The 57671-nt window shown below is 44.9% G+C and carries 50 protein-coding genes (2 of these 50 cut by a window edge); 18 read left to right on the top strand and 32 right to left on the bottom strand.

Annotated features, from left to right (window positions below; genetic code table 11):
- The 3 genes from Y697_RS11005 to Y697_RS10995 form a co-directional block, all read right to left on the bottom strand.
- Positions 1 to 798, bottom strand: partial view of a radical SAM protein gene (locus Y697_RS11005; RefSeq protein ID WP_121551658.1) — the 5' portion only. 129 nt of this gene lie to the left of the window's left edge; 798 of the gene's 927 nt are visible here — the first part of the coding sequence; the start codon lies at positions 796 to 798; its stop codon lies beyond the left edge, outside the window.
- 653 nt (positions 799 to 1451) lie between these two features.
- Positions 1452 to 2720: a UDP-N-acetylglucosamine 1-carboxyvinyltransferase gene (gene murA / locus Y697_RS11000; RefSeq protein WP_121551657.1), complete on the bottom strand. Its 1269-nt coding sequence runs from the start codon at positions 2718 to 2720 to the stop codon at positions 1452 to 1454.
- An 89-nt stretch (positions 2721 to 2809) separates the two neighbouring features.
- Complete coding sequence (locus Y697_RS10995; protein WP_121551656.1) at positions 2810 to 4192, bottom strand: serine hydrolase; 1383 nt, start codon at positions 4190 to 4192, stop codon at positions 2810 to 2812.
- Positions 4193 to 4294: 102 nt separating this feature from the next.
- Between Y697_RS10995 and Y697_RS10990 the strand changes: the two genes are divergently transcribed.
- The gene (locus Y697_RS10990; RefSeq protein ID WP_121551655.1) at positions 4295 to 5560 is read left to right on the top strand and encodes a patatin-like phospholipase family protein; all 1266 of its coding nucleotides are present in this window, start codon (positions 4295 to 4297) and stop codon (positions 5558 to 5560) included.
- Positions 5561 to 5612: 52 nt separating this feature from the next.
- Here Y697_RS10990 and rbr read toward each other — a convergent pair whose 3' ends face one another.
- From rbr to Y697_RS10975, 3 genes are all read right to left on the bottom strand, one after another.
- The gene (rbr, locus tag Y697_RS10985) at positions 5613 to 6206 is read right to left on the bottom strand and encodes a rubrerythrin (protein ID WP_183083794.1); all 594 of its coding nucleotides are present in this window, start codon (positions 6204 to 6206) and stop codon (positions 5613 to 5615) included.
- Between the two features lie 183 nt (positions 6207 to 6389).
- Entirely contained in the window at positions 6390 to 7361 is a 972-nt protein-coding gene (locus Y697_RS10980; RefSeq protein ID WP_121551653.1) for a cation diffusion facilitator family transporter, read from the bottom strand.
- Positions 7358 to 8794: an alpha-amylase family glycosyl hydrolase gene (locus tag Y697_RS10975; protein ID WP_121551652.1), complete on the bottom strand. Its 1437-nt coding sequence runs from the start codon at positions 8792 to 8794 to the stop codon at positions 7358 to 7360. The genes Y697_RS10980 and Y697_RS10975 overlap by 4 nt, the downstream gene beginning before the upstream one ends.
- Before the next feature lie 140 nt (positions 8795 to 8934).
- Here Y697_RS10975 and Y697_RS10970 point away from each other — a divergent pair, with 140 nt between their 5' ends.
- The 8 genes from Y697_RS10970 (at position 8935) to Y697_RS10935 (ending at position 18143) form a co-directional block, all read left to right on the top strand.
- A complete protein-coding gene (locus Y697_RS10970; protein WP_121551651.1) occupies positions 8935 to 9984 on the top strand; it encodes a type IV pilus twitching motility protein PilT in 1050 nt (349 codons plus the stop codon).
- Positions 9984 to 11066 carry a peptide chain release factor 1 gene (gene prfA, locus Y697_RS10965; protein WP_121551650.1) on the top strand — a complete coding sequence of 361 codons (1083 nt, stop codon included), beginning with the start codon at positions 9984 to 9986 and terminating at the stop codon, positions 11064 to 11066. The genes Y697_RS10970 and prfA overlap by 1 nt, the downstream gene beginning before the upstream one ends.
- Positions 11067 to 11095: 29 nt before the next feature.
- Positions 11096 to 11590, top strand: a complete 495-nt coding sequence (locus Y697_RS10960; RefSeq protein WP_121551649.1) for an aminoacyl-tRNA deacylase — start codon at positions 11096 to 11098, stop codon at positions 11588 to 11590.
- A gap of 244 nt (positions 11591 to 11834) precedes the next feature.
- A complete protein-coding gene (locus Y697_RS10955) occupies positions 11835 to 12344 on the top strand; it encodes a zinc ribbon domain-containing protein (RefSeq protein WP_121551648.1) in 510 nt (169 codons plus the stop codon).
- An 826-nt stretch (positions 12345 to 13170) separates the two neighbouring features.
- A complete protein-coding gene (gene rapZ, locus Y697_RS10950) occupies positions 13171 to 14052 on the top strand; it encodes an RNase adapter RapZ (protein ID WP_121551647.1) in 882 nt (293 codons plus the stop codon).
- 30 nt (positions 14053 to 14082) lie between these two features.
- Positions 14083 to 15165 carry an ABC transporter substrate-binding protein gene (locus Y697_RS10945; RefSeq protein WP_121551646.1) on the top strand — a complete coding sequence of 361 codons (1083 nt, stop codon included), beginning with the start codon at positions 14083 to 14085 and terminating at the stop codon, positions 15163 to 15165.
- Positions 15166 to 15223: 58 nt separating this feature from the next.
- The gene (locus tag Y697_RS10940; protein WP_121551645.1) at positions 15224 to 17017 is read left to right on the top strand and encodes an iron ABC transporter permease; all 1794 of its coding nucleotides are present in this window, start codon (positions 15224 to 15226) and stop codon (positions 17015 to 17017) included.
- 4 nt (positions 17018 to 17021) lie between these two features.
- Positions 17022 to 18143, top strand: coding sequence for an ABC transporter ATP-binding protein (locus tag Y697_RS10935; protein ID WP_121551644.1), 1122 nt, complete (start codon positions 17022 to 17024; stop codon positions 18141 to 18143).
- 86 nt (positions 18144 to 18229) lie between these two features.
- Here Y697_RS10935 and Y697_RS10930 read toward each other — a convergent pair whose 3' ends face one another.
- Positions 18230 to 19702, bottom strand: a complete 1473-nt coding sequence (locus Y697_RS10930) for an NAD(P)/FAD-dependent oxidoreductase (RefSeq protein WP_121551643.1) — start codon at positions 19700 to 19702, stop codon at positions 18230 to 18232.
- Positions 19703 to 19916: 214 nt separating this feature from the next.
- Here Y697_RS10930 and Y697_RS10925 point away from each other — a divergent pair, with 214 nt between their 5' ends.
- A complete protein-coding gene (locus tag Y697_RS10925) occupies positions 19917 to 20354 on the top strand; it encodes a hypothetical protein (protein WP_121551642.1) in 438 nt (145 codons plus the stop codon).
- A gap of 57 nt (positions 20355 to 20411) precedes the next feature.
- Here the strand turns inward: Y697_RS10925 and Y697_RS10920 are convergent, their stop codons facing one another.
- The 5 genes from Y697_RS10920 to Y697_RS10900 all read right to left on the bottom strand — a co-directional run bounded on the left by Y697_RS10920 (position 20412) and on the right by Y697_RS10900 (position 24175).
- Positions 20412 to 20906 (bottom strand): hypothetical protein, encoded by a 495-nt coding sequence (locus Y697_RS10920; protein ID WP_121551641.1) that lies wholly within the window; start codon positions 20904 to 20906, stop codon positions 20412 to 20414.
- Positions 20907 to 20926: 20 nt separating this feature from the next.
- On the bottom strand, positions 20927 to 21430 hold the full coding sequence (locus tag Y697_RS10915; protein WP_121551640.1) for a hypothetical protein: 504 nt from the start codon (positions 21428 to 21430) through the stop codon (positions 20927 to 20929).
- Between the two features lie 114 nt (positions 21431 to 21544).
- Entirely contained in the window at positions 21545 to 22582 is a 1038-nt protein-coding gene (locus Y697_RS10910; protein ID WP_121551639.1) for an ABC transporter permease, read from the bottom strand.
- A 334-nt stretch (positions 22583 to 22916) separates the two neighbouring features.
- Positions 22917 to 23849, bottom strand: a complete 933-nt coding sequence (locus Y697_RS10905) for an HAAS signaling domain-containing protein (RefSeq protein ID WP_259462508.1) — start codon at positions 23847 to 23849, stop codon at positions 22917 to 22919.
- A gap of 2 nt (positions 23850 to 23851) precedes the next feature.
- Positions 23852 to 24175 (bottom strand): PadR family transcriptional regulator, encoded by a 324-nt coding sequence (locus Y697_RS10900; protein WP_006489979.1) that lies wholly within the window; start codon positions 24173 to 24175, stop codon positions 23852 to 23854.
- A 628-nt stretch (positions 24176 to 24803) separates the two neighbouring features.
- Here Y697_RS10900 and Y697_RS10895 point away from each other — a divergent pair.
- Genes Y697_RS10895 through Y697_RS10885 form a run of 3 tightly spaced genes read left to right on the top strand, consistent with a single transcriptional unit; the run spans position 24804 to position 26575 of the window.
- Positions 24804 to 25148, top strand: coding sequence for a hypothetical protein (locus Y697_RS10895; RefSeq protein WP_121551637.1), 345 nt, complete (start codon positions 24804 to 24806; stop codon positions 25146 to 25148).
- Positions 25149 to 25169: 21 nt separating this feature from the next.
- Positions 25170 to 26279 (top strand): S10 family serine carboxypeptidase-like protein, encoded by a 1110-nt coding sequence (locus Y697_RS10890; RefSeq protein WP_121551636.1) that lies wholly within the window; start codon positions 25170 to 25172, stop codon positions 26277 to 26279.
- Between the two features lie 38 nt (positions 26280 to 26317).
- Positions 26318 to 26575, top strand: a complete 258-nt coding sequence (locus tag Y697_RS10885; RefSeq protein WP_121551635.1) for a hypothetical protein — start codon at positions 26318 to 26320, stop codon at positions 26573 to 26575.
- Positions 26576 to 28251: 1676 nt separating this feature from the next.
- Here Y697_RS10885 and Y697_RS10880 read toward each other — a convergent pair.
- The 17 genes from Y697_RS10880 to Y697_RS10800 form a co-directional block, all read right to left on the bottom strand.
- Positions 28252 to 29304, bottom strand: coding sequence for a YCF48-related protein (locus Y697_RS10880; protein ID WP_121551634.1), 1053 nt, complete (start codon positions 29302 to 29304; stop codon positions 28252 to 28254).
- Positions 29305 to 30035: 731 nt separating this feature from the next.
- Positions 30036 to 31217 carry an MFS transporter gene (locus Y697_RS10875; RefSeq protein WP_121551633.1) on the bottom strand — a complete coding sequence of 394 codons (1182 nt, stop codon included), beginning with the start codon at positions 31215 to 31217 and terminating at the stop codon, positions 30036 to 30038.
- A complete protein-coding gene (locus Y697_RS10870) occupies positions 31210 to 32190 on the bottom strand; it encodes an ADP-ribosylglycohydrolase family protein (protein ID WP_121551632.1) in 981 nt (326 codons plus the stop codon). Before Y697_RS10870 ends, Y697_RS10875 begins: the two co-directional genes overlap by 8 nt.
- Entirely contained in the window at positions 32187 to 33158 is a 972-nt protein-coding gene (locus tag Y697_RS10865) for a diacylglycerol kinase family protein (RefSeq protein ID WP_121551631.1), read from the bottom strand. The genes Y697_RS10870 and Y697_RS10865 overlap by 4 nt, the downstream gene beginning before the upstream one ends.
- Position 33159: 1 nt before the next feature.
- On the bottom strand, positions 33160 to 34107 hold the full coding sequence (locus Y697_RS10860) for a sugar-binding transcriptional regulator (protein WP_121551630.1): 948 nt from the start codon (positions 34105 to 34107) through the stop codon (positions 33160 to 33162).
- On the bottom strand, positions 34104 to 34937 hold the full coding sequence (locus Y697_RS10855; RefSeq protein ID WP_121551629.1) for a carbohydrate kinase family protein: 834 nt from the start codon (positions 34935 to 34937) through the stop codon (positions 34104 to 34106). Before Y697_RS10855 ends, Y697_RS10860 begins: the two co-directional genes overlap by 4 nt.
- Positions 34934 to 35761: a carbohydrate ABC transporter permease gene (locus Y697_RS10850; RefSeq protein WP_121551628.1), complete on the bottom strand. Its 828-nt coding sequence runs from the start codon at positions 35759 to 35761 to the stop codon at positions 34934 to 34936. Before Y697_RS10850 ends, Y697_RS10855 begins: the two co-directional genes overlap by 4 nt.
- Complete coding sequence (locus tag Y697_RS10845; RefSeq protein WP_121551627.1) at positions 35751 to 36578, bottom strand: carbohydrate ABC transporter permease; 828 nt, start codon at positions 36576 to 36578, stop codon at positions 35751 to 35753. The genes Y697_RS10850 and Y697_RS10845 overlap by 11 nt, the downstream gene beginning before the upstream one ends.
- Before the next feature lie 231 nt (positions 36579 to 36809).
- Positions 36810 to 38063 (bottom strand): extracellular solute-binding protein, encoded by a 1254-nt coding sequence (locus Y697_RS10840; RefSeq protein ID WP_121551626.1) that lies wholly within the window; start codon positions 38061 to 38063, stop codon positions 36810 to 36812.
- Between the two features lie 11 nt (positions 38064 to 38074).
- Positions 38075 to 39085: an alcohol dehydrogenase catalytic domain-containing protein gene (locus Y697_RS10835; protein ID WP_121551625.1), complete on the bottom strand. Its 1011-nt coding sequence runs from the start codon at positions 39083 to 39085 to the stop codon at positions 38075 to 38077.
- A 53-nt stretch (positions 39086 to 39138) separates the two neighbouring features.
- Positions 39139 to 39636, bottom strand: a complete 498-nt coding sequence (locus Y697_RS10830; RefSeq protein WP_121551624.1) for a molybdopterin-dependent oxidoreductase — start codon at positions 39634 to 39636, stop codon at positions 39139 to 39141.
- A gap of 15 nt (positions 39637 to 39651) precedes the next feature.
- Positions 39652 to 41253, bottom strand: coding sequence for a metallophosphoesterase (locus Y697_RS10825; RefSeq protein ID WP_121551623.1), 1602 nt, complete (start codon positions 41251 to 41253; stop codon positions 39652 to 39654).
- A 20-nt stretch (positions 41254 to 41273) separates the two neighbouring features.
- Positions 41274 to 42011, bottom strand: a complete 738-nt coding sequence (locus tag Y697_RS10820; protein ID WP_121551622.1) for a class I fructose-bisphosphate aldolase — start codon at positions 42009 to 42011, stop codon at positions 41274 to 41276.
- A 278-nt stretch (positions 42012 to 42289) separates the two neighbouring features.
- A complete protein-coding gene (locus Y697_RS10815; RefSeq protein WP_121551621.1) occupies positions 42290 to 43108 on the bottom strand; it encodes an SUMF1/EgtB/PvdO family nonheme iron enzyme in 819 nt (272 codons plus the stop codon).
- A gap of 352 nt (positions 43109 to 43460) precedes the next feature.
- Positions 43461 to 43883, bottom strand: coding sequence for a flavodoxin domain-containing protein (locus Y697_RS10810; protein WP_121551620.1), 423 nt, complete (start codon positions 43881 to 43883; stop codon positions 43461 to 43463).
- Positions 43884 to 43915: 32 nt separating this feature from the next.
- Positions 43916 to 44599 carry a histidine phosphatase family protein gene (locus Y697_RS10805; protein ID WP_121551619.1) on the bottom strand — a complete coding sequence of 228 codons (684 nt, stop codon included), beginning with the start codon at positions 44597 to 44599 and terminating at the stop codon, positions 43916 to 43918.
- Between the two features lie 218 nt (positions 44600 to 44817).
- On the bottom strand, positions 44818 to 45192 hold the full coding sequence (locus Y697_RS10800; protein ID WP_121551618.1) for a hypothetical protein: 375 nt from the start codon (positions 45190 to 45192) through the stop codon (positions 44818 to 44820).
- A 564-nt stretch (positions 45193 to 45756) separates the two neighbouring features.
- Here Y697_RS10800 and Y697_RS10795 point away from each other — a divergent pair.
- From Y697_RS10795 to Y697_RS10785, 3 genes are read left to right on the top strand one after another with little or no spacing between them, the layout of a single operon-like run.
- Positions 45757 to 46566: an acetoacetate decarboxylase family protein gene (locus tag Y697_RS10795; protein ID WP_121551617.1), complete on the top strand. Its 810-nt coding sequence runs from the start codon at positions 45757 to 45759 to the stop codon at positions 46564 to 46566.
- A 19-nt stretch (positions 46567 to 46585) separates the two neighbouring features.
- Positions 46586 to 47392 carry an SDR family oxidoreductase gene (locus tag Y697_RS10790; protein ID WP_014731741.1) on the top strand — a complete coding sequence of 269 codons (807 nt, stop codon included), beginning with the start codon at positions 46586 to 46588 and terminating at the stop codon, positions 47390 to 47392.
- 14 nt (positions 47393 to 47406) lie between these two features.
- Positions 47407 to 48606 (top strand): hypothetical protein, encoded by a 1200-nt coding sequence (locus Y697_RS10785; protein ID WP_121551682.1) that lies wholly within the window; start codon positions 47407 to 47409, stop codon positions 48604 to 48606.
- Between the two features lie 183 nt (positions 48607 to 48789).
- On the opposite strand, the gene Y697_RS10780 is transcribed toward Y697_RS10785, so the two are convergent.
- Positions 48790 to 53007 (bottom strand): acyl-CoA dehydratase activase, encoded by a 4218-nt coding sequence (locus tag Y697_RS10780; protein WP_259462507.1) that lies wholly within the window; start codon positions 53005 to 53007, stop codon positions 48790 to 48792.
- A gap of 463 nt (positions 53008 to 53470) precedes the next feature.
- A complete protein-coding gene (locus Y697_RS10775; protein ID WP_121551615.1) occupies positions 53471 to 54874 on the bottom strand; it encodes a DUF1254 domain-containing protein in 1404 nt (467 codons plus the stop codon).
- Between the two features lie 443 nt (positions 54875 to 55317).
- On the opposite strand from Y697_RS10775, the gene Y697_RS10770 reads away from it, so the two are divergent.
- Together Y697_RS10770 and pheA are read left to right on the top strand one after the other, a co-directional pair.
- The gene (locus tag Y697_RS10770) at positions 55318 to 56067 is read left to right on the top strand and encodes a MerR family transcriptional regulator (protein ID WP_121551614.1); all 750 of its coding nucleotides are present in this window, start codon (positions 55318 to 55320) and stop codon (positions 56065 to 56067) included.
- A 387-nt stretch (positions 56068 to 56454) separates the two neighbouring features.
- Positions 56455 to 57285 (top strand): prephenate dehydratase, encoded by an 831-nt coding sequence (gene pheA / locus Y697_RS10765; RefSeq protein ID WP_259462506.1) that lies wholly within the window; start codon positions 56455 to 56457, stop codon positions 57283 to 57285.
- Between the two features lie 289 nt (positions 57286 to 57574).
- On the opposite strand, the gene Y697_RS10760 is transcribed toward pheA, so the two are convergent.
- Positions 57575 to 57671, bottom strand: the end of a protein-coding gene (locus Y697_RS10760; RefSeq protein ID WP_121551613.1) for an SUMF1/EgtB/PvdO family nonheme iron enzyme. Its footprint extends 1022 nt past the window's final position; only the last 97 of its 1119 coding nucleotides appear in the window; its start codon lies beyond the right edge, outside the window; its stop codon occupies positions 57575 to 57577.

Here is a 57671-nt window from a genome sequence, read left to right as displayed (position 1 = left end):
TAGTTCGTAGTGCTCTCTAGCCCTGTAAACTGGTCGATACTGTGACATAAGCGATATGGGAACGGACGAGGACAATTCAAAAGCCACAAACTCCGCCATCTCTTCTGTACCTGCAATTCCTTCAGGTAGAACAAGGTGCCTGACTATAACTCCTCGCATGTTTTCTTCTCTGAAGGAGCCAGTTTGTCTAAACATCTCCTTCACTGAATTCTTTGTGACGGTCCAGTAATCTGGGACAAGGGAGTATTTCTCTCCAACCGCATCGTCGGTGTATCTTATGTCTGTGAGATAGATGTCGACTATTCCATCGAGAAGCTGCAGCGTACTTACTTCTTCATAACCGCTAGTGTTGAACACCACTGGAAGGAAAAAGCCCTCCTCAAGTGCAAGTTCGTAGGCTTTAAGGAAGCCATACAGATTGGGAGTCGGAGTGACGAGATCGATGCAAGCGGCTCCTTCCTCCTGAATCTTTATGAAGTGTTTTGATAGCTCTTCAAATGAAAAGACCTTACCTGCGTTCTTCTGACTGAAAGCGAAGTTTTGACAGTAGAGACAGCTCATTGTGCAGCCACTGAAAAAGACTGCACCTGCACCGCCTTCCTTCACCAAAGGTGGTTCTTCCCCAAAGTGCAGTACTGTTGCTGAAACTCTTGGTTCGATCCTCTGCATGCAGAAACCAGGAGTCTCATACCTGTTTACACGACATTTCTTTGGGCACAGGTCACAAGAGCGCAGTCTTTCTCCCGTTATTTCTATTGCTTTCTGTACTCTGTCGAGTCTTTCTGCGTTTGAATCCATTCAATCAATTCCTTCTCTTCACTCTAAAGATTGTCGGAAGGCAATCAGCTGAGATTAGTCACGCAAATTCGAGTCTAGGGAAACTAAGATTGCGCTTGGGTTATACGAGGGAAAAGGAACACTTCTGGCAGGTTCGCCTAACTAGCAACCCTTAACGTACAACCAATCTAACATCGTGCTGATAGTCTTACATCCCGTCATGCAGCTGAAATGGTCTACCAACTTTTGAAAAATAACGTTCCATTTGACCTTTCACTCTCATAATTTTCCTAATTCTATACTTGACAACTTAGAGTATCTGAACCTGTTTCAGCATCCAGTTCCTTTCTCTTCGCTAGCGGAAAACCGCTCAAAGACCCTTAGTTCTCTAGATCTTCCGATCTCCTATCACCATCTTTGAACCTCGTCTGGCTTTATTCATGCAACTCATCCTTCGCACTCTCCAGCGTTAAGCGTATCTTAGCAAGCGGTTAGCGGCTCTTTTCGGAGGACGGTGAACCACTCAACGGTCGACCAGTTTTCTTTCTCTTCCGACCTCCAACCACCAACCCCTAACCTCGTTTTTGTGTTTTTCTTGCTTGCAACTCACAACTTGGAACTGATCTTCTGCTCTTCCGAACCCCCAACCTCCGACCCGAACCACGGTTTTCCCTTCATTCTTCGTCGGGATAAAACGTTATCTTTGCTCCGAGTGTTCTCAGTTTCTCTTGAAATCTCTCGTAACCTCTGAATAGGTGAGTGACGTTGTTGATAATTGTCTCTCCATCGGCGGCAAGTCCGGCCATGACAAGAGCTGCTCCGGCCCTGATATCTGGGGCAATTACTTCTGCTCCACTCAGCTTGCTTACCCCGCGGATATTTGCATGACTGCTTGAAACCTTAATCTGGGCCCCCATACGGTTTAGCTCATCTACGTATCCAAAACGATTTTCGAAGACGTTTTCCTCAAGCACCGAAGTACCCTCTACCGTAGCCAAGACGGCCGTTATTATTGGTTGAAGATCTGTGGGAAATCCAGGATATGGTTCAGATGATACTCTAACAGGGTTCAAGGGGCCTTTCCAGAAAGCTCGCAAGTATTCATGGCTCTTTTCGATGCCTGCACCCATCTCTTCGAGAATGCTCAACAATGCGATCAAATGGTCTGCAATTGCTCCATGGATTTTAATATCACCTTTGGTGGCGATCGCTCCGAGCAAATACGTTCCGATTTCTACTCTATCTGGAATAACTGAATACTCTGCTCCACTAAGCTTTCCAACTCCCGTCACTTTGATGGTTGGAGTTGAGGCACCACTGATTTTCGCACCACACTTGTTAAGAAAGTTCTGAAGATCAGAAATTTCGGGTTCGCGAGCGGCGTTTTCAATCGTTACTTTGCTCCCTTCCATAAGCGCTGCAGTAGTCATTAGCTGCTCGGTAGCTCCTACACTGGGAAACGGAAGAGCATAGATTATCTCTCTCTCAAAACTCTGCGGAATTACGGCCATAACGTCGCCGTGCTCTTCGGTTATCTTAAATCCAAAAGCCTCCAAACCCTTGAGATGAAAATCAACAGGACGCTGGCCAATATTGCAACCACCAGGCTTTCCAACCTTGGCCCAACCACAGATCATGGCGAGAGGACCAATGATATTGAATGAGGCTCTCATTTTTCTTACGAGTTCATATGGAACGTTTCCTACCAGAATCTCTCCAGGCATTATTGTGACGGTTTCGTTTTCGAAAGAGACTGTCTTTCCAATCTGCTGAAGTATAGATATCATCGTCTGGACATCTCGCAATTCCGGCACATTCTTTATGACGACTGGCTCTTCAATCATTACTGTAGCCGCCAGAATCGGTAGCACTGAATTCTTGGAGCCACTTGCCCTTATCTCGCCTTTAAGACGTGTGTTTCCCATAACAACGAGCTGGCTCATAATAACCCTCCAATCTTTTCATCGAGTTAGAAGATACGACCGCACTATTATTCTATCAGAGGTAGAGTCTGCAAGAATGTCCAGAGAATTCAGAGAATTTCATTGCTCAATGACCTCTTGTATATGCGAAGCCCTATTCTAAGTTCTGCAACTTCACTCGAAGGATCGGGCATGAACTCTCCCGCGTTTGACAGATAAGGTTCACTATGATTTATCAGGAGTCCTTCCTCGGATATCGACACTTCTTGAGGAAGAGATGGTGGGGCCGGTTCCGAGTCTTCTTCGGGGAATCCTCCGCGAGGTATCTCTCTTATGAAGAGCTTGCCGTCTTTCTTGAAGATATCCAGATCGGACATTTCCCCTATATACATCCCTAGAATCTTCTCTGCCCGCTCTAGCGCATCGTTGGCCGGAGTCAAAGTAGTGGGGCTTAGTCCCAGAATGCTCTCGATTACGATTCTGGTGAAGATAGAGGTTGCTTTGCTGCCTTCACTGCTATTGGTAAGGATAGCCGCCGAAAAATTAAGATCAGGTACTATTATCAACAAGGAAATCTGACCGTTGGTGCCGCCTCCATGCTGCAGGACCTTGGCGCCTTCAATTTCCTCGACGAACCATCCCAGAGCAACTTTGGAGGCGGGAGAAGCGTCTATTTTCCCCGTGGTTAGAGCTTCAAATGAGTCTTCGCTTATGATTCCAGATCTTCTAGGTGCCGATTCAGCAAAGTAGAATGCAGAATACTTGAGCAAATCCTTGACGTTGGTAATAATACCGCCTGCCGGGTGCATCGCTCTACCTATATGCCAAGGACGAGCAATGGATATGTGCTCCTTCTCTATCTGATGGCCGACGGCAAAGCGTTCGGTAATGATCTCTTCGGGAAAGAAACGAATCTTATCGAGCTCGAGGGGTTTTGAAACCATTTCATTGATGGCTTCTTCGAAGGGCTTTCCGGTGAACACTTCGATGGCTCTGCCCGCGACATAGAAACCGGAATTGCAGTACGAGAGAATCTTTCCCGGAGGGTTGATCTGAGGAATAGCAGACATGCTCTTCACCATTTTCTCCAGGGCATCCTTACCATAACCAAAATCCTTGAAGTAATCTCCCTTCATGCCAGACGTATGGGTCAGAAGATGTTTCATCGTGATCTTTTCTTCAGCTCCTTTATCTGAAAGAGCGAAATCTTCGATGAGTTCCTTGATGGGTCTTTCCAGATCGATCCTGCCGGCATCGACCAATCTCATAACCGCAAGAGCAACGAAAGTCTTGGTTATCGAGCCGATCTGGAAGAAAGTCTCATCATTCACCTTCAAGGGATGGTTGATGTTTGTGACCCCAAAAGAGGCTGTTTCGACTATGTCGCCAAAACGAGCCCCGCAGGAGATTCCGGGAATCTCTCCTTCTGCAACTATCCTTTCCATTTCAGACGGAATTTCCGCGAAGCGCTTTCTAAAACTTTCCGGGTTCATATAACACCTCCTTTAAGCATTATAGCTGAACATGCACCATGAGGAAAATTCTACATGGATTTCGGAGGAAGCCTAATATACAATTGAGTAGAGGTGACTAAAGTGGGAAGATTGAATCTGTCCGAACTTCTTATTCCGGCTAAGGAAAGGATCAATTTCGACGATAAAGTTGGACTCGTGCTCTCTGGAGGAGGTGCCCGAGGCGCTTATCAGATAGGAGTCTGGAAGGCTCTAAAGGATTGTGGAATCGAGATTGGGGGAGTCTATGGGACTTCGGTAGGAGCCTTAAACTCAATGGCAGTTGCTATGGACAAGTTCGAAGACGCTCGTGAATTATGGCTGAAAATCGATTTCGATAAAATCGTAATAGATGGAACTGACGGCAGCTTGATCGAAAAAGCGATTGGCGCACTGAAGAGTGGGGGGTTCGATCCTGCTCCGCTTAGAAAAAACTTTGGTCGTCTCCTTAAGGAAGAGGACGTTCGAAAAGCCGTAGTTGATATTGGTATAGTCACTTATTCTCTCAGCAATATGGAGCCTAGGGAACTCTTCATCGAGGATATTCCTAAAGGAGAGCTAGAAGACTACATTCTGGCAAGCGCGAATCATCCAGTATTCAAAAGAGAGCAAATTGGCTTGGAAAAGTTCATAGATGGAGGTATATACAGGAATATTCCCGTCAATATGGCTCTTGGCAGGGGCTTCAAAGAGATTATCATAGTAGATCTCGGTCCCAAGAGAATAAGAGATGTGCTTACCCTCGCATCACTGAAGAGATTGGAGGAAGTCAAGCATCTTGTCATCAAACCGAGAGAATTTTATGGAGATGTCCTTGACTTCGATCCCGAAGTTTCTCGAGATTTTATGAAAGAGGGATATCTCGACTGTCTCAGTGAACTGGGTTATCTTGCCGGAGAGGAGTACTATGTTTTTGCAAAACAGGACACGATTGCAAAAGCGCTCTTCACAATGCCAGAAAAGAAAAGGAAAGAGGCAAAAGCAATCTTTGGAATTGAACCCTGGCAGAGCGAGTCTACTTACCACTTCTATTACGGTCAACTTGTGCCTGTATTGCAGAACCACTTTGGAACAACTAGTCCTTTGGAAACATGGGTAGTGCTTCTAGATAAGCTTGCAGGGCTTATGGAGCTTGAGAAACTTGAACTCTTCAGTTTGCAAACGTTGATCGAGCGGATCACTTCTGCTGTACGTTCAAGTATTGAGAACATAGAGTATAACGATATCTCCTGTCAAAGGGTAATGAGTTTTCTTGAGTTTTTGATAAACAACTCAAATATGAAAGATCTTGAAGATCAGGAATTCAAGAAATTCGAAGATGGATTCAGTTCTTTGACTCGTCTGGAATAGTCAATGAAGAAGGTCCGGCAACGCCGGACCTATATATCTTCTGGAAATGAATCTAGTAGTTCTCAACAAAGAGCTCGAAGTAAGCCTTTGCATGTTTGCATGCCGGACACTGTTCCGGTGCTTCCTTTGCTTCGAGAATGTAACCGCAGTTACCGCATTTCCACAGAACCTTCTCATCTCTCTTGAAGACCTTCCCAGCCTCAATATTCTCAAGGAGTTTCAAGTAACGGGCCTCGTGTCTGTTCTCAACCTTTGCTATTTGCCGGAAGCTCTCAGCAACAGCTTTGAAACCTTCATTTTCTGCTACATCGGCAAATGTTGGATAAAGTTCCGTCCACTCCTCGTTTTCTCCGGCCGCAGCTGCCTTGAGATTCTCTTTCGTTCCTCTCAAATCAACAGGATAATCTGCATCCACGTGGACCATAATCGGCAACTCGCCGGCCATACCTTCTATAATGTGCTTAAAGAAAACTTCAGCGTGCTCCTTCTCGTTGTCTGCAGTTTCCTTGAAAATTGCCGAAATTTGCTCATAACCTTCCTTCTTGGCCACAGAAGCATAGAAAGTGTATCTGTTTCTCGCCTGCGATTCACCAGCAAATGCCTTCATAAGATTCTCAAGAGTCTTTGTGCCCTTTAGATTCACAATTTCACCCCCGGTTTGAAATATCGTTTTGATTTTGTTTTCATAAGCTTTTGATACATAGGTAAGAACGCATTTGGTACAATTATAGTACATTTGTGATTACAATCGCGAATCTCTCTAAAGAAACCTGTGTCAACCCTCTACCAACGCAAACATTGAAGACACAGATGAACTTTGCAAAGGTGTTTACTTAGAAGAGTATCGATCAATCTCCTGCCCCTGTTCGTCGTTGTGACTGAACTCATTCGATGAATCGATTCCAAAGTTCTCTTCTTCAACATTGCCCGAAGGTTCTACGTGAACGTGGACATCGTACACGTTCTCTTTATCCTTCTTTATGGCAGCTTCAACTTGCTTAGCAAGGGAATGAGCCCTACTTACGGAGAGCCTAGGATTTACTTCTATATCCAGGTCTACGAGGTACTTGTAACCCATCTTTCTTACCCTTACTTTGTGAGGGTTATAAACATCAGGGACTCTTTTCAGCGCATCGAAGATTATCCTATAAATATTGTCGTCCGGTTTCAGTCCGTCCATCAGCTCGTAGTTTGTCTCCCAAAAAATCTCGATCGATGTCTTGATTACCAGAGCGGAAACGATTAGCCCGACAATTGAGTCGACTATCTGAAGACCGGTAATTCCTACGAAGATTGAACCCCCAAGAACAGACAACGAAATTATGATGTCCAGTTTCATGTTCATCGCATCTGCAATAAAGACTGAAGAGTCAATCTTTCTTCCGATCCCGAGCTTGTAACGGTACAGAAGATACTTCGCAATAGCGGAGATCGAGGCAACCGTTATCACCAAAGCAAGGTTCGTAACTGAAGACGCACCCGTAAAAAGCTTCTGAACAGAGCTCATTGCAAGCTGTGCCCCGGCGAAAAAAATAATCATTGACACTATCTTTGAGGCTACGGCATCTGCTCTTTCGTGGCCATAGGGATGTTGGGCATCAGGCGGCTTGTTTGAGACAGATGTGGAAATCCATGTTATTACTGAAGTCAGGATATCCGTAGTAGAGTCTACTCCATCGGCAAGAATAGCCATACTGCCCGTGAAGAAGCCTGTAAAAACCTTCATTAGTGCAAGTGCTGCATTTCCACCTACACCGATTATTGAACCCCTTCTCGAGAGAGTTGCCCTATCTCCTGTCATGAGGTCACCTCAATTGCACTGGAGAGCGCCCCGAGGTATCTTCTGTTGCGATATCTGGTTATGGAGCCGTTTATAACTTGAATACCTTTTTCAGCCTCTACAGGAACTCGCTCTTTCCCAAGATTATGGAATACATTTGCGGTCTTGCTCTCTCCAACCACCTTTATCATTACCAGGTCTTCCTTTATCTTCACGCTTTTTATGGTAGCAAGCCTCAACCAATGATTCAGCTTTCTAAATTCCATTATAGCTTTGAATCTTTTAAAGTAGCTGTCTTTGATCACTTTCTGCGCTTCGAAAGATCTGCCGCTGTGAGGGTGATTCTTCCCCAGAGCTTTCCACTCCGTTTGACCAGGGCCATAGCCATTTTCAAACCAGAGAAATGGTTCAAGTTGTTCTTCGTTGAAATACATGTCATAGATCCCCTCCATCCCAAGCTCCTCTCCGTAGTATAGGAAGGGCACTCCCGGCAAAGACAGTAAGATCGACATTGCCAATAGTGAAAGCTCTTTGTCGCCATTCATTGCTGAGACAAGACGACTCATGTCGTGATTTGTAAGAAATAGTCCAGATTCGTAGCTTCGTTTCGACCTGAAACATCTATTGAGATCAGTTTTCAGTGATTTCACAAGTAGTTCGGGATTTCTTGTAACTATTGAGGCCTTCAGGTCCTCGGCAAGCGGAAAATTGAATCCTATTCCGAATATCGCAGAGTAGAGATCAACGATTCTGGCGTCATCCCAAACTTCACTCACGAAGATCGAATTAGGAGAAATGGATCTGCAATGAGAAGTCATTTCTTTCCAAAAAGCAAGATTGCGGCTGTGCTGATATTCACATATTCCCTTCTCGAGTGAGAAGTCAAAGATGTGTTTTGCCGCATCGAATCTAAATCCATCAAATCCAACTGAAAGCCAGAATGTGAGGACCTCCTTCATCTGTTGCCAGAGAGAGGGGGATTCATAATTGAGATCGGGGCTTCCCGGTCCAAACAATGTGTAAGCCAGCTGGCCTGAGTAGTCAGTCCATACCTTCTCTCCGTCCCAGTGTCTTCTGGCCTTTAACCATTCTTTGTTCTTGAGAAAGAGATACCAATCTCTGTAAGGTTTGTCACCGTCGAGCGCTTTCAGAAACCACTCGTGGTTTGGAGAAGTATGGTTTACTGGAAGATCTAGTATCACCTTAAGGCCTAGTTTATGAGCCGACGCCAGAAAACTCCTTAGTTCCTTTATATTTCCATAGATAGGATTGACATTGAAGAAGTCGGTAACGCTATAGCCGTGGTAGGATGGTGACTGAAGAATAGGCAGTAGCCATATTCCATCGATACCGAGGTCTGCAAGATAATCCAGTTTTCTTTCAGCTCCGACAAGATCCCCTATTCCATCTCCATTGCCGTCATAAAAAGATCTTAGATAGAGTTCGTAGAACATTCAAATCCCTCCCGAATTGATCAGCAAAATAATCAGACTGATCTACGAGAATAGTTACTATCTCTAGAATCTTACATCTTATCATAGTTATCGAATGACACAGTGTGTTAAAATTTGTCTGTTCTGGGAGGTGCGGTCGTATGTTGATTATGGAAATCCTGAGTAAGGGTGAACAGATGAATGCGAGCGATTTACATTTGACATCTGGAAGGAACGTTATGTACAGGGTTGACGGAGAGTTGATTCAGGACAAGCTGTTGACCGATACAATAATGATGAAGAAGATCACTACTGAGCTTCAAGAGATATCTGAGGTGAAGCTTCAGGACTCAGATAGTAAGGAAATTGACTTTTCTTTCGGATTCAGTTCTTCAAGAGTAAGAGGTAACTACTTCTATTCCAATAAGCTACCGGTTATTGCTTTGAGATTGATTCCAAAGACAATCAAGACGCTTGATGATCTCGGGTATCCTGCACTGTTCAAAGATTTCTGTAAGCCAGATAAGGGGTTGGTCTTGGTAGCAGGTCCTACTGGAAGCGGTAAATCGACCACCCTCGCAGCGATGCTCGAGAACATAAATCGTACAAGGCACGTTCACCTGATCACGATAGAGGATCCGGTAGAGTATGTTTTTGAGCCAAAGAGTGCCTTGATCCACCAGAGAGAGCTTGGATCAGACACGAAATCCTTCTACAATGGATTGAAATACGCTCTCAGACAGGACCCGGATGTAATCCTTGTTGGCGAAATGAGGGACAGTGAAACTATGGAACTGGCTATGACGGCTGCCGAGACCGGTCATCTTGTCTTTTCAACCATTCATACGAATTCGGCCGCAACGACTCCCGAAAGAATAGTCGGTGTCTTCCCACCTCATCAGCAAAATCAGATAGCCATGCAGCTTGCAAATACCCTTTTGGCAGTAGTCTATCAGAGGCTTTTGAGAAGAAGAGACGGCAAAGGAAGAATTGCGATTCTTGAGATTCTTGTTGTTAATCAGGCGATAAGAAACCTTATCAGGGAGAAGAAATTCCACCAGATAGAGTCGATGATGCAAGCCGGTATAAAATTTGGGATGGTCACCTTTGATGATGCGCTAATGGACGCATTCAAGAATGGGATTATTGATAAAGATCAGCTACAGGATTATGCAAGAGATGCCAATGCGATGGTCAGGAGGGCCTTTTAATGGATCTAGGTAAGATAATGGAAGTCTTCAGGGAACGCTTCAAAGAAGTCGAGAAGGAGCTTTCCAAGCCCGAAGTTGCTTCTGACCCGGAAAAGCTTATGGAATATGGCAAGAAGCATTCGGAACTCTCCGAGATCATTAATCTCTACGGTGAGATCAGCTCAATGAAAAGTGAACTTGAGGATTGGCACGAAATGAAGACTTCTGCCGATGAGAGCGAACTTGAGGAAATTGATAAAACAGTTTCTGATCTTGAAAGCAGCATTTCTAGGCAAGAGCTTAATCTTAAGGGACTTCTGGTTCCCGATCTTTCCGATGAAAGAAACATAATAATCGAAATAAGGGCAGGTACCGGCGGTGAGGAGGCTGCGTTGTTCGCCGCGGATCTATTCCGTATGTACAACAGATATGCCGAGCGAAACAACTGGAAATCAGAGATTATTGATTCGAATGAGACAGATATCGGAGGACTAAAGGAAATGATCTTCCAGATAAGGGGGAGGAGTGTTTTCAGCAAGCTGAAGTATGAAAGCGGAGTCCACAGAGTTCAGAGAGTGCCCTCAACCGAATCAGGTGGAAGGATCCACACCTCTACGGCAACAGTAGCTGTACTTCCTGAAGCAAGCGAAACCGAAGTTAAGATAGATCCGGCCGACCTAAGGATAGACACATACAGGGCTTCTGGAGCCGGCGGTCAACATGTCAACAAGACTGATTCTGCAGTCAGGATAGTCCATGAACCGACGGGAATTGTTGTCGCTGTACAGAAGGAGAGATCTCAGCACCAGAATAAGGCAAGAGCTCTTGAGATTCTGCGAGCAAGGCTCTACGAAATGTACAGTTTGAAGGCTGAAAATGAAATAACTGAGACCAGAAGGACGCAGATTGGTACAGGGGAAAGGAGTGAGAAGATAAGGACCTACAACTATCCTCAGAACAGAGTAACTGATCACAGGATAAACTTCACGAGCTACAGACTCCTGTACATAATGGACGGAGATCTCGACGAACTTGTTACTGAGCTTTCTGCAGCAGATATCAACAAACGTTTGGAACTACTACATAAGAAGCTTATCGGTTAGAGAATGCTGGATTCCGATCGGAGTTATCCATGAAAGACAAAAAAACTCACAGAACGAATGCGACAAGGATTTTAGACGGCCTTGGGATAAAATATGAAGTTCTGGAATACGAAGTCGATGAGAGCGATCTAGGCGCAGAGAATGTCGCGTTAAAACTGGGATTATCTGTGTCGCAAACGGTGAAGACTATCGTCTTGAAGGGTGACAGAAGTGGTATCTTTGTTTGTTGCTTAGGGGGACACAGAGAGATAGACATGAAAAAACTCCCTAAAGTTACCGGAGACAGGGATATTGAGACTGTTCCAGCAGAACGACTCCTGACGCTTACTGGTTATGTGAGAGGTGGAGTCTCTCCGCTTGGAATGAAGAAGAACTTGAGAATACTTATTGACAGCGATGTGTTGAATGAAGACAGTGTCTCTATGAGTGCCGGTAAGCGAGGTCTCCAATTATGGTTAAGACCGTCGGATCTTGTTTCTGCAACTGAAGGTCAGTTGGCCTCCTTTTCAAAAGAGAAGCACTAGGAAATTCGAACACTTTTCAAGGAAACCCCTTCAACTCTTCAGAAAAATCACTAGAACCGTAATTACACCAAAAAAAAGAGCTAAGAGCAAAAGCACAGTAGAAATCTCCATAATTTTCGCTCCTTTCTGATTTCTGTCAATCAATTCTACAATTTCCCGTTCAACTCGCAAAAGGGATTGTGTACGATATGAGTTGAACGAATAGAATTGCATTGTACAATTGAATTGAAAGGACGGTGGTAAAATGTACAGCCGCTCTAATGATTCAGTTAGAACGATAATCAAGTTAGTAGGTGTAATAGTCTACGCGGTGGGTATAGGTTTGATTATATTTAGCTTCGCGGGAATCTTCTTGGCACCGTATCTAAGCATAGTCTTTGGAAGTGTCTTTGTATTCGTAGTGCTAGGTTTCATTGCTACAACACTGGGGAGGATGCTCATAAATGTGGCAAAGACGAAGAATTTCTCCGGTCCCGTAAGTGAGCAGGAACCTGTTAGTACGCGCGAAGTGCAGGAAGAAATGACCTATGATTACACTTTTGTATCCGATAGAGAGGCAAAAATCCAGAAAACGAAGAGTAAAAGCTATTCCAGATGCCCGGAGTGCGGCACAGAGAATGACGACAAAGCAAGCAAGTGTTCCAGTTGTGGGACTTCTCTCATTGGTTACAAGAAATGTAGTCTCTGTTACATGCTGAACAAAAAAGAGAATCGTTTCTGCAAGAACTGCGGACACGACTTCAATCTTGACTGAGTTAGAAGACTTCGAGATACTTGGCAGCAGAAGATCCGCTGCACGCTATGAAGAGCCGTCATTCGTTGTCGTCGCAGAACTTAGACCTGTCCTTCGAAAGAGCATTGTCGAGAGTTTGCTGAGCTCACCGAGAAGGCGAGGCTCGCTGGCGCGAGGAAGAATAAAACAATAGACGCAAGGCTGGGCAAGAACGGCCCAGGTCGCAATGCCGGCCAAGAACATGCCGGGACGCAAGGCTGGCGAAGATCACGCCAGGTCGCAAGGCTGCCTTCGGCAGGAGGCGTTTTTGAAGCCAGTCTGCTGGCGCAGGCCAATCACCTTCGGTGGCAAGTCTCGCGTTTTGCGAGGCCAGTTCCGACTGTGCAGGGCAGATAGTCGCTTGGCTAGAAGACGCTGAGCGCTGCCGAAGGCGACGTTGTCCGTCAACGGTCCCCCGCCCCCCGCCGAGAGCAGATCCCGAAACAAGTTCGGGATGACAGCGAATGGTTATTCCTAAAGGCCAGATTCCGTCATTCCGACAAAGCTCCTGTTCGGAATCTTGGTGCTGCTGCTTTACGGTTTTGACCAAGAACGAAGAACAGATCCTTGCTCTGGAACGAAGAACAGGTTTTTTATTCGGAGAACGGAGAACCGTTCAACACGGTCAACCAGTTTCTCTTGCTCTTACGAACCCCCGACCACCGACCCCCAACCCCGGTTTCCACGCCTTCCCTTCGACATTGATCTCTAAAGTAGAATTCTTCCAGATTATTGTATAATTTATTGTATCAATCTCTTTGTGTTTACATTTGCTACTTTCTTTTCTGGATGGGCGGTGATGCTACGAATGCCTTCAAGCATAGTTGTTGTGACCGGAATGTCAGGTGCCGGAAAGTCTTCGGCGATAGATGTGCTTGAGGATTTCGGCTTCTTCTGCATGGATAATGTTCCTCCATCAATAATCGAAGAACTTGTCAGTATGATTGGAGAGCAGGAAATCGACAAGAGCGCCGTTGTTATTGATATCCGAACTGCAAAGAAGTTCGGTGGAATAGAAAAAGTAATAGGAAGTCTTGAATCGCTTAAGGAAAGAGGATTAAGTATCGTGTCGGTTTTTCTCGACGCGGAGGATGATGTACTTTACTATCGTTATCAGAAGACCAGGCGTGCACATCCGTTGCAGCATGAGGAAGGACTTGAAGAGGCCATTCAAAAAGAAAGAAGTATCATGGAGCCCCTGAAAGAGCATTGCGATCATGTTATCGATACTTCAAGAATGGACATGAAAGAGATGAAAGAGGCAATTGTTTCAATAATTGGAGGCAGGGGGTACACATTTCCACCAATGAGAATCGAAATCGAGAGTTTTTCTTATAATGAAGGAGTCCCTCATGATGCCAACCTGATTTTCGATGTAAGATTCCTTCCCAATCCGTATTATTACGAAGATCTTATAGAGCTCACGGGAATGGATAAGCAAGTAAAGGATTACCTAGAGAAATATCCTGAGATAGAAAGCTATTTCAATACTGTTTTCAAACTGTGCAGAATGACGATAGATGGATTCGCTGGAAGTGGAAGAAACTTCATTAAGATAGCTGTGGGCTGTACTGGAGGCAAGCATAGATCTGTGTATATCGCCGAACGTCTGTACGAAGCACTAAAAATCGATAGTGTGAGGCTTTCGCTTGATCATAGAGAGCAGAAGGTGCACAAAGAGAATTCGTGACCATATTCTTTCAATTCTTGGAGGTGTTTTATGAAATTAAGGTCGTTTTTGCTCGTCCTAGTTATCATGTTAGGAATTTCTATCCTTGCAGTTTCTCCGGAACTGCTTGAGGCAGCAAAGAAGGAAGGGAAGGTCGTTGTATATTCTATAACCAGCAGAATATCAAACGCGGCCGAAGCCTTCACAGAGAAGTATGGAATTGCAGTAGAAGCCTATAACTTGAAGGACTTTGAGATGATCGAAAAGGTCTCTAGAGAAGTGGGAAGCGGCATCGTAGGAGCAGATTTCGTAATAGCTCAGGATGGCGGGAGAGTATTCGGAGAGCTAATCGAACCTGGATACTTAATAAACTACGTTCCTGAAGATATGAAGGATGTAATTCCTGAGTCTATGCAGAATCCTCTCGTGTTGTCCGTTATCACGAAGGTGTTTTTGTACAATTCCGAGACTTTCACTTTCCCGCCCGTTACGAATGTCTGGGCACTTACCGATCCTGCATTTGAGGGAAGATTCTTCTTCAAGGATCCCTTCCAGGAAGGAGTCAATATGAACTTCCTGACTATGCTAACCACTCCAGAAGTAGTCAAAGATCTTGAATTGGCTTATGAGAGATATTTCGGCGAACCTATTCAGCTTACAACTGAAAATGCCGGCTACGAGTGGATGAAAGGCGTTCTGGAGAACGGATTGGTCTTTATCAACAGCGACACGACGATGGCCGAGTCTCTCGGAATTAGGGGAGAAGGCATCGACAAAGTCGGACTCTGTACTTATTCGAAAGTGCGCTACAGAGATACCAAGAATCTTGCTCTTCTACCTATAATGGGTATGGAACCCTTCGCAGGCTTTTACTACCCCAGTTACATGATGCTTACAAGCAACGCCGTACATCCTAACGCGGCAAAGCTCTTCATCGAGTATCTATTGACAGAAGAAGGTTTTGCTCCTTGGGCAGGATCTGAAGGAACTTACTCGTCAAATCCAATTATCCTTCCATATCCTGGTGATAATGCATTCGATGTGTGGGAGAAGGTATTGATAGGTGAAGATCCCGAATTCCTTTTCAATAACAGACTTGATGTAGAAGATTTCTGGAATATGTACGCATATTGATCACACTTGCTAGGCTCCCCCTTTTGGGGGAGTCTTAGTCCCATCAAAGGTGGTTGCTATGAAGAAACTCGTAAACAGGTTACTCGCATATTTCTCAAAGCCAGAGCATACGATTCTAGTAGTTCTTCTAGTTGTACTCATATATCTGACAATTGTACCTCTCTTCTACATCGGTGTAGACACCTTGACAGTCCATTCTGCAGAACTCAGAAGGATAAGGGGTTCCAGTGTTGGAGATTTCACTACGTATCACTGGGAGTATGTCTTCAACAGTGCGGCAAGCGACAACTTGTTTTACAAGCCTCTGATTAATACATTATTGGTAGCAATAGCTACCTGCGCCTTTGCACTCATAGTCGGTGGTTTTTTCGCCTGGATGGTTACTAGAACCAATTTGAGGTTCAAGAAATCCATATCAACCATGATGCTGTTTCCATATATTATGCCTTCGTGGACACTGGCTATGGCCTGGCTAAACTTCTTCAAGAACAAAAGCATTGGTGGAGTACCGGGGATATTCACGGCCCTAACGGGCATTGAAACTGCAGACTGGTTTGCGTACGGATTTGTTCCGATCGTTCTCGTACTGGGTATGCACTACGCGCCATTCGCCTTCATCTTGATCGGAGGAATTTTGAGAAACATGGACGCAAACCTCGAAGAAGCTGCTGTTATTCTAAAAACATCCCGTTTACGCATAATCCTCAAGATAACTGTGCCTATAGTGATGCCTGCCATCCTTTCGACATTCTTGCTTGTGTTTTCAAGTGCGATGAGTGCCTTTGCAGTGCCATCATTCTTGGGAGGTCCGGTGAGGTATCAGGTACTCACAACACAGCTATATAGAACAATCAACGGAGTTAATCCCGGCGCCGGATATATCATCGCATCATTCATGATAGTTGTTGGGGTGGCAATTCTGACAATAAACCAGATAATCATTGGCAAGAGAAAGGGGTTTACAACTGTTACTGGAAAGAGTGGGAACATTTCTTTAGTGAATCTGAGAAAGCTTCGCACTCCTGTTTCGGCAATCATGATGGTTATTCTGGTTGCAGTAGCAATAATCCCGCTTTTGACCTTTGCGGCGCAGTCTTTCTTTGTAGAGCCAGGGAATTATTCCTTTAGCAATCTCTCAACGATTTTCTGGACCGGAGAGGGTAGTCCAGATATAGCAAACGGAGAACCTGGTATTCTGAAGAACAAGTATGTTTATCAGGGATTGTTCAACAGTTTCTCGCTGTCACTTGTAGTGGCGTTAATTGCTGGAACCATAGGTATTCTCATAGGGTACTCAGTCGCCAAAACCAGAGGAAAGTTCGGTTCCAATATGGTTGACAGGTTGGCCTTCTTCCCATATCTGATTCCCAGTATGGCATTTGGTGCGATATATTTATCGATGTTCTCCGTTCAACGAGGGTTTATACCACCTCTTTATGGCACTTTTGCAATTCTAGCTCTTGTCGGTTCGGTGAAGTATTTGCCCTTTGCATCCAGAGCGGGGATTAATGCAATTCTACAGCTCGGCAAGGAAATTGAAGAGGCCGCAATAATTCTGGGGGTCAGATGGTGGAAAAGGATGGTAAAGATAATCATACCGATTCAGAAGCCAACAGTAATATCCGGATATCTTCTGCCCTTCATCTCTAGTATGAGAGAGCTCGCCCTTTACATACTGCTTGTAACACCGGCGACTAGTATATTGACTACAATGCTTTTCAAGTATAACGAGAAGGGCTGGAATCAATACGCCAATGCGATTGTCCTTCTGATAATCGGAATAGTTCTGATATTCAATTTCATCATCAACAAAGTGACCGGCGCAAGTTTGGATAAAGGAATAGGAGGTTGACCTGATGCCTGAGATTATACTGAAGAATCTGACAAAGATTTTCGGAAGTGTCAACGCGGTAGACAATCTAGATCTTACAATTGAGGACCGCGACTTTGTGACGCTCCTTGGTCCCTCCGGATGTGGAAAGACGACCACACTCAGAATGATATCCGGGCTAGAAACCCCTACTGTCGGTGAAATCAGCATCGGTGGCAGGGTCGTCTTCTCCAGCGAGAAACAGATAAACCTATCACCCGACAAGAGAGATGTTGGCCTTCTGTTTCAGAATTATGCGCTCTGGCCACATATGACCGTTCTTCAGAACATTGCTTTCGGTCTGGAAAACATGAAGTGGAGCAAAGAGGAAATTAGAAAGCGCGTAAAGGAAATGGGGGATCTAGTCAAAATAAGCGATCTTCTTGACAGGTATCCTTCAGAACTTTCCGGCGGTCAGCAGCAGAGAGTTGCCATTGCCAGGACGCTTGCACCTAATCCAAAAGTTCTTCTGATGGATGAACCGCTTTCTAACCTGGATGCTAAACTGAGAATGGAGATGAGAGCCGAGTTGAAACGGCTCCACAGAGAAATAGAATCGACTGTCGTATACGTTACCCACGACCAGCTGGAAGCGATGACTCTGGCAACCAAGGTCTGTCTTCTTGAAGAGGGAGTTCTCCAGCAATTTGCGCCGCCGCTTGTAATATACGATCAGCCGGCGAATGTCTTCGTTGGTGATTTCATCGGCAATCCATCGATGAACTTCTTCGATGCGAAAGTAGATAGAGTTGAAGGAGAGATGATTGTCCTAAGAACTTCTGAACTGAGACTGGAAATGCTTCTCATGAAGAAAGACTATGAAGTCAAGAGCGGAGATGAAGTGATAATTGGATTAAGGCCTGAAGACATCGAGCTGAAACCTTATATAGGAGAGAATACCTGCACGATTTACTCAACTCTCCCTTCTGGAATGGAGACAGTTGTTAGAGCAAAGATCAAGAATACTATGTTCTCAATAGTAGTTTTCGGAAGAGTAGATTTCGTGGTTGATTCTGTTATGGAAATCTCTTTTCCGTCCAGTAACTACCTCTTATTTAACAAAGAAACAAAGGAGAAGATCGGAGCCGGATCACTAAAGCTGACATAGTAAGCGGACTACTTTTCAGGAGAGGAGTGGCGTTCGGGCATTCCTCTCTTTTGTTATTATTCATAGTCATTACCCGTTGAATAGCGCTAAGAAGAATAGAAGTCCTTCTTCTCTTTCTTGCAAATCTTCTTGACGGCGTTCCTGCCCATTGCCGCACAACCGTAGAGATTTGTTCCTCCTATGGAGTGTCCTATTACGAAGAAGTTCTTTAGAGTCTTCAGAGTCATCGGTTTGTTAAGGAACCCCTTTAAGGTATCTCTCAATCGAAACTCCTCTTTACTTCCATATCCTCGGGCATTCGATGTGAACTTCTTCGTGGTCAAAGGCGTTGCCACATCGGTTACTTCAACGGCGGCTCTTATACCTGGAATAAATCTTTCAATTGCCTCGATTGTTCTGTTGCCGATCTTCTCCTTCTCTTCCTCATATTTCTTCTGATCCTTCGAAAGCTCTTCCCAGTAAGAAAAGTAGGTGTCATACATCACTTTCAGACTGGTCTTCCCTTCCGGAGACAGTTTCTTGTCGTAGCTATAGTTGATAACGTTGACTATAGAACAGTTATCGCCTGCGATCTCGATAGGTTCGTCAAGGAAAAGAGAAAATGCATTCGGTCTGTCAGATAGATCCATTTTCACGCCGAAAGATACATGCAAAGCCATCATCATTCTATCTATGGGCTTTGAATACATTGAGCGTAGACGATCGGTGAGATGTCTGTCGTCTATAAGTTTCTTGAATGTATCGTAGCCATATGCGTCTGAAATTACATAGTCAGCGGAGATCACCTCACCATTTTCAAGCCTCACTCCGACAGCCCTTCCACTATCTTCCATAACTCTTTCCACAGCTGTGTTGTAAAGAATCTCGCCTCCAAGTGATTTATATCGGTCCACAACCGATTCTATGAATTCAGCCGAACCCCCGAGGTATCTGCCATATCTCTTTCCCGCCGATCCGGCCATCACTCCTAGATTTAGAGTTAGTGGAATGCTTTCCCATCCATACTGGATTACCGGGAAGAATGTTCTCAAGACTGGACTCTTGAACCTCTGTGCGAATGAAATCATGGTGTATTTAGAGACCTTTCTGTTCTTTATTAATGTGAAGAGATTCCTCAACCAGTCTCTGAATCCCCAGAAACCTACCTCCATCAGGTCAGTGTTGGAAAGCCTGCGTATCGCATTTATGTAGTCTTCAATAAGTGTAGAGTCTTCAGGGGAGATTCTCTTCATTTCAGTTTCAAGCTTTTCAAGATCATAGAATACTGTGAATTCATTGCCCTTCTGGTCTATCACTTTCACCAGTTCCTCGGGAAAGTAGATATCGGAAGGCATCGCTCCAATGTCTTTCCACATATTGTTGAGTGGGGTGCCTGGCTTAAGCCCAGCAAGATGACGTATGCAGCCGTCAAATATATAATCGCCCTTGTCCCACGATGTACAGAGGCCTCCCGGTCGACTGGCCTTTTCAAGTATCACTGATTCAAGACCATTCATTTGGGCATAACATCCAGCGGCCAGCCCCCCTATCCCACCGCCTATAATCGCAATTCTCGCCATCTTTACCTCCTAAACACCGTCAAGACTAAATGTGCGAACCGCTTCGCACAGTTAACCGGGAATTAAACAACTGCTACTGTGATTCATCACCCTCATTCTACCACTCCCGTCTGGATTGGCTCTGGAATCTGTTTTGTGTGGAGCTCTGAATTCTTCACTGAAGAATAATACCTAGGCTTAAGGTAGAATTGGATCATGCGAGGAGGTGCTCACATTGATAAAGCAAATCTGCATAGTTCTGGTACTGGTTATTGCCGTTTCCGTAATTGGTGTCGGGTTCAGTGTTGGCGTCAAGATACACGGTCATTTTGAGCCCTTTGCTGCGGTGAACTTTGATACTTGGCTTCTCGGATTTCAGCTTAAGATGGGAGTCATCTTCGACAATGAATCGATTGTGTTGGTGCCTGGACTATTTCTCTATAAAGACCTTGCCTCATGGAGAGTTCACGGGGGAATCGAGGGACTCTTTCACCTCGGAGAGATGGAAGGCTTCATGTTAGCTCGTGCCGGTGGGGGTTATGGATTTAATACGGATTTCGGCAAACTCTTCTTCGGTGCTGAGCTTGGTATTCCCTTTAGCTTGCCAGGTGATTTCTTTGTCGATACAAGTCTAAAGATCGTCCCCACATTTCTTGTGCAGTTTCAATTCTAGAGAGTTTCTTTTGTCTGCCAAGAATACTTCTTCTGAGAATTGTCTTGTTCTCTCAATTCATCTTTGCACAGGGTATTTCCCGAGCTTCGTAGGAGTCCAGGGAACGAGATACATTTCCAAATCATCTATGTTGTGCCACCATAGCTCGACTCCCTCGATCTTCTCGGGGATTATTCCTTTGTCGAAATCATAAATGAATGAAGCCTGAAGCTTCACATTTCTCTTTTCGATCGATATCTTGCCTTCCCGGTCATAGGTAACAAAGTCAAAATACATGAAGCCATCTTCGTCTCTGTCGAGCTGAAGTATCAGCATCTTTCCAAGGCTGCCTTCATCTGTCAGATATATGAGAATGTCTCCATCTAAGAGCATTCGCTTCTCATTTCTTGATATATTGATCTTATCTGTCGTCAGATTTTTACTGAAGTTCTCTATATCCAGATAAATGACCGAATGGAAAAGATTTCTGTACGTTTCAACCATTGGATTTCTCGAAAGACAAGAGATTGCCAGCACAGTTATTAAAATTGCGGTTGCCAAAGATCTCTTCAATTCAGACACCTCTTCTGCTTCTAGAATCTGTATCCTATCTTGAAGTCAAAGATCTTCCCGACAGTCGCACTGAATTTCTGAAGTACAGCATCTGCGTTCAATTCAATATAGTAATTCGGACTAAAGCTCATTCCCACTCCCAGTCTGATTGGCGAGAAGCCGAGTTTCAGCTGTTCCCCAAAGGCGAGAGTATGGCCAATGTCTCCTCTAAAGTAAAAAGCACCTAGATTAAGTCTCAGCCCAATGTAGCTATACCATGCAATTCCCGGAATAATAAAAGTGGGTTTCACCCCAGTGTCCTCTGAAAGAGTAAATAAGAGAAATGGAGTTGCCACTCCTACCGAAAACGGACCAAAATCGTATCGCAAATCTAAACCAAGTACATCTATTCCAACAAACCCGGAGAGAGGAGTATCTGAAAAAGACTCAGTCTTTGCTGCAATGTTCGTTAACCCCAAGGAGAAGCTGCCAAATGAGATTGAAGCCATAACCAACATACAAACAATTAGAGACATTTTCTTCATAACTCTCACCCCCAACGTTTATTGTAAGCCAACTCTGACAAAAAACTATGCAATTTCTATACTGTACATAGATCTACTGGAGATTGCTCACGCCGATGCAGGAAAAGTCCCTGGCTAAACTCTCGCCGTTCCGTTATCCCACAGAAGGATTCTAGGGTCGAGAAAAGAATAGATAATATCTACAACGATGTTCACAATAATCATCATGGCGGCTATAAGAAGTACACAGCCCGATAGAGTAAGTACTTCAACGCTTATTGCGGCGTTGGTCAGCAGTCTTCCTATACCTGGTCTCGCAAAGATAGTCTCGACAAAGGCAAGACCTGCGAAAAGCGATGCGAAGAGCTCTCCTCCAACAGTTACGACGGGAATCAGTACATTTTTTCTAACATGCTTCAACATTATCGTTCTCTCACTCACGCCTCTTGATCTTGCAGCCCTAATGAAATCTCTCTTTTTGATGTCGAGTGCAGTTGCCCTACTTATCTGGAAAACATAAGCCGAGTGCACAAGGAAGAGAGTCAAGACGGGTTGAGCGAGGTTTGCCAGTTGAGACAGCAAGATGTCGAAGCGCAGATTAAGTATGGAATCGATTATCAGGGAATTAGTATAAGAATTCCATTCTTTTATGAGAGCTACACTCAAATTACCTATTGGCAACCAGCCAAAAGCGCTGAAACTTCCGACGAGAATCAGAAGAGCCATAATATAGTCGGGAGTTGCCCATCCTACTATCGAGAAAAATCCAAAAACAGAATCTGCGACCCCATTTGGATACATCGCCGCTCTTATGCCGAGCCTTGAACCTACCAAGACTATTGGGATAAGTGCAAGTACGAGCAATTCGAGACTTGCTGGAAACCTTGAGATAATTGCTTCAGAAACCGACGAGCTGGCAGTCAATGAGTATCCCATATCGCCTGTAATGGTGTTGCCAATCCACTTGAAGTACATGACAACTGCAGGTCTGTCGAGCCCGTACTTCTTGATTATCCTCTGTTCAGCGTTTGGTGATTTCGAAGCGTTCCCCGTCATGTATGCTCTCAATAGCACATCAGGGCCCATCGACCAGACTACTGCAAATACAACTAGAGTGACAACAAAGGCGACAAGTGGTAAGAAAAGAAGCCTTCTTAGAATATAAGGCGCCAAGTCTAACCTCCCGAATCAGTGAATGAACTCAATCGAAAGCAGAACTCCAAAGTCCCACCCTCACAAAGGGAGTCATTCGAGGCTCCTAGAATACTGCCTAATGAATTGTATCACTAACGGACTTTGCTGCTTACAAATCAACCAAACACGCTTTCTCAAACGCACCTAAACTGATTTCTGCGACCACAAGCTTTTTAAGGCTTAGAAGTAGTTTCTGCCGCGAAAACTTAAGCGTAACAGTCAAAGAACAAGAGCTCTTTTTGTTGTTCTCAAGAATGGCTGCCAATTGAGAAAAAAGAGGGGCAGTGCCCCTCCAGAGATATTCCGAATAGTCTCAATTAGTTCTAACAATTCTGCTGGCCCAAAACTTAATCGTCTCAAAGACCAGATCGACAATTATTACAATTGCCATCAAGAATAGAATCGCTACAAGGAGTGGATGATCTATACTTGAGGGATTCAAACTCAGATAGGATGCAATATCTGGTTTATAGTCTGGTGAAACGGCCAGGAAGAGAAAGACAAGGCCAAGAGTGTTCGATACGATTTTGCTGAACCGGGAGTAATTGAATATGTTGATTAAGTTGGATACTGAATCTATGACAAGCAGCCCAAAAGCAAGGAATAGCGCGAACTTGAATGAATCCAACGCGATTATCGCGATCTCCGTTAGCTCTCCGCCGCCCAAATAGAATGGTCCGTAAGTGAAAGCAAGAAAGGTTATCCCGGCCCCAACAAGAGAGCCTATTAGCGCTCCTATTCTCTTTCCCATTGAAGGTGTCTTTTCTGCTCTTATGAAATATGTGAAGTGGGGAAGCTTCGCAGTAGCCTTTGCCTGCGTCACGAAGTAAAGAATCAAGCTGACAAGTCCGAAGTCAAATATAAAAGTCACTGGAAGCTGTGAGAGAAGGCTTAGCAGATCCGTTCCCCTGAAATCAAAGATCGCGCCATTCTCGCCAAAAACAAAAGCGATAAGATGAAGTCCAAGATGAATTGCGAAAAGAATTCCGGTGTACATGAAGAGATAGTTCTTCAGATGAGGGGCGATGATTGGACCGCCTTCATAATACCTTGCCGCAACCTCTTCTGGTGAACCGTATTCCTTGATCGTCATCGCGACTGCAGTGTCATTAATTTCTCCATGTTCCCTCTCTGCTCTTTCCAGTACATGACTTTCAATCTCTCTTAGAATCTCATCCACTTTTTTTGGATTGGTTCCCGGTAAGAACGTTCGCACATCGTCAAGATACTTTTTCAGTCTTTCCATTTTCATTCCTCCCCAACAAAGCTCTTTAGAAGTTGTTCCTGTTCGTTCCAGATTCTCAGCAGTTCTTTCCTTACCTGTCTTCCAGTTTCCGATACGAAATAGTATTTCCTGGGTTTGTTCTCCTCAACTCTCCACTCGCTAGAAAGAATCTCCCTTTCTTCAAGTCTTCGTAGAAGAGGGTACAGGGTGTTCTCGTCGATTGAGAAGTTCCTTTCTCCGAGTGTTTTAACGATATCGTAGCCGTACATTGGTTCATCGAGCATAACCATGACTAAGAGTTGAATGAAGCCCCTGTTCATTTCCGTTGCCAGTTTTCCTATGTCCATAACATCACCTCTGTACTATGTTGATAATAGTATACAGTGTATCACACAGTACTATTATGACGTCATAATATAGTGTTGGTTAAAAATTCGTGAAGTGGGGGGCCGGGAATGTGCAATGTCTCATGGTGAAGAAAAAGACACCCTTGTTTCGTAGTTCAAGACCACAAATCCATCCTTGGATAAGACCTAAAGTTAAGCTGGTTTTGGTGGGACGCAAGGCTGGGCAAGAACATTTCAAGAAGTGATGCTGGGAAGAGCATCCCAGGAAGTGATGCCCGGAAAAGCGTCCGGGGAAGTGAGGCCGACTTCGTCGGGAAGTGATGCTCGCTGGCGTGAGGGAGAATAAAACATTAGACATAGTGCGCCGAGAAGCATCGTCGGTCGCAATGCTGCCTTCGGCAGGAGGCTTCTCTCAGGTCAACCGTCAACGGTCCTCAGTCCCCCGTCGAGAGCTATCGGAGAACGGATGACGGTCAACGGAAAACCTCCGTCCTTAGCATCTTCCTACCCCTACACCGTACTCTCTATCAGAAAGGTTTTTGGGAGCTTGGCAATTCAGTGTTTTTCTTGCGGTAAGTTCATGTACTTTCAAGGATTATAATCTGTTGTAACCAAAAGGAGGTGCGCTATGTCAAGAAAGCTAGCATTGGTATTTCTATCACTTCTACTAGTCTGTGTTGTTTCTCTGGCAGTGAATGAGATTTCGGGCACTTCGAAGACAGGTTCTGTTGAAGTAGATTGTAAGCGAATAGTCTATACAGTAGCGGCGGGATTACTTCCAGTATTTGATAACAACGGAAATGAACTTGTGAGAATATTCAGTGTTTCCTACGAGAGAATGCTGGATGAAGAAGACTCATCTAGACCCATCACATTCGCTTTCAATGGTGGTCCGGGAGCCGCTGCGATGTTTCTGCATCTTGGAGCATTTGGACCGAGGGTGGCCGAGAGAAGTGGAGATGGTACAGGTTAGCCCGAACCTCCCTTCAAACTAGTGGACAATCCATATACTCTACTTGACGTAACCGATCTTGTCTTCATTGACCCGGTCGGCACAGGTTACACTGAAGTAGCAGATGGAATCGATTCTCAGAGATTCTGGGATGTGAGGGAAGATGTGGCGGTAATTGGAAAGTTCATACAATCATATCTTGACGCAAAAGGCAGAAGGCAGTCGCCAATCTACATCCTTGGTGAGAGCTATGGAGGCGTTAGAGGATCCTACCTTTCAGAGCACCTTCAGGATATCGGAGTTTACCCTTCTGGACTGATTTTCATTTCTCCTGTCTTCGATCTCGGGACAATTCAATGGAGTTCGATGGAGGATAGAGCACTTGCTCTATCAATTCCAGTCTATGTTGCGTCTGCTTGGTACCATGGTATGGTTTCGGGGAATCTAGAAATCCTGGTCGAAGAAGCCAATGGATGGGTTAGTCAAGAGTATATAGGTGCCCTTTGGAAGGGAGACAATCTTGGTGACAATGAAAAGTGGGATATTGCAGAAACACTTGAAAAGCTAACCGGGATAAGCTCATATGCTTTCTATGAACGGAATCTAAGGATGAATCAGGTTGACTTTTCGACATTGCTGCTTGAAGAAAAGGGCCGATCTCTAAGCGTATATGATTCTAGAATTACAGCGATTGGACCCTATGTGGGGGACTCCAACGATGGAACAATGTTCAATCTATCCGGTCAGTTGAAGACCTGTGCAAATGACTACATAAAGAGAGAGATCGGATATGATACAGATTTGCCTTACAAGAGTGGAAATGCTGATGTATATCTGAATTGGAATTGGGAGAGTGGAATAGTTGAGCCAGAAATGCCTGACTCTCTTAATCTGGGCTTTCCTGATGCAAGTAGCTCTCTCTCACATGCACTGACTAGAGCTCCCTATCTCAAAGTCTTCATCGCAGGTGGAAGGTTCGATCTTGAATGCCCCTTTGAAGCTGTTGCTTATAGTATCGATCATCTAAGAATCCCGGATTCAGTTCGTTCCAGTATCATTCACAACTGCTATGATGGTGGCCATATGATTTACGTAAATCCTGAAGCCCTTGAAGATCTGAAGGATGACTTGAAGCAGTTCTATGGAAAATGACGATATGACAAGCAAACACTCAAGCTGAGGTTCTTCTCTTGTTGGTCAGCAAAGGTGCAATCTTTCCTACATGTTGCACAAAAGAGAAGATCGCTTTTACAAAGATTGTGGACTTGACTTCAATCTTGATTGAGTTAGAAGACTTCGAGATACTTGGCGGCAGAAGATCCGCTGCACGCTATGAAGAGCCGTCATTCGTTGTCGTCGCAGAACGTAGACCTGTCCTTCGAAAGAGCATTGTCGAGAGTTTGCTGAGCTCACGAGAAGGCGAGGCTCGCTGGCGCGAGGAAGAATAAAACAATAGACGCAAGGCTGGGCAAGAACGGCCCAGGTCGCAATGCCGGCCAAGAACATGCCAGGTCGCAAGGCTGCCTTCGGCAGGAGGCGGTTTTGAAGCCAGTCTGCTGGCGCAGGCCAGTCAAAAGGCGAGAATCATCGCCGCCAGGAAGGCTTCGCCTTCGCCAGTACCACTTCGTGGTGCCAGGCTCAGCTTCAAGCTGAGGCCAGTCACTGCAAGCAGTGGCAAGAATAACCGAAAAACACAATTGATGCAGAACATCAGGACCGTCGCACTGCGTGCGGCCAATTCCGATTCGCGGGCCACAAGATCCGCCGAACGCTGGCTAGAAGACGCTGAGCGCTGTGAAGAGCCGTCCTTGGTCTTTCATCTTGGACCATGAACCCGTACTTCGAAGAGCAGTTGCAAGTTGACTGTTCCAGTTGCGAGCATAAGAACCGCTGTTCGCTTAAGAGCAAAAACCCGCTGGTCACTAAGTGAAAGAATCCGTCATTCTGAACTTGTTTCAGAATCTCTCGTTTTTTCGCTTTAACCAAGAACGAAGATGTTTTTATTTGGAGAACGGTGAACCGTCTAACGGAGAACCGGTTTCACTTCGCTCTTTCCGAACACTGATCTCCCACCACCAACCACGGTTCCTAAAAAAAACCAGATCCTGAACAGGAGCGCTTCAGGATGACGAAATGAGTTGGTTCTGATCAGATGGTTTTAATTGCTTCTTGAGGACTGGGTCAATCTCTTTTTTGCTCCTGACCAACCCCCAACCAGCTACCTCCGACCACTTGCGTAAGCCCAGATCCCGAAACAAGTTCGGGATGACCCTTAACAGGAGACCCCAAACAGGAGAATTTTGGGGCAGGTTTTCAGGGCAGGCTCTGCGGGATGACAATTTTAGGTGATTCTGTAGGGACGAACGGCGATTCGCCCGAAATGTGGGGACAGGTAGGTTTTCCGGCGTCCCTCCTGGTGTGCACGTTCTTGATCTAAATCCCCGCTTGAGCGGGGGGGACCGCTTGCGGTGGGGTGTGTGCTCTTTGAACAACGTTTAGAATAGGTTGGCCTGTTCGAATTTGAACGATGTATTCAATACTTCGCGTTATTTGGTCTGTGATCCATAGGTATGCTCCTGCCAGAGACCTAAACTAACACCTAGCAACCGCTCTCAGAGGACTATTTCGGAGCATCGGTTTTTTTCGCATACTAAGACCAACACCCTCCGCCACTACGTGGCCCTCCTCCCTCAAGGGAGGATTTAAGATCAGGATCATCAGGAGCCAAACACAGCATTCACACGAGAACAAGCATATTAGCGGAATTTAACTCCCTGACTTATGGATAATGATGGGCTCTCGAGAGGCTATTAAAGAGCTTTTCAAGACCTTTCAAGATCCCGGATCCTTACTTGGCCTCTTTGCTTTCCCCTTCTCTCTACTCTCTGAATAAATGGTCTGACCAAGAATGAAGAACAGATTTCCTCGTCTAACGGCGAACCAGTTACTTCGCTCTTTCCAGCGTACAGCGTCTTTTAGCAAGCGACCAGCGGATCTTTTCGGCGAACGGAGAACCATTCAACACGGTCAACGAGTTTCTCTTGCTCTTACGAACCCCCGACCACCGACCCCCAACCACGGTCTTACAACTCACAACTTGGAACTTGGAACTAATCCATGGTTTTCACATACTCTTTTCGGCTATCGAAACATGAGTTAAGGTAACTGGACATTCCTCTGCGCTAAGAACAACCTCCCAATTCTTTCCTCCGTCTTCTGTGCGCAGTATCTTTCCGAACTGCGGGTATCCGGCCGATGAGCCGACAACCAACGCGTTATTCTTGTTGAGAGCATCTATCCCTAACAGAAATGAATTGCTCGTTCCTGCCGGCGGCTGTTCCTCCCAGCTTATTCCGCTGTTCTTTGTAAGAATTATCGTATCAAAATCGCAGGCTGCCCAGTAAGTTGAACTGTCCAGCATTACCAGGGAGTTCAGGTCTTTAGCGAAAAGAGGACCTCCTGTGACCCATTGTTTCCCACCATTCGCGGTTACCACATAATGGCCCTGACCACCATGGATGACTATGTGATTTTCATCCGTAGCCTTTACACCTATCCATCCATTGTCGTTGTAGCTGTTTGGCAGCTCAATTTCTTCCCAGTTCTGACCACCATTTTCGCTTTTGAGAACTATGCCGGCTCTGGGCGTTGACTTGTTCCCAACCGCATAGATCACATTCTGGTTTATTGCATGGATTCCTTGAATCAAGTATTCTGAAGCCGTTTCGGGAAGGTCGCATACTGTCCAACTCCCACCGTAGTCATCAGAGAAGATTACAAGTCCTTCGTCACCGCTTACCCAAATTCTATCTTCAAAAATCGAAAGGAAAGAGAGAAAAGAATCAGTAGCAACTTCAGATACTTCAACTGTCTCCCAGTCGGAGCCACCGTTAGTCGTTTTCAGCAATAGCCCGCCTGAACCACAAGCCCAGACTGTATTCTGATCTACTGAAAAAACGTCCTCCAAACTCTTACCTTCAGGCAGGATGTCCATTGCCTGGCGCGTCCAGGTTTCACCGGAATCGTCCGAAAAGTAAAGTATTGCGATTCCGTTTGTGTCTGTCTGTCCCACTACCCATGCGCGGTAATTCTTTGCTTTGGGAAAAGGGATGCAGCTGCTCACTAGAAATAGAATCACCAGAAGACCTACAAATGCTATCAGTATCTTCCTCTTCATTTTCTCCTCCTTTGAATTCACTCTACAAGACTAATTGTCGATGCCATGAAAGGTTGTCTTGGGGATAGTCGAAATCTGTAGTCGCATTCTATGGAACGAATCCTGAGCATCCTGTTCATATCGTCTTCATATCGTCGCTACAAGTATGAGCTCTAAAATAAAGACAATAGAATAATAGCACTTCCACCTTCTTGAAGATGTGTTTATAGAGTTAGTATCTGTGGAGGAGGGCTCACTCCAGCGCCATGCTCATGAAAGTCGTGAAGTCTGTCGGCTGTGAATTAATTATATGGGGTAGTCATGTCAAGTAGATTTGTGATTCGAGCAAGGGACTTGTAGCCCAGTCAGCTTTATGTATCGTTTACCAAACTGAGAGCTATTCAGAGTGAAGAGTGTTTCGATTCCGGTCATTTATCTTGATGAAAGACTTGCTATAACCGACGGGCATACAAGAGCCGTTGCGGCAATCATCAAGGTCAGGATTCAGTGCTCGTCTACATTACAGATGAGAAGCAGGACCTTTAGCTAAATAAGGAATGTAAGAATTGGTGCCTAGAGTAATAGATTTTCAACCTTTTGACTTTGTTTGCAGAATAATTATCCACGAGGATTACAGAATGCTCTGGTACGAAAGATGCGAACGTCTTCACAAAGAGTTGAAGTTGATGCGAAACAGTACGTAGTGAATATCCTCCAGGCCGATTAGTTTAGTTTTATCGCTGGGTCTGTTTCTACGTCTTACCTGACTTTTGCTCGTTTAGTGGTCTTTGATAATTAAGCGTGCTTATTACGAAGAATAGTATTGCGGTCGCGAAGCCTCCTGCAACAAAAACAAATGCCAGATTATAGCCACTCAGGGCTATCAAAGAACCTATAAGACTTAGGGCAAGCGATTGAGAGAGCACCATTACTATGTTATTTAGGCCGAAGATCTTTCCCTGATTTGCAAGGGAAACCGTATCTGAGACTATTGTCACGTTGAGGGCGAGAACAATTCCCAAAGCAAAGCTGAAGAAAATCAAGACGATCAGCATAAGAAATGGGCCAAGATCCAGGAATCCAGAGTAGAAGATACTCACTAACAAGAAAACGCCGGCTAGGATAGAAAGCGCCGTAATGTGCAGCCTTCTCTGTCCGAGCATTTTGCTCAGAGTGCCAGTCAAAAGAGAAGTCACGCCACTCACAAGAGTTGATATTCCCATTATCGACGAGGCAGTGCCAAGAGACACACCTATATCGCTGCTGATGAAAGAGGTCAAGTAAGGAAGTATCCCACCCATGGAAAACCATAAGCCAAACTGAGAGATCATTACAAAGACTATTTTTCTGTCAATTTTGAATCTCAAGTCTTCTTCCCTAATACCTACAGCGGCATCATCTACTTGAGAACCAGAACGAAAGAAGAAAATCGGAACAACTAGGACAGCTGCAGCAATCGAGAAAATCACAAATGCGGTCTCTTCGCTTCTTGAAAGGGCGACTCCAATGAACAGGGAACAGAGGAAGGTCGCTATATTCATAACACCCATCATGAATCCATAGTTTCTGTCCTTTCTGCCAGGCTTACTCACGTTGCTGACAAGGGCAGAGTATGGAGTAAGAAGACTGAATATTGACATGGTGAAAACGACGGCAGCAATTCCCAACAAGATTTCATTGCCTGTGCTAAGCATAAACATGCTGGCAATTGCGATGATGAAGAGACCTTTAATGAAGAACAGGTATTTCCTGTTTCGGTCGCCTAGATAGCCAATTAGCATTCCGGTGAAGATCGTTATAATCATTCCTGCTGAAACCAGGTTTCCAGCCAGAGCAGTTGAGTGAAACTTGCCATTGAGATACGGTATTAGAACGAAATTGAAGATCCCGTAGATAACCCCCACAGAGGCACTTCCGGACAATAGTTTAATCATCTATATCACTCGTTTCCTCTACGTATCTTACATACTTCTGCAGATCAAGATTTTCGTTTGTTTTCGATACTTTCTGAGTTATGAAATGAGGGATATTGTTAGTTTCGCCTTGGAGAGAAGACAGTGCGCCTGCTATTGCTGCAATGGTATCGGTGTCTCCGCCGATTGATGCACCCATCCTTATTGCTTGCCACACATCATCTCTGCAGAAAAGCCCGATGGCAATCGCTGCAACTGCTACGTCTACCGCCTCCATAGTTGTGCCAAACAGATAGTAGATTCTGTCAAGAAAATCGCCAGGCAATTCACCGCCGATTTGATCTCCGATCACGGAAAGTCTTTCACCGGCAGAAGGTCCTACGAATTCTGCGCAAGAGCTTTCTCCAGCTAATCTTGAGCCTCTAATGGCTGCTTCTACAATCTGATTAACACCCTGCCCCTTTGCTGCATAGTAGTAGGCGAATCCGACTGAGAGGGAAGCTTCGAGAGCGAGATTCGTGTTATGAGTAGGAACTGTACACTCTCTTATTACTTCGACTAGATGCTTTTCACTTTTGTTGAGACTACATAAGACTGGAGCAAGCACTCTCATTGGAGCCCCACTGGTAGTGCCCAGACTCTCGAATTCCTCTTTGTTCTTGAAGGCTTCGATAGCTCTCTTAGTGCTTGGCCCTATGTAACCCTTCCTAACAGGGTCACACTCGTCGACCCACCTGCAAAGAGCTTCCTTGACCGTCTCTTGTGAGAAGTTTCTTTTCTCATTGTAGAGCTTTATTAAGTAAAGCACCTGCTCTGTGTCGTCAGTTATCTGACCTCTTGCTAGATTCTTATGGATAAGCGAATGTTCCGGTTCTAGCAAATCACTTACGAACTCGAACCTGGCAGAGATTTGCCGGCGGGTCATGAATTCCGTTACCATTCCCATCGCATCGCCAACGGTGAATGCTTCAAGTGCCCTGAAAATCCTGTTCATTCTTCATCACGTCTTTTCACGCCAAGTCCTGCCCTTCCATTTGTTTTCACTTCGATTCCCTCGGATGCTGAAAGATCTACCCTTGGATTTCCATCGATCACGCAGAAAGCTTCGAAGCCAGATAATCTTACTGTATCACTGTTAGTTAGAATGAACTGCTTGATATCCGCAGAGACTGTCTCGTCCGGTTCAACCATAGTTATTATCGGTCTTGAAGAGACAATCATTGCAGAGTCACAGCTCGAGTAAGGCAGCCAGCAAAGGAGGCCGCTCACTGCTTTATAGGCGAACAATCCCTTTGTGTCTTTTGGAAATGGAGAGATAATGATTTGTGATGTACGAAAATGAGGCGAGACTTCCTCTCCGTTGATCTCCAATCTGCTTGTTTCTGAAGAGATTGACACAGGTTCTCTTGGTGTTCTCTCATTCTTGTAGAAGAAGTTCGAAGCGTCGATTGTTAAGCTCTTTCCTTCTACTGTCGAAATCAAAGTTTCGGAAATGACCACATCGTTGAATGCCGAACTTATGTATTCTTCTTCGAATACGTCTAGTCCGATTACCCATTTTGGCCTTATATTAAGGAAGTCAAAGTCTACTATGTCAGCAACCGATCTGATAGCAATAAGTGGTCCGCAATTGGCTGTTCCCAAAGCGACACCCGCAACTGGCGCAAGCCTCCCAGTCAACCGCATACCGGCGACAACATCGGATGCGGTTCCATCCCCTCCGATCGATATCACCAGATTCATTTCCGAAAGGGCGTTACCCGCGTTTATGGTGTCTCTGTAATCGTTGTGGGTCGTCCCCGATCCGATTACTTCCAGATTGAAGTACTCTTTCAGGTGAAGATGGGTAGATTTCGTACAGAATAGGTGCAATCCCTCAAGCTTCTTGGCAAGAGCCTTCATGAGAGCAAGATCTTTCTCTCGCTTACCAGAGTTAGGATTATAGACTAATCCGATTCTCATATTACCTCTGCATTCGGAGTATTTGAAGAGCAGTACTCCTATCCGTTACGATTGAATTGATATATCCGGCCTTTATTGACGCATGAATTGCCTGAGCTTTCTCTTTGCCACCTGCAATCCCGATAACCTCGGGCACTTCCTTCAGCTGATCAAGAGATATCCCGAGGATATTCTCATTTCCGGAAACGCAAGGTGCTCCGTCCACGTTGAAGAATCTCGCTGCTATGTCGCCAACCGCCTCGTGTTTCATAAGGTTAGCAAGGAACTCCTTATCGTAGATGTTCTTGAAGGCATTGGACAGAGATATGGGTTCCCCTATCCCGACAATGGCCAGATCCAACCTCTTCCACATCTCCGACATGAATCTTATCGAACTGTCTTCAAGCATCATGTTTAGAGTCTTCGCGTTTTCTATGAAGGCTGGAGCGAAAAGGTAGTAACGGTTACTGTGAAAGGAATTCGCAATCTTCTCAACAATTGAATTCATCTGATACTCGTGACGCAACTGGCCGACGCCACCGATCAGGGGTATGAATGTTGTGTTTGGAAGCTCACTATTGAATACGACTCTTTCAACTGTCTCATACAGAGTTCGACCCCAGGAGATCCCCACAAGCTGTCCATTCTTCACGTAATCGGGGAGGAATTTCGCTGCAGACATCGCAATTGAAGTGATGGTTCCTCCATCCGATGCTTCGTCCGCAACGATGACGTTCTTCAGTCCGAATCTCTCTTTCATTTCTATCGAAATCTCTTCGAGATTTTCCACTTTTCCCGAATCAATCTCTATCCTAACGACTCCCTCGTTTTTGGCTTTTGTGAGCAGCCTGCTGACTTGGGGTCTGGATATTCCAACCAATCTGGCGATTTCGCTCTGTGTCTTGTCCTCGATATAGTAGAGTTTGCAAACTTTCATCATTGTGTCTCTATTGGCCATAAGCCCCTTCATCTTAAATCTTTCCTCCCTTCTACGAGGTTGGGTCCAATTGCAGAAACCGCTTTTGCCGCATTCTTGTGGCCGTAATTGATACTCTGGACTGGATCACCGCACTTCGTAAACTTCTCAATAAATCCTGCGGCGAAAGCATCACCGGCTCCCGTAGTATCCAAGATTTTTTCAGCGATTCCTTCAACCTCGAAGGAGCGGCTATTCTTGTTTCTATCTATCCAGATCGTTGCAGCGGATCCTCTGGTTATTATAATATTCGAAGAGATCTCACTGATCCTTCTCTGAAGGTTCTCTGCTTCTCCTTCCGACAAAATAGTGAAATCCGATAAACAAGCTACCTCAACAACGGTATCGGTTCCAAAATACAGACCACATCCACCCGGTACATAGACTTTCAGAGATTCAGCTGTCTTTCGGAATGCATCGAGCGCGACTTCTTTGAAACTGTCCGCCACGCAAATCGCACTGTACCTCTTTTCGTCGATTACACCGCGAAAGAGAGCATGGCCTCCAAGGGATATGATTCTTCGCTCTCCTTGTGAATCCAGCATTATTAAAGTCTCGGCGCCAGATCCATTTTCCACGACGTAACTAAGATTCATGCTTGGCAAAGAGAGCTTCTCTAGAATCCACTTCGAAGATAGATCATTTCCCGTTCCGAAGTAGAAGTCCGTTTCAGCGCAATGCGAGAGATTCAAAGCTATGTTCGCTCCTGAGCCTCCGATGAAATCATGTGTGCTTCTTGCAAATACCATAGAATCTCTTTCTGGAAATGAATCGAGAATCACATACCTGTCGATAGAGGCGGCTCCGATGACGGCGATTCTCATTTGATCGCACCTCTCGTAAGCCCTCCGATTAGATACTTCTGTGATAGGAGAAACAGAAGGATAGGAGGAAGAGCAGTGATTAGGGCGCCGGCCGATAGAGCGCCCCACTCTACGGCACCTCCGGTTCCAACGAACCTCGAAAGGAAAACGGGAAGGGTATAATTTGCATTCTCTCTCATGATTACGAGCGCAAAAAAGAACTCATTCCAAGAGAGAAGAAACGCAAACGTTCCGACAGCGACTATCCCCGGAACTGCCATTGGCACGATTATCTTCCGCATTGCCTGAAATCGATTACAACCATCAATCATTGCAGCTTCTTCAAGTGCCTGGGGAATCTCATCGAAGTATCCCTTAAGTAACCAGCTGCAGAACGGGATAGTAAAGGTAGTGTATAGAATAATCAGGCCCAGGGGGTTGTTCTGAAGGGAGTACCGGTTAAGGAGAGAAAAGAGACCGATTATCATTAGAATTCCCGGGAAAGCCTGGGAAGCCAGAAGCCATAGTATCAAAGGATTCTTGCCCTTGAACTTGAATCTGGACATTGCATAGCCTGCCAGTGTAGTGATAATTATGCATAGCATGACGGTAACGAGGGTAACCGTCATGCTGTTTGCGAAGTTCCTGCCGAAACTGGTGTCCTGGAAGATCTTCGAGTAGTTTCCCAGATAGAATTTCTCCGGAAGCTTCAAAGGATTCTGATAAATGTCATTAGTTTCTCTGAAAGAATTTAGTATTAGCATTAAGAGAGGAGAGAGGATCAGCAAAACCACCAAAAACGCCACGATGTTCATAGTTATTACTACGCTTCTCTTAGGCCTCATTTCTTACCTCCCTTATATAGAAGGCAACAGGTAGAAGTAGTATAAGCAAACATATGACGCCGATTGCAGAGGCGTATCCCTGCTGGAAGTATGCGAAAGCATTTTGATAAGAATACAGTGATAGTAGCATTGAAGAGTTCCCCGGTCCGCCATTGGTCATTGAGTAGACTATGTCGAACATGTTGAAAGTCCAGATCGTGTTTAGTGTAACGAGGATAAGAATCAGACTTTTCATTAAAGGCAGAGTGAGATGGAAGAACCTCTTGAATACTCCGGCACCATCTATCTCGGCAGCTTCGTACACATCAGAAGGTAGGGATTGCAATCCAGCCAGAAGAGTCACAATAACGAACGGGAGGCCTATCCAAATGTTTGCGACTATGCAGGCGAAGAGAGAATAGCCTGGAGTTACCAGCCAATTAGGAGGATTTGCAAAGCCCACTGTATTCAGAAAGGAATTAAGCGGTCCCATAACTCCGAAGATGTATCTCCATACCAGTGCCGCTACAACGGGGGTTGTCGCCCAGGGCAGAAGGATCAGTGCTCTGTATAGACCTCTTAGCCTTATGTATGGCAGATTGAGCAGTAGAGCTATCAACATGCCCAGAACAAGCTCAAATCCGACACAAGCAGCAGACCATATAAGGTTATTCTTGAGCCCGGTCCAGAAAAGATTGTCAGACATCAGGTCTCTGAAATTCTCAAGGCCGGAGTAGTACTTTCCTCCTCCGAAGACAGCATCGGAGAAGAAGCTGTTGTATATCCCGTTGACAAATGGATATACGCTTATTAGCGCCACTACTATCAGTACTGGCAATATATATGGCAGTGCTTTCGCCGTTTCGCTCTTTCTGATTTGTCATCACTCCCGACAGTTACCGAGTGAATCGGTAATATATATCTCATTGATTGCCAGTATCACCTCATACTGGCGAATACACTCTAATTGATTCGAGAATCATGAAAGGAACATCTAAAATAACCCTTTCCACGTTGCAAAGAGCTTCTTCAGGGTATTTCCTTTCATTCTCCTACAAGTTGCAGCAAATCATTGAAGCCCGAGCTTCTTCAGCATTTTGTTTCCCTCAACAACTGTATCCTTAAGAGCTTCGTCTAGACGCATACTCCCAAGAATCACCTTTTCCAGATTGGGAACAAACAGTTTCCATTCGAAAGTATAGAATCCAGGCATGCCGGGTTTAACGTTGTCTGAGTATTGGAGCCAGGATTTCGCTATGTCCCATTCGTTCTCAGCCGAGTCAAATCGCGGGTCGCCAATTGCCGATTCCCTTACTGGGAAGAGATAGTCGCTGAAGCTTATCTCTGCTGAGTTCTCGGTATTTGTCATGAATTCTATAAATGCATAGGCTTCATCCTTATGTTTGGAGAGCTTTGAGATACCAAAAGCCTGGGGGTCAGATGCATTGATCCTGTTGTCTTCGTTCTTGACAAGAAGCATACCCCAGTTGAAGCCTTTATTCTGAAGCATGAAGCGCCTGTTCCAGCAGCCAAAGGTAACCATTGCGTATTTCCCGTTTATGAATCCCTGCATTAGAGAAGTGTAGTCAATGCTTATGACATCTCTAGGCATCACCTGGTGTTCAGTTATTAGTGAAAGGTAAAACTCAATTGCCTCTCTTGCCCCCTCATTGATCTCAACCTTCCACTTATGATTGCTGTCCTTTGTAAGTATCGTTCCATCTTTCTGAGCGATCAAGGTCCAGTGAAACCTCTCCATAAGAGGAGCAAGGATTCCCCAGGTTATTACATTTCCGTTATCATCTCTCTTTGTAACTCTTTGAGCAATGTCAAGCAGCTCTTCCCACGAAATCATTCTGTCGAGAGGTAATCTAATTCCATTTTCTTCGAATATGTCCTTGTTGTAGAAGATCACCTGCGTTTCCTGGCACCAAGGGATCCCGTATAAATTTCCGGTAAAATCGTAGCAGTCTTCGAATATATGTGCAGGAATGTCACTAATCATATCGGCAGTCACGTAACTGTTAAGGGGGGCTGCATATCCCATCATTCCATATTCTCGGAATTTCTCGGCGTCAGTATGAAAGACATCCGGGGCGTTTCCGCCTTGAAAACTTGTCAGCAGATACTGGTCTGAAGATTCCCAGGTGCCCCAGATAATGTTCACCTGAATATCTGGATTGTCCATGTTCCATATATCGACCAGATCGTATATCTTGTCAACGGCTGCAGGTTGCCAGGCAAGACAGTAGAAGTCCAGGGTAATGGCGAAGATCGCCGCGGTAATTGTTAGAAGCAATGAAATGACAAATACCTTCTTCAATTAAATCCCTCCTAGCTTGAGACCTTTACGACAATCTTGGCTTTGGTCTTATCTGTAGCGTCTTTGAAAGCTTCTACGATATTCTCGAGGTCCCATACTTTGGAAATCAGTTTAGAGAAAGAATCTGGATCACTGGTGATGAAGCCGAAGGCCTTCTTGAAATCCTTCTCGGAGAAACCAAAAGTGCCGACGAGGTCTATCTCTTTATAGTGAATAAAGTAAGGATCTATCTCCAGGACCGTGTCTCTCGACATTCCACCAAACAACTCAAATGTTCCGCCTGGATGCACGAAAGGTAGAAGCGGATTGACAAGTTCCTTTCTATCATTTGCAAGGATGATTGAATCGAAGCGAAGATCACTGTTTTTAAAGCTTTCGAAACCAGACTCACTGAAGTCTATCGTTTTGAGGCCACAGTTCTCAGCCATAGATAGCCTGTTCTTATCGATATCGGAAATGTATGTCTCACATTTCATGTTTTTCAGAGCGTTTCCAAGGAGCAAGCCCATAGGACCGCTTCCAACAACCAGGACTCTGTCTTCGGGAATTATCCTGGCTTTGTCTATGCCATGAATTGCACAGGCCAGCGGTTCTGTCAGGGTTGCGGTACTCTCGGGGACATGATTCGGGATCTTAAGAGTTGCCCTTTTCAGGATCTCTGAGGGCACTTTCACATACTCGGTAAATGCTCCTTCGACCCAATGTTTCTTTGAGCAGAGCTCGGGAACTCCTTTCTGACACATTTCACATTTGCCGCACTCTATGTAGGGAGCAATCACGTAGCTAGTATCGCCGAAATCGTAGTTTACCGATGCTCCTTTTTCAACAACTTTTCCGGTGAACTCATGCCCTAGAATGCATGGCGGTTTGAACATGTGATGCCCTTTGTTGAATGTCTTTATGTCTGTGCCACAGACGCCAACCATACCTATCTTCACGAGACCTTCATCTGCCTGGATAGTGGGCTTGCTAATATCATTGATTTCGATCTTCCCGATGCCCTTGTAGATTGCTGCCTTCAAATGAACCACCTCTTATCGAAGATAATGGGGGAGTTGCCTCCCCCATTACGAAATCACATCTCAACCCTAACTTCGATTACGTACCATGCCCAGTTGTCAGACGGATACTTGTCGGTGATCTCCGGGAAGTCGTTGATCGGATATGCAAGCTTTATGGGGCCACCCTGGCTCGCAGGAAGAGCCCTAAGGTTTTCGCCCGATCTGGTTGAGTGAGTCAGCATTACCGGATACTTCAATGCGTCCTCGTAAGAGACTGCAAATTCCTTTTCATCAGAGCATACCAGAACAACATTCTTTGTTCCGGAAGGAACTCCCACGAACTTCAAAAGATCGGCGAGAGTAACTCCAACATATGTCTTGTCTCCCATCCACGGATCGGTTACAAAGAACTCGGTTTGAGGCAGTTCTTTGAACTCATCCAGCGTGAGTTGCCAGACACCTTCCTCATTTCTCAATGCGATCACGCCACTGATTTTGATTACAGGATCTGCGATTACCGCAGCAGAAATGAGAAGCATTGCCGCAAGAACAACCAGTAAGGCTTTCTTCATACGTATTTCCCCTCCTTATTCTTCCTGAACAATTCCCTCGGCCACCAACAGCTTGATTGGATCAACCACTCTCTCGCTGTTTCTGAATATTCCGTACAGAGAGTATCTATCGTCTTTTGAAATGGTGAAGGGAACGTCCAGATTGGTTATTTGAACCATGAAAGTATCACTACCATCGTTGAATGTGTAGGTTTTACCCCACTGACCGGTATTGGAACAATTCGAAACAAGCACAAGTGATCCCTCGAAGTATTCTGGATTGGTTTTCATAGATTTGATGTCTACCGGGGCGCTTCTAACGAAGAGCTTCTTTCTGAACTCTATATCTCCAGAGCGAACAACTATCTCATTCAGCCCATCGTCACTGGAAGAAAGATTGACATTGAAGTAGTATTCGCTCCAGAATCTCATATCTTTCTTCAAAACATCGCATTCCACGATACGGTCATTGAGAAGTACTACGATATCTTCTGTTGAAGGAAACGTGCAGAATCTGACGTACTCGACTCCGGAATAGGGGGCCTCTCTTCTCATGTCGAACCAGCCGGAATTATCATCTGCAAGAGTTACGAAACAGTAATTCAAATCGCTTCTCTTCATCTCAAAAAGTGTGAACCCATATTCATCACCAGTTGGAGATGGGCCTTCCCACCATGCTCCAGAAACAGCACCACAGGTTAGCTCCACAAATGGAGCATCGAAGTACTCAATCATCGTGTGCTTGTGACCGGTAATGTGGTATGAACAATCATCAGCAAAAATCTGCATCAGATCGTAGTAGTTATCGGTCTTGGCTAGACTAAATATCGGTTCATGTGAGAAAATCACAATACTTGTATTATTGGAAACTAGCTCAATGTCCTTCTTCAACCATTCAAGCTGCTCAGAATCGACTTCGTAGACGAAACTGCCTTCGACGATGTTGTGAGTGTTAAGAACTATGTAGTGTGTTCCAAAGCTGTTGAAAGAGTAATACGCGGGCCCATAGACGTTGTGAAAAATGTCGTACGGATCGGCCTTCTTCTTGTTTGTCTCGTGATTTCCAACGGAGTAATATACAGGGATATTCGAGATGGTTAGATAGTCTTTAACCTTTGTAGCCCATCTGGTTGCAACTTCGTCGTCGATATCTTTGATGCTTGCTCCCATGTCTCCGTTGCATACGATGAAATCGGGCTTGACTGTCTCGAGAATCGAAACAAGCTTGGTCATGTATTCATCTGGACTGTCAATCATCTCTCTGTCACCTAGAGATTCATAGAAGAGGTCGGGGTCATCCGCGTAGTGAATATCGTTTACAACGGCAAAGACACCATTCTCCACAGATGGCATCAGCAAGAAATCGTGATTCTCAAGCCCCTTAACATACCATTCGCTGCACAAATATCCGTCAGGTTTGATCAAGAATACATAACCATCTGAACCGGGAATACTATAGACCCCCTCACTGTCTGAAGAGACTATCTCAACTCCGTTTGAAATAAGGCAACCCTGAAGGGTCTGATCTTCCGAGTCGAGTATCCCGTTTGAGTTCAGATCAACAAACACATGGCCCTCAATTCCGAAAACAGCGCCGAGAAAAAGAAATAAGAAAACGAGCAAGAGTGCTTTCTTCATAAACGCCCCCTCTTTTCAGACTAGCCGTGAACAGTTTTCAGAAGCTTTTCGACATATTCAGTCTGGTCATCGGCTTGAAATACATTTCTGCCGTAAGCAACCCCCTTTGCGCCGAGCTCCAGAGCCTCTATTGCCATTTCGAAGGCATCCTTTCCCTTCGGTCCCCCGGCAATTACGACGGGCAGAGGTACTGATTCCAGAACCTTCGTAAATGACTCAAAGCCAGTATAATAGACTTTTACAATATCGGCACCCAGCTCATACGCTACTCTCGTTCCCAGTGCAATATACTCCGGATCAGTAAAGTGATCCATGGCCTGAGGAAGCATTTCTGCAATCAAGGGCATTCCTAGCTTGCTGCATTCTTCTGCCACTTTTCCGATAATTTCAAGCGACGCGTTTTCACCGTCTCCACCCATGAATCCCATAACAACCACACCGTCAGCTCCTATTGACAACGCATGTTCGACGGAAGTAGTGATTCTGTGGTAGTCAAACTTTGTGGAGTAGTTAGTAGAGGCCCCCGTTATTCTACATAGAATCGAAACCTTTCCTCCTAGCAAATCTCCGTTCTTTTCGATTACGCCCGGATTTAGAATCATTGCATCGGGCCGGCCAGCGACTATGTTGCTTAATGTCCTCCTGACATCCTTGATGCCTTCTATCGGACCCTGGAACTGCCCGTGATCCATAGCAACGATCACCGTCTTTCCGTCTTCTCTGAGTATCCGGTTCATTCTAATCAGTTTTCCCGTCATGACATCTCTCCTATCATTTGTTCAGAACATATGTACCTAGATTATAGTACATTCCTTTAAGAAAACAAAACTGAAGCAAAGGATTTGGCAGTTTTATTTTGGGTGAACGATTAGGAATAGGAGTGAAATTGGTTTCGGCGTTTTGACCCATGAAGGTGTGGTACTGTTCAATTTCCGTTCTTTTCTGCTGCAGCAGATAATCAAGTTATGGGTTAGCTTTGACACCAGATGATTCGGGACACGGTTCTATTATGGAATGAAGATTGTTGTAGAAGCCTTCACTTTGCTGTTTTACAAATTCTGAAGCCGAGATTTGTGATGGCGTGACTTGGCAAACCCTTAGATCTCACATCGACACTCACACCGACGGGGCAATCTATCCAGCTGCCACCTCTTTTAACTCTGTAAGCTGAGAAGGAGCTAACATATGGATTCGTTTCTTCTGAAGAGTAGTAGTCTGTGTGATAATCGCTAACCCATTCCCAAACATTTCCCGACATATCGTGAATTCCCAGTTCATTTGGAGCTTTGGTGCCTACCGGATGGGTCATATTTTCGGAGTTAGTCTTATACCATGCTACCGAATCAACCGAGTTCCCTCCCGATCTTGTGTAGCCTTCACTTGCGTTACCGCCTCTTGCCGCAAATTCCCACTCTGGGTCTGTCGGCAGCCTGAACCCCTCTACTTCGGAGGGATCAGTTGTTATTTTGCCCCTTCCATCAAGCAGGTTGCCCTCGGAATCGTAGGCAAGGGGTATCTCCTGCTTATTGCTCAACCAATTGCAATAAGCTATCGCGTCCCACCAGCTCACGTTCATAACTGGTCTGGAGCCTTTTCCCCAACCGGAGTCGTCTGGAAGGATTCTACCCGTTTCATCACAGAAAGCCTCATATTCTTCAAAGGTGACTTCAAACTTCCCGATGTAGTAATCGTAATTCAGATGAATCCGTCGAACCGGTTCATAATCGACACCTTCTTCTCTCCATGTCGTTCCCATGAGAAAGCTTCCCCTGTTTACGAGAACCTGTTCCGGTATTGAAGCACAGAGTGAAGAAGCGAAAATAACGATAATAATAAGCGAGAGGAATCTGTTCATGGAAGCAGCCTCCGGCACAGACAGTCTCCCAAAATACACAAACCCCAGAGACCGCGATGATTTTATCTTCACTATTAGTATATCAGTCGAGAGGACCTTGAAGGCTTTACTCGGGGCCTGAGCTTTCAGCATTACCGAATCGTTCGTAGGAATTGATGTGTTTTCAAAAATCTTCGTATTGAGCGTGACATATCACTTCAGCTGCTGGGCAAATCGCAACCGGCTGTTTAAAATGGGTCTCTTGGAACGAGGTGTTTATTTCAGATCTGGCTCAACCCATTAGCTCCATTGAAACCAAACTAGGCCGAAATTGCGATTCCGATCACTTCATAAACAGTTGTGTTATTGATGGCTAGAAACAAGAAGCAAGATCTTGTACCAACCTCTCAATTTTTCTCTCTCGGCCAAATCTCCACGATCCCACGCTACCCTCTCCGCAGATCTCTGCACCTTTCTCTCTGCAGACTTTCTTCATGTAGGTCAGTGTCTGTTTCCTTCCCAAAGCGGCCGGAAATAGACCAGTAGCCATAAGAGCAACTTTTTTGCCCTGGAGTGACTTCATTTTGGCAAGATAGCTCTTCATGGGATCGGCGGGTGCTCCGCCATTAACTGGAGAGCAAAAGACAAGGCCCTCGTATCTTTCGAGATCGGGGGTTTCCGATCTCAGCCTTATCACAGATGCTTCTTTTCCTTCAGAAATCAACTTATCTCTTAGTTTTTCAGCAACATACAAGGTATTTCCTGTCTTTGAATAGGCAATTATTCCAATCTTCACGACTGTCGCCTCCTTCCAAAATCATCTATCCTTCAATCTTCTGAGTTCCAGACATTTTCTATTGGTTCCTTTTCGAAATCCAGTTCCATATGCGATGTGTTTGCCCAGTCTAGAAGCTCCAGAGAAATCGAATCGCCATATCTGCATGCCTTCACCGTGGTAATGGCGCAATTGGCTATCGAGACGCCTGATCTCGAGAAGAAATACTCAGGATCAATCCCGTTGCAGACGAAGGGAAGTGTCATTGACAGAAAGCCTCCGTGACTTATGGCCAGGACTTCTCCCTCTGGGCATTCATCTACGATAGTATTCATTGCTTTCCAGAATCGTTTGATAACCTGTCTATGGCTCTCACCCTCGGGAATTCGCTCATCTTTCTTACCCCCGATCCAGTCTCTGACAAGCTTTAGGAATGCGCTCGCTGCTTCGCCTTCAATCAACTTACCCTCAAGTTCACCGACGTGAAACTCCCTGATTTCGTCCAGGGGTTTGGCCTCAATTTCCAATTCTGAAGATACTATGCTCGATGTCTCAATTGCTCTCAATATCGGCGAGGAATATATCCTGCGTATATTCTTTAATCTCAAAAAGCGCGCCGCCATTTCGGCCTGCAGTATCCCTTCTTCTGTAAGCGGGAAACCTTCATTGCTATTTGCGAATATCCTTTCAACATTTGCCTGACTCTGGCCGTGGCGCATCAGATATATTGTTGTCATTTTATGCCTCCATGAAGTTGCTCAAGAAGATAATAACAGATTTGGTCTGAAGGTTTTCTGGTCAAAACTCACAGAGCAGTATGCAGTAACTCAGAGTGCTCGACCCATTTTTCTAAGACTTGGGTTCCAGAGATCAATATGTGAGATGAATATATGGATTCTAAGGCAGTTTCAGAAAGGTAACTCTTACCCACTTGCTGATTTTCGAATATGTCGGCTTAACGTCTAGTTGCCTCCCAAGTTCCTTCAGCTAAGGGTTCGAATATTGTGAAGGTTCCCGACATCGTATTCTTGTTGACTGATCCAGCAAAATCTATTCCACTTTCAGAGGTCCAGGTGTTGATACTTACCTCATGATCGTTCGAGATCATTCCAAAGAGCTCTTTACAGTTTGAATCAAGACAGAATCTGCCCCTGTAATTGTAGACTACGTGCTGTTCAATATGAAAAGTTGCAATGTCGGATGATCCATCGGAATAAAGCATCACGGCATCCCAGCTACCGTTCAAGTTTGGAAGTCCGAAAAAAAGACACCCAGATAACAGGACGATTATCGCAAATATCGAGAGTGCGGTCAAAAAGCGTTTCTTCATTCTCCATCCCCTCCGTGCAAAAAGCGCATTCTTTCTCGGACTAACTACGGAATCTACATAGAAGCGCGAATTTGCTCCAATTATACAGTGTTTGAACCTTTGACATTGGAATCTTTTACAGCTACTGAACAGCGATTATATATGGGGAAATATGATAGCACTACTGATCGATCAAAATCGCTGTTCCGTGTAGTTAAAGAGAGACTATGAAGCAAGGCCTCTGGGACAAAATCATTGGGAATGTAGCGACATAATTTATGCTGATATTACTTGAACATTAAGCTTATTGCTCGTGTTGTCATGCATTCATTTTTGCTTGGAAGTTCATTAGGCATTGTGATCTAATTAACATGAACTAGAGGCCGGGCTTCTCATTACAATCCCTATTCGTCCTGACTTCATCTACCAGTTTTTCGACGATTGCCAGATGGTTTTAGATTCATTAAAGGGCCATGATAGAGCAAATTTCCCGAGATAATTTCCAGAATCTTGTGGGTCTAGAAGAATATGCGTGCGGCAGGATATTGAGTTCCATCATTCATCGTGATGAGAGGAGGAAGTGAAGTGTCTGGGAAAAAAGGGAAATTCGTCTTTAACGAGGACTTCATCTACAAGATGCCTGCTCATTTTGGGGGGGACCCATTTCACCCTATAAGGGTTGTCTACGGTGATAATACAGTTATCTCTGTTGACTATGAAACAGACGAAGATGCGCTGCTAAACTACATCCCCGAAGACTTTGAACTGAAGGAGCCGGTTGTCAATGTTCAGTATACCAATTGCAGGGATGTAGATTGGATGATTGGGGGAGAGTACAGGCTCATCCAGGTGACGACACCTGTGAAGTATGTTGGAAATTCAGAGGGTCTCGAAGGAGTATATGCGCTTGTCGTATGGGAAAACAAAACCTGCCCGATAATTGGGGGGCGTGAAGAGGATGGAGTGCCGAAGGTTTTCGCAGACATTTCGTCTGAGCGTCATCTGGAGAATCACTGGTTTGTGGCGGCCAGCTACGAGCAGTTCACCTTCCTGAGAATCGATCTTCAAAGAGGTGATGAGGTAAGTGAAGAGAATCTTACCGAGCTAAACAAGAATCCGAAGATCAATCTGTTTGGATGGAGATATTTGCCCAATTTAGGAAAGGGGGGTGCTACTCTGAGCCATGCTACTCTGTATCCTCAAGAGATGGTGTTGAAGAAAATGTGGATTGGTACAGGCTCCGTGGAGTGGACTGGCCTTTCTTATGAGCAACATCCGTTGCAGACAAGGATCATAAGATCATTGGAAGCTTTGCCGATCAGAAGGTTTACATCGGCAAGTATGGCCCAAGGAATTGTCAGGTTGAATGTCGGCGATTCCAGGATACTTCCATAAATTACAGGAGGAGGAAGAGATGAACGGATACTTTGAGAAGAAAGTTGCTGTTGTTACTGGGGCCGCTTCAGGAATTGGGCTCGGTTTGGCCGAGGGAATGCTTTCTAGAGGCGCGAAGGCTGTATTTATGGCAGATGTAAGTCAGGAAAATCTCGATAGAGAATCGGAAAGACTGAATTCAAAGTATGAAGGGGAAGCAGTACCATTCCTCACTGATGTGACAAAAGAAGAGCAGGTGGAGAAGATCATCAAATCAGCAAGAAAGTACGAAGGACATCTTGACTTTGTATTCAACAATGCCGGAATAGGAATGACGATTCCAACCGAGATGGTGACTCTTGAGATCTGGAAGAATTTGATAGATATCAATCTCTGGGGAGTGATCTACGGAACATACCAAGCCATTCCAATTATGAGAGAGCAGAAATCTGGTCACATAGTAAATACAGCTTCTATAGCGGGACTGGTCCCAGTTCCATATCAAGCGCTTTATGCAGGTACAAAGAGTGCGGTGAAGACTATCACTGAAAGCTTGTATTACGAGCTTCAAAATGAGGGCTTGAGATTCAGTGTTGTATGTCCGGGAAATGTTAGAACGGCTATCTTCAGAGGACTTACTCCTCCACCAGATTCAGTGTCTGTCGAAGAAGCGGTGAGCTACATATTCGAGAAGATGGAGAAAGGAGATCTGCTTATAGTCTTCCCGCAGAAATACCGCGATTTTGACGAAATGTATAGAACAGATCGAGAGAAATTTGATGAGTTTGCACTGAATTTGGCTGCAGAGAGACTGGAGAACTACAGAACCAAAGGTAACTACTATTGATTGGGCGGCTGCCTATGAATTTGACAAAAGTGTTTAGCGAATCGGAGCTGTCTCTTGAAGTAGTAATCTTGATGATAGCCGGGCTTATTCTTCTTATTACGGGGATACTGCTCTTTCCAGTGGCTACCGGAGGACTTCCCTATTATGAGAATGGACTTTACGGACTTCTGCTGGTCATGTTCTCCCTGCAGATCATTTCAATGGGGAAAACACCATTTGGCGACTTAAGACGATCGAAGTTTGTCGTGTTGGCGGGGCTTATCGTTGGTGGAATTGGAACGATAACCTGTTTCATTCCAGATGCCTTCAATGATATTCCCAGGCTTCTGCTATTCCTTTTCTTTGGCCCGGGAGGAGCTCTATTGCTTCTTCAGATGATCCTTTCGAAGGATAAGCTCAAAGCCTGGTCCAAATATGGTGGAATCTTCAAACACTTGATTGCCGGATGCACGGTGGCATATGTTTCATCGATTCTCATATCAGTACTTCTTTGGAATCAGAGCCTGTTAAGTGTTCAAATGACGGCGATCCTTGTTCTGATCTATGGAGCCGCTGTCGTATATCTTTCGTTTGTTTTGAGAAATATATACAGCACTTACCCGCAAGAACAGAAGAGCAAAGACGGAGAAGTAGAACTACCCATCGACAGGGCCATGATTCTATTTACAAGTGTTTTTATGATTATTCTGGGCGTTTTATTAATACCAGTAAATCTCGGGCTTCTGCCTTTTTCGGGAAGTGCCCAGCTTGGCCTACTAATGATGATTTTTGCTATCCAGATGATTGCCTCGGGAAGCACCCCGATAGGAGTTTTCCCCAGATCTCTGCCGGTGATCCTTATCGGTCTTGTATTTGCAGCTCTTGGAACCGTATCTTGCATTATTCCGGAGATCTTGGTATATCCGCTTACCTTGCTTGTCGGTGTCCTCAATATATTGGGTGGAGCGCTTTCGCTCGGCAAATTCATCGGTCAACAAGCAAGCAGGACAGGCAGAGAAGACAGTAAGATACCCAGTGTGCTCATTAAGTTGACTATCGCGCAACTCACTCTGAATGTTCTTGCAATAACATTCGGGCTGTCAATGCTGATCTCTCATCTCTTGCCGGGACTGGTTATTGGCGTGATTTTGGCGGCTAATGGGGCGGTGCTCCTGTACTTGCTTTACATTCTGTTCGTTATAGATAGAATACAAAAGGAGATGGAAACCAAATAGCGGCTAGAGAATTCTCAGAGCCAATCAATTAAGTCCAGAGGAAGAAAGCATTTGGATTGGTTCTTACCGGATAATCTATATTAGCGATTATCTCAATAGCATTTTTGGGAGCTGCCGACTGGAGAATTGGCCATCTGGCTTTGGATGACTCGTGTCGCAATGCAGATCCTAGTCTCTCAAGAGTTATTTGAACTTCTGACTTTGAAGTTCCATCGAAAGTGATTTAACTCTCTTCACCTGCACCACAAACGATTCAAGCCTGCTCTCAACGGTTGGAGTGAACGGGTTTCCATCGGACTCAAAGAAGAGAATTGGAATGTTGCCAGCGATCTTGAAGATCTCCCTCTTGAGTTTGCTAGAGTTTTCTCTCAGGTGCTCCAGACCTCTTTCTGCAATAGCTTCGGCGATCCTTGTAGGCATACATCCAAATGGGCCTATAGAAATAACTCCATTGTAAGTATCTATCGATTCGAACAAAACGGCTCCAAGAGTCAGTATTGCCTCTCCGGTAAGCTTCGGATTCAAGAAGTCCTTAGAAGTGTTCACCATGGACTCGATGTCGACTAAGTGTGACTTGTAAAGGCCACTCTTTTCAAGAATCTTTTTAATCCTTTTCTCAAATGCCTGTTTTATAAGAATTTCAACGTGTTTCGCTCCCCTCTTGAGCGGACCGAGTTCGGTCGGTACATATCTCTTCAGCAGAATGTAGTCGAGATAATATATCCATTCTTCAATTGGAGATGCATGCATGATTATTCCGTTGTCGGCGAAAAACAGCTCCAGAGACTTTCTGGAGAATTCATCATTCCTGACGTAAATCTCTCCCGAGAGAAGGACTTTAGGTGCACTTTCGAAATCACTCTTCAGAGGAATGCGAGAGATGTTTTCACAAATCTCCTCCAGTTTCTTGGTCATTTCGCTGAAGGAATCTCTTTTGACACTCTCAAGCATAATCTTGCGCGCTTTTTTGGCCGCTTTGATTGCCTCATCTCTGTCGGATGCCAGTGTTAGCAAGGCATTTTCAAGATTGCAGAATTCGTCTGCAATAATCATGCTCGCCCAGATTCGCAGTTTCGCCTTGAGTCCTATGCCCGCATAGCCGTTTTCAGAATTGAGAGAGAATAGGAGAACGTTGTTCGCGTTGTTCTTGTCAAGCCAGAGATCAATGTAAGTACTGTACTGTCCAAATCGGCAAGGGCCGCGAGTGTCTGGCATGAAGTACATTAATATGCTTTCGTCGTCTTTGTTCTCCTCGAGGTAACGAATTAGGCTTCCCAGAGTCAGGTGAAAAGGTAAACACTCCTTAGATAATGAGTTGGATTTCCCCAGTTGAAACTCCAGTTCGGTCGGTCTCGGGAGGACGTGACTGTTTATACCGACTTTTTCGAATGCCGCAGCTATAAGCTGAGCCGCAAACTCGCCCATGGTGGGAACGATTACTTTGACCGAAGGATCTGTAATTGGTATGTGTCTTCCATCCTGTAGCTCTATACTGAATGTCCCGTTGTTCGTCAGAAGTTTTGGCCTCTTCGCCCTTTTCTTCTCGCCCAAATCAGTCTTTCTTTCGAGAGAGCTTCTGACGACATCGGCGAAGGCTTCGATCCTTGTCTCTACTCCGGCATCTGACGTATGACTATCCAGTTCCAGAATCAGGGACGGCTTTTTCCCCATAATATCTCTGAAGAAGGAAATCAAGAACGAGTCAGGTCCACAGCTGAAGTTTGTTATGTAGAGTGCGAATAGCTTTGGATTGTTCTTTACATATCTGGCCGCTTTCAAGTTCATTTCACCCCAGGCCCAGTACATCTTCTCATACGATCTTTCGCCTTCATAAGGAAGAGCGTCAAAAGTTACCACCGGGATTCCGCGTGAAGCTAGTTTTTCTGGTATTCCCATGTTGGCGTCACTGGAAAAAGCATTGTAGGCTCGGCCGAAGATAACGACACCAAAATCCGAATTCTTTAGGTTCTCAAGAAACCTCTCTCCAATTTCTTTTATCCTTCTAACACTATCTTCGTATGATTTCACTCCGTTGGAAAAGGCTGCCAAAGCTTCTTCGCGGTTCCTTCCCATTGACTTCGCAAGTGAAACGAACTTCTCCTTCTCTTTCTCAAAGCCCTGCGAAAAATCGAAGAAATCTGTCAGGATCCTTTTCGATCTGAGTTCTTCGAAACTCCCCATTAGCCAGTCCGGCTCGCTCTGGACAAATGGACAGAAGACCGAGTTTTCAACGGAGTTCTCAACCTCTAAGCCCTTGACTGCAGGAATGAAGAAGTAGTCTGGATTCTTATCCAGAAGATCATAAGTATAACCATGTGATAGTTCGACTGGAAAACAGAATTCAGATTTCTTTCTATCCCAGCCCCTGGGGTCGGACTTATCCGGTACGACAATTCTGAACCTTAGACTGCTGAAGAAATTTGAGAACAGGGGGAAGAGGGTATTCATCGAGAGAGACTTGCTGATTCCAATAGTCTCCAGGCCCTTTTCTTCTGGCAGTTCAAAGACTATCTTCTCTCTTTCGGTAGTATATATGTATTCGTTTCTGTTTATGGGAAGGTTAAGACGAACATTTTCATACTTGTTGCAAGCGCCGCCGAATGGAAACTTCTTCCCTCCAACTTCAATTATTCGGATCGGGCACTTCCTGTCGCACTTCTCTGCTCCACCGTCACAAATGAAGGTGTTGAGATAGCGTACTTCTTTTGAGATCAAGGCTTCAAGCTCAAAGCGTTCTTCTTCCAGTTGACCCGCTTGAAGCTTTTCCTTAACCATTAGTGATACACCAAAGGCACCCATGAGTCCAGGATGAGGTGGGACGATTATCTCCTTTCCAGTAACTGCCGCCATTGCAACTGGGACAGCTTGATTGAGACACACACCTCCCTGCATGAAGACTTTCTTCCCGACCGGTCTCATGGCCTTTACTCTGTTTGTGTAGTTCAGACAGATAGAGTAAACCAGGCCGGCGCAGATATCTTCTCTGGAGATACCCTCGTTGATTGCAGTCTTTATGTCGCTGCTGATAAAAGCCGCACACTGATCACTGAAGTTTGGGGGAGATTGACCCTTAAGCGCATACTCTCCAATCTCTCTGTAATCTATGTTCAGAGATTCCTTTGCGGATTCTTCGAGAAACGAGCCTGTACCAGCAGAACAGGCTTCGTTCATTGCATAGTCAAGGGCAACGCCGTTGGATAAGAAAGTGTATTTGGCATCCTGGCCGCCAATCTCAAATATCGTGTCGACTTCTCTATCAAATAATGAGGCAGCCCTTGCGTGAGCCATGATCTCATTGTAAACGGCACTCGTTTCGCAATAAAGACCCACTATCTTCCTTCCGGAACCGGTGACCCCGAGACCAATTATCTCGACGGGAACGTCTAGAGAATTACGGATCTCATCCAGGCACTGTCGAGTAGCGTTTATCGGATCTCCCATAGTCCTGAGATATGAACTCGCTAGAATAGCGTTGTCCCTTGCTCTCATAACAACTGCCTTGGTCGTGGTCGATCCAACGTCCACGCCGAGAATGCAAGAATCGCCGCTTTCAGCTGTTTTGAAAGGCATGTCCTTAAAATCAACCATGTTAACGAACTTCGAAAGGGACTCGTTCTTCGGGAAAGTCATTACTCCTTCCTTGAAGACACTCTCTTTCTCTATCTCGATTTCTTCTAGAGTATTGGCATGGAGATAGGCACCGAAGGCCTCGAAGAAGAGAGCCTCGTCTGGTATGGTGATTTCTGCGATTTCTTTTAGATGGTTGAGCATGAGTCGATTTTTTGTTACTCCACCAACTAGAAGTATCTTCTTTACTCCAGCTCTGTGCATGAGTTCGCCGATCTTATCAGACATGACCTTTCCAAGTCCATTTAGGACGGATTCTTTAGGTGTTCCCTTATTGAGAGCATGTGTGCAGTCGCTCTTGCAGAATACGGTACACCTTGATGAAAGCTCGTAAATCTCGTCTGTTTCCACGGCGTTTGCGTCATCGAGTCCGATATCCATTCGCTTCAGTTGCTGGAGAAAGAACTCTCCTGTTCCTGAAGCGCATTTACTGCCTGTGAAGACGGCAGTAATGTTTCCCTTATCGTTTAGCTTATACAGGGTGAAATTCTCTCCGCCCACGCTCACAATTGCCTCATGATATCCGTACTTGCTTTTCAGTTCTTTGTAGGCAAATTCAGTGGCCTCAACTTCGGGGATCTGGGGGAGATTCAACAGTTTTCTTCCCTTCTTTCCTGTTACCACAACCAAACCCGTTTCAAGAATCTCTGGAAGAAAGCTCTTGAGTACTTTCAGTGGATTTCCTTCGTGCAAGAGTCTTCTGGGTGTTTGCCCATCATACCAGGAGATAGTGCTTGAGCCTATGCAGAGTCCGATTCTATTCAAGAAGTTCACCTCAAAGCATTCAACAGTCTAATGATAGCATAGTCAGATATCATTGAATTTTTGGGATGGCAAAACACTCTTTTGATACCGTTTACAGCTCTCTAAGGTAACTCTTTTGTTGGAAGGTGCGTTTAAAGAATCGGATTCCAATCAGGGACTATTTCGTTGATCTCCTGTGTTAGATAGGTATCCGTTTCATTTCAAATATTGACCTTTCTCCTCCTCTTCGAATATTCAATTTTTCGGTCAGTAAGCTGTTGGTAGATGGAATCGGCTAATAATCTGAAGTAGAGAGTCAGGAAAATGTAAAAGAAAGTATCAGAGACAGAGTTTCACACAGAAGAGAGATTCCTTCGAAAAGGTTTCTCTCCGAATAGACATAGACCTTAGTCGACCTTCTGCGAATGAGCTTAAGTGATTTAGAGATCACATAAGTGAAGAGCCATCGGTAAAGTCTATATGACAAACCAGACTAGTCTCCTGATTTTTCTTTTTCCACTCCAGGAGGGCAGTAGAGAGGATCAAGGGCTCTCGGTGAAGGCATATACATTCTTAGCGACAGTGAAAACTTTCCATCTGGAGCCGGAAGCCAGTTGTTTTCATGATCAACTCCAGGCGAAGCGTGTTGTATGTAGATGTCGAGAGACCCGTCATCGTTATATGACAATCTTGACCGATCACCTATTGAGTATCTGTTCATTGGATTTGGTACCATGAACTGGTCTTCATCGTAGATTGTGATGGACCAGAATCCACCCGGTCCAACGGGTGGAATTTCGTGGCTTTCAAAATGGATCAGGTAATTATACTTTGAGCCATCATAAGATTTTCCATCGGCATCTGCATAACTTATGGGATAGTAGGCTTCCTCAAGATCGTTTCCATAGAGACCTATGTACGCCGCCGAAGCTCGAATCTCATACTTACCCTGCATCTGGTTTCGATTACCGAAGACTCGATTTGTAAGACTCCAGCCATTCTTAGTAGTTCCCAGCAGTTCATCTGGTCTGAGTATGATTTCTATGGCATCTTCAACCCCTTGCTCAATTGCAGCCCGTATCTCGGAGTTAAGATCTGATTCGTCAAACGGGAGATTCGGTCCTATTCCAATAAGGCCGAATCGCTCGATCAATGCTTTCTCAGATGGATGAATTTCTAGCTGGCCTAGAAGGAAGTTCAGATAGGAGATAAAACCGGCCGACTCGGCTCGTTCCTGTCTGAAGACCGGGAAGACATCCATTCTGATTGGTTCAGGAGCTTCATAACCGCAGAAGGAACTAAGGGGCTGGACTAGAAATCTCTCTTGAATTTTGTGTATCGCGTCAAACTCACTTAATATCTCTGGGTTTATTGAAATCCTTACTAAACACAAAACGAAGTTTCCTTCGCTGGTGAATACTTTATCAACGCTCGCGGGAACTTCTGCCGATGACTTGGGACCGGCGATCAAGAAAGTCCCTGCTCCGCAACCGGTGGTTCTTGTTCCTGCATATGCGAAGTTATGTGTAAACATATCGACAAATTGCAGAGAGTAGTATCTTTCACATATCGTAGGTATTTGAATTATGACTGGTTCGGCTCTCAAATCAAGCCATGCTGCAGAAAAGACTGTATCGTTATTCGGGCGGACGATCTCTCTGAATTCAGGTCCAAGCAAACCTTCACTGTGTTCAAATCTGTTAAATGAACCGGGAAGTACAGCCTGGAGAGTCATGGTTCGAAGATTCTCGAGCATTGGGTAGGCAAAAACATATGCTTGCCTTGCAATTTCCCTTGCTTCATCGCAGTTGCTCGTTGCCTGATTCGATCCTGCGCCAACTATGGCAGCAAAAATCAAAATGAAAGATAGTAACGTCAATGACTTCTTCAGACTCATTTCTCAATCTCCTCACGTAGCCACTCTTTGCTAGACAATGTGGATTCCCAGTTGATTCAAAACTGAGGACATATCACATTCAATTCAAAGGGCTTTAGCTTCACCACAAGATACCGGTATGGTATCTCTTATAATCTGTCTGACTGTCAGTTGAAAGAAAGAGTTTGCTTTCATGCTCGATCAGAAATACTAATCTACCAATAAACTCATCTCTTCGATTTCTAAACACGCTTTCAAATACGGTTCCAGTATGCAGAGACTCTTCTGTGACAATACAGTGAAGTCTTTGCTTAATCCTTTTATGTCAGGCCAGCGCAGAAGTCATAGTGAACTTCTTGGGTCGCTCTTTGACGGTCAAGGAATCCTTAGTCGAGATATTGATTGAGCTACTTGACTATTACGTTATGTAATAGTATATCCTTGTGATTATGGGAGGAGATTTCTTGAACGCAAAACAGGTTGCCGAGCTTTCGGGCCTTTCTGTAAGGGCACTTCATCATTATGACGAGATTGGGCTCTTGAGACCCAGGCGTAATGCTCAAAATGGATACAGAGAGTATTCGGAAGAAGATCTCGACAAACTTCAGCAGATTCTCTTCTTCAGACAGTGTGGCTTCTCTTTGGAGAGGATCAAGAAGCTTCTCAGCAATCCGAGGTTCGATAGAGCCAGGGCCTTCGAGCTTCAGAAGAAACACTTGATGCTGGAGAAAGAGAGAATTGAGGCTATGCTTAGCACACTGGAAAGGACGCTCAAGACTTTGAAAGGAGAAGACTCGATGAGTCAGAGAGAAAAGTTCAAGGGATTCGATTTCTCTTGCAACCCCTATGAAGAAGAAGCGAGACAACTTTGGGGTGATGAGACGGTTGAAAAGAGTAACGATTTTATCGCTTCGAAGAGCGACCGGGAGAGGAAGGATATGGAGAAGATACTAGATGAGCTTTTCAGAGAACTAGCAGAGATTAGAGATGAAGATCCCGATTCAGACCTTGTACAAGAAGCAATAGACAGAATGTATAAGGTCTTTAACGAAAGTTTTGGACATTACTATAGTCTTGAGTCTTTTGCCTCTCTAGGCAACATGTATGTGATGGATGATAGGTTCAAAGCAAACATAGATAAGTATGGTGAAGGGTTAGCGGATTTTCTTTCGAAAGCGATGCAGGAGTATTCAGATAGGCAATCCGAACGATGAACCGAAACTGCCCTGTGATGTAACTGGTTGTTTATGATTCTGGGAAGTATCGATCTTAGTCCAACCGGTTTCAAGCAAGAGCAAAGCTAGCTGCTCAAATAGGTCCGAAGACTTCCCATATTCCTTTCAATTCTGCTTTTTGTCTATGAATGTTGAAAAACAATAGAAGAGGTATCTCCTAACTTTTGTCCTGAAGGCTTTTCGGCCAGTTTGTTCAGGCTAATTCATCTTAGCGTCGCAATTGAAGAGCTATAATTGTGTGAATTATCCCAGATTAAGCAGCCTTATACAGCAGCTAATGCAAGAAGGAACCAAATTGGAAGATTGGAGCATTAATAACAGAATAATATTCAGGCAGTGAATCTGCCTCATGAACAGGGGAGTCCTTTGAAGAAAAAGAGTATCGCTTTTCAGGGCGAACACGGAGCTTATTCAGAACAGGCTATAAAAAAGCTGTCCGGGGAGTCACCTATTACTATTCCATGCAGATCGTTTCGAGAGATGTTGAATCTTGTTCAGTATGGAAAAGCAGACTACGCAATTCTCCCCGTGGAAAACTCGCTTGCCGGCACAGTGATTCCTGCTTACGATGCTTTGGTGGATAGTGATCTTCTTGTCCAGGCAGAGGTTATGCTTCGAATTGAGCATTGCCTTATGGCTCCCAAGGGTAAAACGATCTGTGACATAAAATACGTGATTTCTCACCATCAGGCGTTGTCACAGTGCTCGGAACATCTGGAAAAAGAGGGCCTTGTGGCGAAAGAATACTATGACACTGCCGGCGCAGCGAAGGACCTGGCGGTTTGCGAGATGGAGTCGACAGCTGCAATCGCCAGCGAACTTGCGGCCGAAACTTATGGGCTTGAAATCTTAAGGAGGAATTTCGAAGATCTCGAGACAAATACAACCAGATTCTTCTTAATGGGTAGAGAATCCATGCCATGTATTGGAAAATGCAAGACATCTATTATATTCACGACGGAGCATAAGCCCGGCGCCTTGTTCAGTGTCCTCCGAGAGTTGTCAGATCGCAATCTTAATCTGACGAAAATCGAATCAAGGCCTTTCAAGAGAGAGATGTGGCGCTATATATTCTTTGTAGATTTTGAAGGAACGGTAGCTGACAGACAAGTGAAAGAGGGAATCAAGGCAATCAGTGACCGTTGCAGTTACTTCAAATTCCTTGGTTCATATCGCTCTGCCAACTACGAGATGTGAATCCATCAACTGATATTCCAAGTCCCCCAAGTCAAGAAGCTGACGTTCTTTAGAAATAACCAACAAGAGATTAAGAGTCGTGAATTTCTCCTGAAGTCTTCCCGATCTCTGTTGAGACTAAAACCCCAATGCTATTCACAATAGGTTCTACCTTCTTCAAGAGCATGCTCATAGAGCAGGGAGAACCAGCTGCCTACTACTTCAGTATCTCATGGTGGCGAGCAACTCTCTGGCTGATTTATCAATCCGGATGCTTTGCTTTGAGAGCAGATAACTGAGGGCTTCTTCGTTACTTTTCGGTTCTTACGACTCTGAAACCAACAACATATATTCCAATCTCCCCATTTACTTCCTCTCGATAAGGAACCCTTAAAAGTCTTGCTATA

Origin of the sequence: Mesotoga sp. BH458_6_3_2_1, assembly GCF_003664995.1 — a bacterium.
Classification (GTDB): Bacteria; Thermotogota; Thermotogae; order Petrotogales; family Kosmotogaceae; genus Mesotoga.
The sequence above is the reverse complement of the archived record's forward strand: the minus strand, read 5'-3'. Positions and strand labels throughout refer to the sequence as shown.

Bases quoted from the DNA above. Each gene is read 5' to 3' on its own strand.
- murA (WP_121551657.1), bottom strand. From the start codon at position 2,720: ATGAGCCAGCTCGTTGTTATGGGAAACACACGTCTTAAAGGCGAGATA.
- Y697_RS10805 (WP_121551619.1), bottom strand. From the start codon at position 44,599: ATGACAACAATATATCTGATGCGCCACGGCCAGAGTCAGGCAAATGTT.
- Y697_RS10895 (WP_121551637.1), top strand. From the start codon at position 24,804: ATGTCAAGAAAGCTAGCATTGGTATTTCTATCACTTCTACTAGTCTGT.
- Y697_RS10995 (WP_121551656.1), bottom strand. From the start codon at position 4,192: ATGAACCCGGAAAGTTTTAGAAAGCGCTTCGCGGAAATTCCGTCTGAA.
- Y697_RS10820 (WP_121551622.1), bottom strand. From the start codon at position 42,011: ATGACGGGAAAACTGATTAGAATGAACCGGATACTCAGAGAAGACGGA.
- Y697_RS10850 (WP_121551628.1), bottom strand. From the start codon at position 35,761: ATGAGGCCTAAGAGAAGCGTAGTAATAACTATGAACATCGTGGCGTTT.
- Y697_RS10900 (WP_006489979.1), bottom strand. From the start codon at position 24,175: ATGGACATAGGAAAACTGGCAACGGAAATGAACAGGGGCTTCATTCAA.
- Y697_RS10800 (WP_121551618.1), bottom strand. From the start codon at position 45,192: ATGAAGAAACGCTTTTTGACCGCACTCTCGATATTTGCGATAATCGTC.
- Y697_RS10785 (WP_121551682.1), top strand. From the start codon at position 47,407: ATGAATTTGACAAAAGTGTTTAGCGAATCGGAGCTGTCTCTTGAAGTA.
- Y697_RS10905 (WP_259462508.1), bottom strand. From the start codon at position 23,849: ATGGAAAGACTGAAAAAGTATCTTGACGATGTGCGAACGTTCTTACCG.
- Y697_RS10935 (WP_121551644.1), top strand. From the start codon at position 17,022: ATGCCTGAGATTATACTGAAGAATCTGACAAAGATTTTCGGAAGTGTC.
- Y697_RS10865 (WP_121551631.1), bottom strand. From the start codon at position 33,158: ATGAGAATCGGATTAGTCTATAATCCTAACTCTGGTAAGCGAGAGAAA.
- Y697_RS10880 (WP_121551634.1), bottom strand. From the start codon at position 29,304: ATGAAGAGGAAGATACTGATAGCATTTGTAGGTCTTCTGGTGATTCTA.
- Y697_RS10960 (WP_121551649.1), top strand. From the start codon at position 11,096: ATGAAAGACAAAAAAACTCACAGAACGAATGCGACAAGGATTTTAGAC.
- Y697_RS10915 (WP_121551640.1), bottom strand. From the start codon at position 21,430: ATGAAGAAAATGTCTCTAATTGTTTGTATGTTGGTTATGGCTTCAATC.
- Y697_RS10815 (WP_121551621.1), bottom strand. From the start codon at position 43,108: ATGAACAGATTCCTCTCGCTTATTATTATCGTTATTTTCGCTTCTTCA.
- Y697_RS10860 (WP_121551630.1), bottom strand. From the start codon at position 34,107: ATGAAGGGGCTTATGGCCAATAGAGACACAATGATGAAAGTTTGCAAA.
- Y697_RS10970 (WP_121551651.1), top strand. From the start codon at position 8,935: ATGTTGATTATGGAAATCCTGAGTAAGGGTGAACAGATGAATGCGAGC.
- Y697_RS10775 (WP_121551615.1), bottom strand. From the start codon at position 54,874: ATGAGTCTGAAGAAGTCATTGACGTTACTATCTTTCATTTTGATTTTT.
- Y697_RS10955 (WP_121551648.1), top strand. From the start codon at position 11,835: ATGTACAGCCGCTCTAATGATTCAGTTAGAACGATAATCAAGTTAGTA.
- Y697_RS10945 (WP_121551646.1), top strand. From the start codon at position 14,083: ATGAAATTAAGGTCGTTTTTGCTCGTCCTAGTTATCATGTTAGGAATT.
- Y697_RS10980 (WP_121551653.1), bottom strand. From the start codon at position 7,361: ATGACAGGAGATAGGGCAACTCTCTCGAGAAGGGGTTCAATAATCGGT.
- Y697_RS10790 (WP_014731741.1), top strand. From the start codon at position 46,586: ATGAACGGATACTTTGAGAAGAAAGTTGCTGTTGTTACTGGGGCCGCT.
- Y697_RS10870 (WP_121551632.1), bottom strand. From the start codon at position 32,190: ATGAACAGGATTTTCAGGGCACTTGAAGCATTCACCGTTGGCGATGCG.
- Y697_RS10855 (WP_121551629.1), bottom strand. From the start codon at position 34,937: ATGAGAATCGCCGTCATCGGAGCCGCCTCTATCGACAGGTATGTGATT.
- Y697_RS10875 (WP_121551633.1), bottom strand. From the start codon at position 31,217: ATGATTAAACTATTGTCCGGAAGTGCCTCTGTGGGGGTTATCTACGGG.
- Y697_RS10940 (WP_121551645.1), top strand. From the start codon at position 15,224: ATGAAGAAACTCGTAAACAGGTTACTCGCATATTTCTCAAAGCCAGAG.
- Y697_RS10825 (WP_121551623.1), bottom strand. From the start codon at position 41,253: ATGAAGAAAGCACTCTTGCTCGTTTTCTTATTTCTTTTTCTCGGCGCT.
- Y697_RS10830 (WP_121551624.1), bottom strand. From the start codon at position 39,636: ATGAAGAAAGCCTTACTGGTTGTTCTTGCGGCAATGCTTCTCATTTCT.
- prfA (WP_121551650.1), top strand. From the start codon at position 9,984: ATGGATCTAGGTAAGATAATGGAAGTCTTCAGGGAACGCTTCAAAGAA.
- rapZ (WP_121551647.1), top strand. From the start codon at position 13,171: ATGCCTTCAAGCATAGTTGTTGTGACCGGAATGTCAGGTGCCGGAAAG.
- Y697_RS10930 (WP_121551643.1), bottom strand. From the start codon at position 19,702: ATGGCGAGAATTGCGATTATAGGCGGTGGGATAGGGGGGCTGGCCGCT.
- Y697_RS10975 (WP_121551652.1), bottom strand. From the start codon at position 8,794: ATGTTCTACGAACTCTATCTAAGATCTTTTTATGACGGCAATGGAGAT.